Here is a 55,304-nt window from a genome sequence, read left to right as displayed (position 1 = left end):
AAGGCCTATCACGGCTCGACCTATCTGGCGGCCTCGTTGAGCGGCAAGGAGCGCGACAAGGGCTGGCTGGATCAGGCGGAGCATCTGGCTCACTTCCTGCCCAACGTGAACCCTTATGTCCGCGCCGAAGGCCAGAGCATCGAGGCCTTTCTGGATGAAAAGGTGGCGGATCTGGAGAACGCCATTCTGCAGATCGGCGCCGAAAAGGTGGCGGCATTAATTGCAGAGCCAATCCTTTGTTCGGGTGGGGTGATTGTCCCGCCGGCGGGCTACCACAAGCGCTGCCTCGAGGTGTGCCGTCGGCACGATGTGCTTTACATCTCTGACGAAGTTGTCACCGGTTTTGGCCGCATGGGCCACTGGTTCGCTTCGGAAGCGGTGTTCGATATCGTTCCTGACATCATCACCTGCGCCAAGGGCATGACCTCAGGCTATGTGCCGATGGGGGCCTGCATCATCTCGGACCGGCTGATTGCCGACGTTTCCGGTGACAAGTCCCGGGACGCGACCTTTTCGAACGGCTTCACTTACTCGGGCCATCCGGTCAGCGCAGCCGCTGCGCTCAAGAATATCGAGATCATCGAACGCGAGGGCATCCTTGAGCACGTGCGAAATGTCACTCCCCATTTCGAAGCACGGCTTGGAGCTCTCGCTGACCTCCCGCTTGTCGGAGATGCGCGCGGCAAGGGGCTGCTCGGCTGTGTCGAGTGTGTAGCAGATGCGTCGGCCGACGATGTGCTCGCGCTCGACAAAACCGTGGGTGCGATGATTGATGCACATTGCCAGGAAAACGGTCTCATCCTGCGCCCGATCATCAACATGTGCGTATTCTCGCCGCCGCTGGTGATCACGGATGGCCAGATCGACCAGATGTTCGACATCCTGGAGGACGGCATCCGCAAAACAACCGACGATCTCATCAAACAGGGGGTGAACCTCGCATGACACAGTACCGCATGCCTCCCGAGTGGGTCCCGCATGAGCGCACCTGGATGGCCTGGCCTTGTGCCGAAGGAACCTTTGGCGACAGCCTGCCGCAAGTGAGACGCGAATATGCTGATGTCGCCAAGGCCATAGCGCAGTTCGAACCTGTGGCCATGCTCTATGACCCGGAAAACGGCGATGGGCTCGAAGCGCTTGAAGGCCAAGCCAATATTGAGCTGGTCTCTTGCCCGCTGGATGACAGTTGGCTGCGCGACAACGGGCCGACCTTCGTGCTGGGCGACGATGGCTCGCTTGCTGGTGTGGACTGGACCTTTGACGGCTGGGGCGGTGATTGGCCCCACGAGAAAGATGCCAAGGTTGCCTCCCGCGTCATTGAGCTGGCGGGGGCAAAGCGGAACCCATCTGCCATGATCTATGAGGGCGGTGCGCTCAATATTGACGGCAAAGGGACGTGTGTGGTCACGCGGCAATGCTATGAACACCGCACCCGCAATGGCGGGCCAAGCCCGGAAGAATTCGAAGCAGAACTGTGCAAGCAGCTGGGCCTGTCCAAGATCATTTGGCTGAACCGCACGCTGGAGAATGACTCGACCAATGGCCACGTCGATGTCGTTGCGGCATTTGTGCCCGGCGGCGTCCTCTGCCAGGTCAGCGCCGATCCGGAGGATTCCGACTATCAGAACCTGCTGGACAACCGCGCCATTCTGGAAGCGGAGACTGATGCCGCAGGCCAGCCGCTGACGATTTTCCAGGTGACCTCGCCGCCTGTAGACCGCAAGCCGGACGGCAGCCGTCGCTTCCTGTCGTACGTCAATTTCTACCTGGTCAACGGCGGAGTGATCGTCCCGCAATACGGTTTCCCCGAGCACGACCAGGAAGCACTGGACGTCCTGTCGAGCCTGTTCCCGGACCGCATCGTAGTCGGCGTGCTGACCAACGCGATCGCTGATGGCGGGGGCAATATCCATTGCATCACCCAGCAGCAACCCAAAGCCGGAGCCCCCGCCCATGCGTAACGTAACCCTCGCTGCCACCCAGATGAGCTGTTCCTGGGACAAGGAAGACAATATTGCCACGGCTGAAGCGCTGGTGCGCGACGCAGCCGGCCGCGGTGCCAATGTGATCCTGATCCAGGAGCTGTTCGAGACACCCTATTTTTGCATCGAGCAGGCGCACAAGCATTTCGCGCTGGCCACCACGGTGGAGGAAAACACGGCAATCCGGCATTTCTCCTCCTTGGCGAGGGAGCTGGGGGTGGTCCTGCCAGTTTCCTTCTTTGAGCGTGCCGGGCAGAGCTATTTCAACTCTCTGGCCATGATTGACGCCGATGGAACGGTCATGGGGATCTACCGCAAGTCGCATATCCCCAATGACGTCGCTTATCAGGAGAAACAGTTCTTCAGCCCCGGCGATACCGGGTTCAAGGTTTGGGACACCGCCTTCGGGCGCGTGGGCGCGGCGATCTGCTGGGACCAGTGGTTCCCCGAAGCCGCCCGCTGCATGGTGCTGCAGGGCGCCGAAATGCTGCTTTACCCCACTGCGATTGGGTCCGAGCCGACCCGCCCGGATGCCGATTGCATTCCCCATTGGCAGACCGTGATGCGCGGCCACGCCGGGGCCAACCTGGTGCCGGTCTTGGCCAGCAACCGGGTGGGCGAGGAAGTCGCCACTGAGGACGGCAATCTGCGCATGGCTTTCTTCGGCGGATCGTTCATTGCCGACCACTTTGGCCAGAAAGTGGCCGAGGCCGGGCGCGAGGACGGTGTGGTTTTGACCGCAGAGTTCGACCTGGATGCGGTGGCTGAAATGCGCCGTTACTGGGGGATCTTCCGCGACCGCCGACCGGACCTCTATGGCGCGATCTGCACCTATGATGGGCGCACGGGCTGACAGCCGGAGGGAGGAAGCACGGTGACTTTGGACAAGAATGCCAGGCTGGGGCTGCTGCTGGCCACGCCGACCACGCTGTATGTGCTGCTGCTGATTGCAGCGCCGGTGGCGATGACGGTTGCCTACTCCTTCTGGACCCAGGAATTTGTGGACGTGTCGCGCGACTTCACCCTGTCCAACTATCAGGAAGTCTTTGCCGACCCGCTGTACCGCACGCTGATCTTCCGCTCGGTCCGGATCGCCGCGATGGTGACGCTGCTGACAGTTCTGCTGGCTTACCCGGTGGCCTACCACATCGCGTTCAACGTCAAGAAAAACAAGGCGATGTGGCTGTTCCTGGTAACCATCCCCTTCTGGACCAGCTACCTGCTGCGGGTGTTTTCCTGGAAGCTGATCCTGGCGCAGAACGGGGTGGTCAATTCCGCACTGCTCTGGCTCGGTGTCATCGACACCCCCATCGACACTCTGCTTTACAACTCCGAAGCCGTGGTGGTGACTTTGGCCCACGCTTGGGCGCCGTTTGCTATCCTGCCGATCTTCGTATCGCTGGAAAAGATCGACCGCAGCCTGCTGGAAGCGGCAAAGGATCTGGGCGAAGGCCCGGTACGGACTTTCCTTCGGGTGACCCTGCCGCTGTCGATCCCCGGCATCATCGGCGCCAGCATGATCATCTTTATTCCCACCGTTGGCGACTACGTCACCCCGGCGCTGGTCGGCGGCTCAGACGGTGCGATGGTCGCCAACATGATCCAGGTCCAGTTCGGCAAGGCCAACAACTGGCCGCTGGGGGCGGCGCTGGCGTTGTCGGCAGTGGTCTGCGTCACGTCGGCAGCCTGCCTGCTTGTGCTGGGTCTGAAACTGATCGAAAGGAGCCTTAAATGAACCGCGTTGTTGCTGTCCTTTCGCGGATTGGCAGGCTGCTGCCCACTTATGCTGTGCTCTATATCGGGTTCCTGTACCTGCCGATCCTGCTGCTGCCGCTGTTTTCCTTCAACGACTCCAAGGTACTCGGCTTTCCGCTGACGGGTTTCACAACAAAATGGTACGTGAGCCTGGCTGAACAGACGGCGTTGTTTGACGCACTCAAGAACAGCCTGATCGTGGCCGTTGTTTCTGCAGTGGTGGCCACCAGCCTGGGCACGCTGATCTCACGCGCGATCACCAAGCACCGCTACCCGCTGCGCCGGACCAGCCAGACCATCGTCATGGCACCGCTCGTGATGCCCGAAATCATCATCGCCATTTCGCTGCTGATCGTGTTCCTCGGCATCGGGATCGGCACCACGCTGTTCACCGTGATCCTGGCCCATTCGCTGCTGACCATTCCGTTCTGCGTGTCGATCATGACATCAGCCTTCGGCCAGTTCGATGATGCTCTGGAAGAGGCCGCAGTTGACCTCGGCGAAACCTCCTGGGGCGCACTGCGGCGGGTGACGCTGCCGGTTGTCTCGCCGGGGATCATTTCCAGCCTGCTGATCAGCTTTACGGTCTCCTTCGATGAGTTCATCTTGGCCTTCTTCCTGTCCGGCAACAGCCCGACGCTGCCGGTCTATATCTGGAGCCAGGTGCGCTTCCCGGCGAAGCTGCCGAACGTGATCGCGCTCGGCTCGCTCCTTATCCTTATTTCCATTCTGTTCCTGCTGGTGGCCGAACGCTTCCGCCGCCGCAGCGAACGTTTCACACAGCAACCTGAGTAGGACCTACCGGCATGGACCATAAGATCGCCGTCAATATCGCCAATGTCAGCAAGTCCTTCGGAAGCTTCCAGGCTGTCAGGAACGTGAACCTGCAGCTGAAGGAGGGGGAGTTCTTCTCTCTTCTCGGCCCCTCGGGCTGCGGCAAGTCCACGCTGCTCAGAATGATCGCAGGCTTCGAGGAACCGTCGGAAGGCACCATCTCCATCGGCGGTCTGCCTATGGCCGGGATTGATGCCAACCACCGGCCAACGAATATGGTCTTTCAGAGCTACGCCATCTTTCCGCATTTGAACGTCGAGGAGAACATCATCTTCGGCCTGGCGCGCTCCGGTCTGAGTCGATCAGAAAAGCGGGCCAGGGCGGAAGACATGCTGGCCAAGGTCGGCCTGGAGGGGCTGGGCCGGCGCGGCGCGCATGAGCTGTCCGGCGGCCAGCGCCAGCGGGTGGCCCTGGCCCGGGCCCTGGTACTGGAACCCAAGGTCCTGCTGCTGGACGAGCCGATGTCGGCGCTCGACAAGAAGCTGCGCGAACAGATGCAGATGGAGCTGCGGGCATTACAGCGCTCGGTTGGGATCACCTTCCTGATGGTAACCCATGACCAGCATGAGGCGATGACGATCTCGGACCGCTGCGGCGTGATGTTCGAGGGCAAGCTCGCACAGGTTGCCACGCCGCACGAGCTCTATCAGAAGCCCAACACCAAACAGGTCGCGGATTTCATCGGCGGAATGAACTTCTTCGATGGCAGTATCAAGGCCAATGGCGGCAATCGGCTTGAAGTTGAATTGCCTCGGTTCGGGCAGCTTTCGGTCGATGCGCATGGCGTTTCGGATGGCATTGGAGCCGCAGTCACGATCGGCCTGCGGCCCGAGCGCGTTCATATCGGCAGCGGCCGCCCTGAAGGGGCCGATGTGGCCGTTCCAGCGCGCGTGATCGACCGGGCCTTCTATGGCGAAACAATCCACTACTACCTGGAGCTTGAGGGCCGGACTGATCCGCTGATCGCCTCGGTGACAAATTTCGAACGGGCTGACCATTTTGAGATTGGTGATGCCGTGTGGTCAGGCTTTCGCGGCGGTGCGGCCGTCGCCCTTCCCCAGAAATGAACTGAATGTCCTGAGAGGAGGAATACTCATGAAGATCAAATCTCTTTCTGCCGGGCTGGCCCTGGGAGCGCTGGCCGCCTTTGGCGCCAGTGCAGGCCAGATCACCGTGTTTGACTGGTCCGGCTACGACGATCCAGGCTTCTTTAACGCCTATGTCGAAAAACATGGAAGCGCCCCCGACTTCTCGTTTTTTGCGGATGACCACGAGGGCTTCAACAAGCTGCGTTCCGGTTTCAAGGCCGATCTGGCCCATCCCTGCAGTGGGTTGATCGGTAAGATGCGCGCTGCCGACCTGATCAAGCCGATTGACACCGCGCGCTTGGATGCCTGGGGCGAACTGCTTCCCACATTGGCTCAACTGCCGGAAGTGTCGTCGGACGGCCAAGTCTGGATGGTGCCTTTTGATTGGGGAAATACCGGTCTCGTCTACCGGACAGATCTCGTCGCAGGCGATATCGACCTGAAGATGCTGGCGGACCCGGCGCTGGCCGGCAAGGTTTCACTGCCGGACGTGGTCGAAGATGCCTACGGGTTTGCAGCGCTGGCTGTTGGCGTCAACGACTGGAGCGAAATGACGGATGAGAAATTCCAGGAGGCGTCGGACTTCCTGCGGGCAGTCCATAAAAACGTGCGTTTCTACTGGAGCGATCAAGGGCAGTTGGATGCGGCCATCAAGTCAGGAGAGATCCACGCCGCCTGGGCCTGGAATGCGACCGAACTGGCGCTGATCTTCGATAATGTTCCGGTGAAAATGGTGCGTGACCCTGAAGTGGGCGTTGCCAGCTGGGCTTGCGGCTATGTGCATCTCAAGGACGGCGAAGGCAGCGATGAGGACGTGTATGACTTCCTGAACGCGCTGTCGGATGCCGAGAGCGGAAAGTACCTGATCGAGGCTTGGGGCTATGCACACGCCAACGCTGGTTCCTATGGGATCGCCGATCAGGAGGCTGTGAGAGCTTACGGCTATTCCGACCCCGAAGGCTTCATGGCTGAAAGCCTGTTCGGTTTCCGCGTCTCCAACGAGATGGCCGCGAAGATGCTGAAGGAATTCGAGCGGATCAAAGCCGGTTTCTGATCCGCCCGCAGATCACCCAATGGCGGCGCCAGCGCCGCCGCAACCCTGCCACCACATGAGAGATCCATGGTAAAAACACCCTACGCTGACGGTTTCCGTATGCCTGCCCGGTTTGCACCCCACGCCCGTACCTACATCGGCTGGCCGACCGAGCTGAACTACCGAAGTGACCTGGTGCGGACCCGGGTGGAATATGCCGGTGTCGTCCGCGCGGTGGCGGAATTTGAACCGGTGACAGTGATCGCCGACCCCAGTGACGCGGCCGGCGCGCGGGCCGAGCTTGCCGGCTGCAGCAATGCCGAGATCCTGGAAATCCCGATCAACGACGCCTGGCTGCGCGACAGCGGCTGGATCTTCGTCAAGAACGATGACGGCGAAGTCGCACTGGTCCAATTCCAGTTTAACGGCTGGGGCGGAAAATACGCCTGCGACAAAGACATGCGCGTTGCCGAACACCTTACCGACCATCTCGGCATCAGGCTCTATCATGCGCCGTTCATTTGCGAGGGCGGCGGCATCACTGTCGACGGCGAAGGCACGCTGATCACCACCGAACAGGTGATGCGCAATGCCGACCGGTATAACGGTGTGTCGCGGGACGATCTCGAAGGGATGCTGCGGGATTACCTCGGCATTGAGAAGGTTATCTGGCTGGGGCTGGGGCTGGTCGAGGACGCCGGCACCGACGGTCATGCCGACAACGTGGTGGAATACCTCGCGCCCGGTGTTGTGCTGGCCCAGACGGTGACAGATCCGTCGAACCCGAACTATGAACTGTGCCAGGAAAACCTGCGCCGCCTCAAAGACGCAACGGACGCAAAGGGGCGCAAGCTCGAAGTGATCGAGATGCCGCGCTTGCCCTACACCGATCCTGCCCATGGGGAGCCCATGCCGGTGCCCTATGTGAATGCCTACGCCGTCAATAGTGCGTTGATCACCCCGATGATTGGAGGAGCAGATGACGAACAGGCGTGCGCCGAATTGGAAGAGCTGTTCCCCGGCCGCAGAATCGTGGGCGTGGACAGCACCTTTATCGCGCTCGATGGCGGCGGTATCGGCTGCATCACACAGCAGCAGCCTGCCGGTGCTTTGGCTGCTCCATAAGGCGCTGTCGGGCAAAATTGGTGAAAGTTGGCCTCGTACGGGGGCAACTTGACTTGGTGTTTGCCTTACGCGCATCGGTAAGTTTGGGCACTGACCCGGGTCTCGCGGCAAGCAGCAGCAAAGTCCGTTTTGGAGACGCTGCACAGCGGCGTAAGGAACTTCAGCAATTGGCAGGTTCGGGCCGTTCTCCTTCGCTGACTTGTAGGGAGGCAGGCCTAATCGCCACGGTGCCAAACCGGGCTTTGGTTAGCTGTTAGACTTTCTCGTATTGAAGCTCTCCCCCCAGGAAGCCGCTGTTGCCGCATGCATCCAGGATATGGCGCCGTACCGCCGCAACCTGGGGAGCAGCCAAACGTTCAGGACGGCAAAGCAAAGTCAGTGCCACTGGATCGGCAGACCAGTCAGGGACCAGGCGCACGAGATTGCCAGCTTGAATATGCACCTCTGTCAGTAAGGACGGGAGCAGGGCTGCTCCTTGCCCCGCAAGGACAGCCGCAAATGCAAGCTCCATCGAATTAACGCGCAGGCCGATCGTCGGCTCGATGATCTCCTGATGCCCTTCCATATTTCGAAACGCCCATTTGCCGGATTCTTGTGTGCGCAATACACAGGGCAACCTGGCCAAATCAGCAGGCCGGGAGAGACGGGGCATCCTTTCTGCAAAGGCCGGGCTGGCAAGAGGCGCGCGCTGCGCGGACGGCAGGGCAGCCGAAATAAACCGCCCTTTGTCTGCAGGACCGGTTCTGAAGGACAGATCTATGTCCTCTACCGCAAAATCCGATTTTGAATCATCGGCATGCAATTCAAGTTCGATAGCCGGGTAGCGGGACCGAAGGCTTGCCAGAAGCGGGACAAGCGCGGTGCAAAGAAGACTGTTGGGTCCTGAGACTGACACCCGCCCTGCAATCTTCCCGCTTCGGGCGAAGCCAAGCTGCGCCTCGGCCTCAAGCGCTGCATCCACCGGGCCGACGCAAATCTCGAAAATCCTGCGCCCAGCCGCGGTCGGGGCCACCGCCCGCCCAGACCGGTCCAGCAGGACCAGCCCCAATTCGGCTTCAAACAGCGCAAGCTTTTGGCTGATCGCCGACTTCGTGGTGTTCAGCTCCGCCGCTGCCGCGCTCATCGACCCGGCGCGCACAGTGGCCACCAGGGCCTTGGCGCAGGAATAGAATCTATCGTTCATAAATCCGAACGATAGTTAACAAACGGGTCATTTTCCAGAACAAATGAGATCCCTAAATTCTATTTCAGCGAACAGGCCAGGAGATGAGAAATGCAGACAGAGATGGTCTATCACCCCGCCGCGACCCGTGAGTTCAAGGACTTCGGCTTCATGCAGGCGCATCTGTCGTTCAAGCCGCACCTTGCAGAAGGGCGCCGGCGGTTCGGCCCGCTGATCACAATTGACGACGGCACGCTTGCACCGGACGCCCAAGGCTTTGGCCTGCATCCGCACCGGGATGTCGAAGTCGTCACCTTCATGGTGAGCGGAGAGGTGTCGCATATCGATCCGGTGGTGCCCGTTCACAACGGTACTGTGAAGTCGAAAGGCCTTCAGCTGATCACCGCCGGTACAGGCATCCTGCACAACGAGGTGAACAACTCGCGGACGAAGCCGATGCGTGCGCTGCAAATCTGGTTCGAGCCGCGGGCCAGAGGCCTGGCGCCGGCTTATTCCAGCAAGGAGCTGGAAACCGCGGACCACAGCAACCGGTTCCAGCTGGTGCTGTCGCCAGACGGCGCCGGTGGCTCACTTGTCGTGCAGCAGGAGGTGCGCCTGAGTTACGGCAGCTTCGACCGCCGCAGCGTGCTGAACTTCAGCCCGTCCAGCCCTGACCGCAGCCTCTACATCTTTATGATCGAAGGCGAGGCAACTGCTGCCGGCCGCGCCCTCAGGAAAGGGGATGGGCTGGGACTGCTCCGTGCCGGGGACGTGGCGGTTGAGGCTGCAGCCGGCGCTGAGCTCCTGATCTTCGAACTGCCTGCATCCGAAATCTCTTAACCAGGAAAGGACATCAACATGACCTCCAAAAAAGTGCCCCCCGAAAACGCAGCCACTGTTCTGATCGACCATCAGGTTGGCACCATGAACTGGGCGAAGTCCGTTGACCGCGATCTGATCGAAGCCAATACCCGGGCCTTGGCGCGGACGGCGGCGGCGCTTGGCATGCCGCTGGTGCTGACTTCCAGCATGGAAGACAACATGCAGGGGCCGCTGATGCCCGCGCTGGAAGAGATTGCGCCGGATGCCTTCGCCGCGCGGATCAAGCGCCCTGGCGTGGTGAACTGCTGGGATGACAGCGCCTTTGCCGCTGCCTGCCGCAACACCGGGCGCAGGCATTTCATCATGGCAGGCATAACCACTGACGTGTGTCTTGCCCCGCCTGCGATCAGTGCCGCCGAAGAGGGCTTTGCCGTGACCGCAGTTGTCGATGCTTCCGGTTCTCCCACTGCGCTGACGGATGAGATGGCGTTCCGCAAAATGGAGCGAGGCGGTGTCGAGCTCACCACAACCAGCGCGCTGCTTGCAGAACTTGCGGTCAATTGGGCCAGCGAGGCCGGACAGAAAATCATGCAGATCCTCGGCGAGGAAATCCTGAGCCGCGGATAGGCTCTCTGACCCATTGAAAGTAATGCGGGAGCGGCCGCCTCATTCATGGGGCGGCCATTAAACTTCGCAGGTGGTGCTAACTTTGAGAAAAAGCTCCCGATCTGGCAATAAAAGGAGCTTGAAAACGGCCACTATGGCCCGGCTGCGCAGGGGGTGCCAGGCGGGTCGAAGGAGTGACACCGAATGGTCCATTCGAGCCCACTGAAGCTCATTAATGCCTGACTGCAGCAATAAAACTTCTGGCCAACTCAGGGAACGCCAGCAGCACAAAGACGATAAGCTTCAATGATCTCGGATGACAAAAGATCAGCATCCTCTTCCCTCATACCGTATCCGATAACAGAGGCTCGAATGATCTTCCGGCCCGCCCATTCGCCATGGGTGGGGTATACCTTTCCATTGTCCTGAATGCGCTGCAGGACCCGCATGGTCAGATCGTCGCCATCCGGCCCCTCGCCGCAGCAGATTGCGACCTGATTGCTGTGGATCTGGTTCAGAACTGTCAGGCCGGGCTCGTTCGAAACCGTTCGGGCAATTCGCTCCGCCAGGCGGCAATGGCGTGCTACCAGTTCGCAAACTCCCGTCCGGCCAAGGTGCCGAAGTAGCGCATAGCTCGGGACACCTCTTGCACGCCGGGATAGCTCCGGCGTTGAATCACTTGGTTCCCAATGCTCTGTTGTTTCCGGGAGATAGGCGCCGCGGGCAGACATCGATGCAACAAGCGGCGCCCGGTCGCGCACGATGACCATGCCTGCATCGAATGGCGCGTTGAGCCACTTGTGCAGGTCAATCGCCCAACTGTCTGCTTTACCGACCCCCTCCAACCGGTTAGCCAATTCAGGCACGGCGGCGAGCCAGAGCCCGAAAGCACCATCCACATGAACCCAGCCGTTCCGCTCGCGCACCATTGGTATGAGCTCGGCAAACGGATCAAAGGCGCCGGTGTTTATTTGACCTGCCTGGAGGATAACAAGCGGCGGACCGCTGCAGCTGTCCAGGGCAGTCCGGAAAGCATCCGGCTTTATCCTGCCTTCGCCGTCTGTCGCGACGATGTTTGTTCGGCTCGCGCCAAAGCCAGCATAACGCAGGGCTGCGAATGGGGCAGAATGCGCGTCTTGCCCGATCAAAACGGGAATCTCGGGTGCCGAAAACAGCCCGTCAGCTTCAACATCCCACCCTTGCGAAGCCAGCAGCGCATTGCGTGCTGCCATGACGCCAACCATGTTCGCCACTGTGCCGCCGGTCACAAGACCGGCTCCGCTTTCGGACGGCAGTGACAGCAACTCGATAACCCAGTTGCAAACAGCGCGTTCCATTCCGGTTATTGCTGGTGTTTCAAAAGATGAACCCGCGTTCTGGCCCCAGGCGGATACCAGAATGTCGGCAGCTACACCGACGGGATGCGATGCGCCGAGGACATAGCCGAAGAAGGTCGGCCCCGCCATTTTGTGCAGCCCGCCTTCAGACCGCCGCACGATGTCCCCGATTACCTCACTTTCCGGCACCCCCGTTTCAGGAAGAGGGCTCAGAAAACGGCTCGCAGCTTCGCCAAGTCCCAATGCAGGCCGCGCAGGCGCCCTTGGCAGTTCCTGGCGATAGGTTTTCGCCGCCTTGTAGGCTGCTTCCAAAGCTTGCGCCTGCGCTTCACTCAAACCTTGCCGCACTCGTCCCATCACAAATACCCGCTACCAGAATGCTACCCGTGGAAAGGTAGCATGGATTGCTCTGAAATGCCTTGGTTTACATGTGGCCAAAGAGTGTTTCGTCCCGGCCGAGGCATTGGTTGTTTAGAAATGCTGTACCTGGTTGCGAACGGCCGCATTGGGGAGGCCGCACTGCGGCGACGGGAACCCTGACAAATGGCAGGTGAGGACCGTCCTTGCATCGCATAACGACCGCGATCGCGCACGTGCCGCACCCCATCCGAGGTCAGTTTCGGGCCCGAACTTATTTTTCGGGCTTTCTCGCAATAACTGTTGTTACAGTACGCGTCTTCCGGCTCCTGGTAATCGCTATCGCACCCAAAACCAGGGTGCAGGCTACGGCCTGGTGCATTGTGATCACTTCATCAAATGCAATAACTCCAACCGCAAACATCGTCGGTAATTCGATGCTTCCGACGACGGCAGTTTGGGAAGCGCCGATCAGGGGCGAACAGATCGTGTATACGAGCTGCGGCACAAGTGCCGTGATCAAACCAATTCCGACAATTAATACCCAGTCGGACTGCCCCGCCGGGAGCAACTCTGCGATGTCCGCACCCGCCATCAGCGGCAAAAGCCCAAGAACCGATCCCAAGGAAACGGAGGCAATGCGTGCAAGCGGCGGGATGCGGGACAGCCTGTGGACCAAATCACAAATACCGAAGCCAAAGCCGAAGGGGGCTGCCAACGACAGCAAAAGCATAGGAATGTGCTGCAGGGGCACCGATGCAGGCGAGCCTGCTATAATGGCCGCTACCGCAATGAGGCCTGAGGCGAGCAAAGCGCGCTTCGTAGGTGCATCGGAGAAGAAAGCCCAGGCAATGACCAGCGTGAAAACCGGGTAGGTCATGTAAAGCACGCCCACTGTCGATGCGGGCAGTGGACCTGTCCCGGTTTGATGCCGCTCCTTTGATAGCATTTATTGCAGCAAAGGAGATGAACTATGGGACTGAAGCGGACGGATGAATTCCGCCAAGATGCTGTGCGGATCGCATTAACGAGCGGGCTTACGCGTAAGCAGGTGGCTTCTGATTTAGGTGTTGGGCTGTCGACGCTGAACAAATGGATCACGGCACATCGAGACACTGATGCGGTGTCGAAAGAGGATTTGAGCCTCGCTCAGGAGAATGAACGCCTTCGGCGCGAGGTGCGCATTCTCAAGGAGGAGAGGGACATCCTAAAAAAGGCCGCCCAATTCTTCGCGGGCCTAAAGCAATGAGATTTAAGTTCATCGAAGAGCACCAAGACAGGTTCCCGGCCAAACGCCTATGCGATGTCGTCGGTGTCAGCACACGCGGATTGCGGGCCTTCCGCAGTCGGCCAGCCAGTCGCAGGCAGCGCTCTGATATGGTCACACTGGCGCACATCAAAGAACAGTCACGTCTCAGCCTGGGCAGCTATGGTCGGCCAAGAATGACCGAAGAGCTTAAGGAGATCGGCCTGGATGTTGGCCATCGCCGTGTGGGCCGTTTGATGCGCCAGAATGGCATATCCGTGGTTCGAACCCGCAAATACAAGGCCACGACCGATAGCGACCACCAGTTCAACATCGCACCCAATCTGCTGGATCGAAACTTCACAGCAGACCTGCCAAACCAGAAATGGGCGGGTGACATCAGCTATGTCTGGACGCGTGAGGGATGGTTGTATCTTGCTGTGATCCTGGACCTGCATTCCCGGCGTGTCATTGGGTGGGCCGTCAGCAATCGCATGAAGCGGGACTTGGCGATCCGGGCGCTGAAGATGGCTATCGCCTTCAGATCACCGCCTAAGGGCTGCATTCATCACACAGATCGCGGGTCGCAATACTGTTCACACGACTATCAAAAAATCCTGCGTCAGCATGGCTTCCAGGTGTCTATGAGCGGCAAGGGTAATTGTTACGACAATGCCGCGGTCGAGACGTTCTTCAAGACCATCAAAGCTGAACTGATCTGGCGACAGTCATGGGACACACGGCGTCAGGCTGAGATGGCCATCTTCCAGTACACCAACGGCTTCTACAATCCGCGACGCCGGCACTCAGCATTGGGCTGGAGAAGCCCGGTCGCTTTCGAACGGAAAGTGGCCTAAACGAGCAACTGGGGCGGCACTAAAACGCGACACGTCCACTCGAAGCAGGTTCGATCCCTCTCCTGTCATGGGAACCTTCTGTCTGATGATCGAGAAGGCCTCAATCGTCAGGCAGAAATGCCGTTCCCCAAATGCACCACTGTCAGATCATCGCTGAACCCCAGCCACCCGCGCCATTGCCGCGGAGCGGCTTCGTCCTCGGGTCGGCTACCGGTCTGATCCATATGTCCTCTCCCTGATGTCGATGGCGGATATTTCGGCCTCGCAAGCGGACAGAAACGCTGTTTCTGCGTCCGATTGGCGGCGCGCCGGGTTGGTAATCAGGTAGATATTCACCATCGGCAGCTCGTCATAGGGCGGCAGCTGGCGGATGCGCCCGGCTGCGACGTCCTGGCTTGCCACGTGAAGGGGCAATGCGCCTATCCCGATATTCGCCATGATCATCCGGCGGATTTCATTCAAGCTTGAGGACACGCCGCGCCAGGTATTGGCCAAGCCCATGCGGGCACGCAGGCGTGAAATGGCTTCAAGCGGGCCGCCTTCAGCTTCGGTTTGAAAAGCTACAAACGGTTCGCCCTCCAAGTCCTCCGGGGTGATGGTCCGAGCGCCGAATAATGGGTGGCGTGCGCCGCAATAGAGGCCAAAGTATTCCCGGTACAGGACCATGGTGTCCAGGTTTTGAGGAAGCGCTGACAGCAGGCATATCCCGAAACTGGCACGGTTTTGGGATATCATGGTCTCGACATCGTCGCTTTCGTGCACAGAGAAGGAATAGGTGACGTGCGGATGGGCCGCGCTGAACCGGCTCAGAAAATCTTCGAAATGCTCAGAGATCACAGAACTGGTGATGGCTATCGAGAGGTGCCCGCGCAGCTCTGTATTGTCGGCGTCAAGCAGAGATGGAAGCTGAGAGACGGAGCCGAAAATTTTGGCGCATTCCGTGTAAAGCGCCTGTCCCGAGCGGGTTATGGTGAACTCATTCGGCTTGCGAATGACAAGCGTCTTGCCGGTTGTTTGTTCAAGGCGTTTCAGGGCCGCGGACACCGTTGGCTGTTTCAGCCCTAGAAAATCCGCGGCCTTAGAGATGCCGCGCTGCTCGGCGACCACCATGAAAGTGCGCAGCAGGTTCCAATCCAGGTTCCAGGGGAAACGCTGCTGATGCGGCAGGCTCATAGATTTCACCTATATTGAAGGTAGCATATATTTATTTGCGCAATACAGGACGGTTGTGCAAGCTTTTGTTCAAGCGGCTCGTCCGCCACTGCGCACGGGCGAAAAGCCCGGCCTGTTTCAATAGGGAGAAAAAAATGACTGTCCGCCGAACCGTCCTGAAATCCGCGATTGCCGCAGCTGCCCTTGCAGTGGCCGGATTGAACACTGTTTCTGCAGAAGAGCTTGGCACCTTGAAAGAAAAGGGTGTCATCCGCATCGCAATGTCGGGTGCATACCCTCCGTTCAACTTTGTGAACGACGAAAACCAGGTTGTCGGCTTTGATCCGGCCATCGGCACCGAGATTGCCAAGAGGATGGGGATGGAAGCGGAAATCGTGACCACCGCATGGGATGGCATTATCGGCGGGCTGCTTGCCAACAAATACGATGCAATCGTTGGATCGATGACCATTACCGAGGAGCGCGATGAAGTTGTCGACTTTGTTGGGCCATACTACTCGGACAAGCGCGCCATCTTTTCCAAGCCGGGATCGGGCATTGCCGGGCTGGAGGATCTCGAAGGAAAGAAAGTCGGCCTGACCCTGGGTGAAACCCATGAGGACTGGGCGCGTGACAAGGGCTACGACATCAACACCTACAAAGGCCTGCCTGAGCTTCTGCTGGAGCTGGAAAACGGACGTGTTGACGCCATCGTCAACGACTCCATCGCTGCCATTCTTGCGATGAAGGAGAAGGGGCAGGAGTTCGAAATGTTCGGCGATCCGACGACCGAGCCTTTCGGGGCAGGCATAGCGATCCGTGAGGGTAGCCCGGAACTGGCGGCGGAAATGCAAAAGGCGCTGGATTCCATGATGGAAGACGGCACCTACCTTGCCATCGCCGAGAAGTGGATTGGCGCGGACATCCGCTGACAAGCCTTCCCCCTGCTGCCCAGCGCCGCGGCAGGGGCTTCGTCAATCCCGCATGACGGATCGCGCGCTCCCGCCAGAACGGACCAGCTGTCCGCGGCTGGATTGCACACGCCGATCTCAGCCAAAATACAGGTGTGGACTTGCATGTTATCCAGCAAGGGAATTCTTCTGCCGCAAACGGGCGCAGTACCGGCGCGCCGTCTAACCAGAGGAGTGGAACATGGACTTTGAATTGATGCTCAAGGTCTATCCGTTTTTTCTGGAGGCGGCCTGGACAACCATTCTGCTGTCGGTGCTGACTGCCATTCTAGGCCTGGCCTGTGGAACGCTGGGCGCTGCTGCCCGTCTGTCGCGTTTTGCGGTTCTGCGGTTGCTTGGTGCCGCCTATGTCAGCCTGTTCCGCGGTACGCCCGCGCTGATCCAGTTATTCATCTTGTATTTCGGCGGCCCGCAAATCGGCATCCAATTGGACGCTTTCGAGGCGGGCGTTATCGGATTGGGCATCAACGCCGGGGCATATGTGACCGAAACGATCCGCGGGGCGATCATCGCAATCGACAGAGGCCAGCGTGAAGCTGCCCGTACCCTGGGGTTGAGCAGCTGGCAGGCGACTTACAAGGTCATCCTGCCGCAAGCTGCGCGGCTGATGGTGCGCCCGCTTGGGGTTAACCTGAATATGCTGGTCAAGGCGACGGCTCTGGTGGCGGCGATCTCGGTCATCGAGCTTACTTACACCGCACAGCGTTATATCGGCTCGACCTACAAACCGTTCGAAATGTTCCTTCTCGCCGGGGTTCTCTACATGATCATCATCTATGCGGTTGGCCGGGGCGTTGCCTGGCTTGACCGCAAAGTTCAAATCACCTGATCGGAAAAAGGAAAGTCAGATGGGCCTCGATTTTTCGATCATTCCCAAATACTTGGATGTGATACTTCTGGGCTGTGCCTGGACCATCGGCATCACCGCCGCTGCTGCGATCCTCAGCTTCTTCGGTGGCATCGTCTTTGCAGTGATTGCGCTCTTTGCACCCTGGATCATCCGCCTGCCTTTCCGCCTGATCGAATGGGTCTTCATGGGGACGCCGCTCCTGCTGCAGCTGTTCCTGATCTACTTTGGCCTGGTGCAGATCGGCATCGACCTGCCGGCGTTCGTGGCGGGGATCATCGGCCTGGGCCTGCACTTTGCGGTTTACAATTCCGAATTGATTCAGACCGCGATCCTTGCCGTGGATAAAGGGCAGATGGAGGCCGCGCGCACCTTGGGGTTGAGCCGTGGTGAAGCCCTGCGCAAGGTGGTGATCCCGCAAGCGGTGCGCGACGTGATCCCGCCGATCGGAAACAACATGATCGCCCTGTTGAAAGACAGCGCCCTGGTGTCGGTGATCGGCGTCAGCGAATTGACGCTTTCGGCGCAGCGGGTGATCGGCAAGACGTACCGCCCGTTCGAATTCTACATCCTGGCTGCCGCGTTCTACTACGTCATCAACCTTTGCATGGAATGGGTGCAGCGCAGGATCGAACGCCGCATCTCCATCTCCCGCTGATTTCAGGAGGCCGCTCATGCCTGAACAGACAGACTTTGTCGAAATACGACACGCACAGAAATCCTTTGGCCCGGTTGAGGTTCTCAAGGACATCAGCCTGACCGTCAAACGCGGGCAGATCGTTGGCATCATCGGATCGTCAGGGTCCGGAAAATCCACGCTATTGCGGGCGATCAACGACTTGGACCCATTGACCAGCGGCGAAATCTGGCTGGATGGGGTGCAGGTGAACAGGAAGCTGCCCCACCGCCAGTATGAAAAGCACATCAATGAGATGCGCCAGCAGGTTGGCATGGTGTTTCAGCACTTCAACCTGTTTCCGCACATGACCGCGCGCGAAAACGTCACCATGGCGCCGAAAATGCTCAAGGGGCTGTCCAAGCAGGAGGCCGACAAGCTGGCCGAAGAGCAACTGGACAAAGTGGGGATGCTGGAGCGGATCGACTACTACCCCTCGCAGCTGTCCGGCGGGCAAAAACAGCGGGTCGCGATCGCACGGGCGCTGGCCATGAAGCCGAAGCTGATGCTGTTCGACGAAGCAACTTCGGCGCTGGACCCCGAACTTGTGGAAGAGGTGAACCTCGTTATGAAGCGGCTCGCCGAAGAGCATATGACGATGATCATCGTGACCCACGAAATGGATTTTGCAGCCTCGGTCTGCGATCGCGTCCTGTTCATGGACAAAGGCGTCGTTGTTGAAGAAGGCCCGCCGGAGATCGTGCTGAAGACCCCGGCCAAGGAAAGAACACGCGAATTTCTTCGCAAGCATATCGAGGGTGCAAAGTGAGCGACGCAAACTCCTGCCTGTTCTACCAGTCCCGCACACCGCGCCCGTTTCTGGATTACGGCGAGGGCATCTACCTGTTCGATGAGACTGGTAAACGCTACATCGACGGCTCCTCCGGTGCGATGGTGTCGAACATCGGCCATTCCAATCCGCGCGTTTTGGCCAAGATGAAGGCACAGATGGACAAGGCCACCTTTGGCTACCGCCTGCATTTCCGCACCCATCCATCAGAGGATCTGGCGGCAAAAACCGTCGCCATGACGCCGGAAGGGCTGGACCGGGTGTTTTTCGTGTCCGGCGGTTCGGAAGCGGTTGAAAGCGCTGTGAAATTGGCCCGGCAATACGCGGTCACCCAGGGCCAAAGCAGCCGCCACAGGGTGATTTCACGCTTTCCCTCGTATCACGGCTGCACCTTCGGCGCGCTGGATCTGACAGGGTACGACCCGCTGCGCGAACCGTTTGCACCAATGCTGGAGGGCATGCCCAAGGTGGCGGCGCCCGCGACCTATCTCGACCGCGATGACCTGAGCGAAGAAGAGCGCGGGCTGAAATATGCGGAGCTGCTGCGGGACCGGATCCTGGAAGAAGGGCCGGAAAACGTGCTGGCCTTTCTGATGGAGCCGGTCGGCGGGGCCTCCACCGGGGCCCTGGTCGCGCCGGACAGCTACTATGGCCGTGTCCGCGAAATCTGCGACGAGTTCGGTGTTCTGCTGATCTACGACGAGGTCATGACAGGCGCCGGCCGGACCGGCAAATTCCTGGCTGCCGAGCATTGGGGCATCACCCCGGATATCGTCGCCCTGTCCAAGGGCTTCGGCGCAGGCTACGCGCCCTTGGGGGCGATCGTCGCCAGCGCGCGCCTGGTGGAGCCGGTTCTGGACGCCGGCGGCTTCCTGCATGGCTTCACCTATGCAGGGAATCCGCTTGCCTGTTCCGCCGGGCTTGCCGTTCTGGAAGAGTTGGAAGATCAGGGGCTGATCGGGAACGCTGCCAAGATGGGGGAGGTCCTTATGGCAGGCCTGCGTGCATTGATGAACCGCTATCCCTTTATCGGCGACGTGCGCGGCAAAGGGCTTCTGACGGCCTTCGAGCTTGTCTCGGACCGCGCAACCCTGGCCCCCTTGCCGCCAAGCCTTGATGCTCATGCGCGGCTTGTCGAACTTGCTTATGAGCGCGGCCTGATCATTTATTCCCGGCGCACCCGCGGCGGCACCGCTGGTGACCATTTCCTGATTGCCCCGCCGCTGATTGTCACCGAAGCGCAGATCGGTGAAATCATGGCGATCCTGCAGGACGCTCTGGATGCATTTGCCAACGAGGCGGGACTGCCTATCGCGGAGGCCGCATGAGGCTGCCTGACAAAAGCTGCACAATCGAAAGCGCTATTGCCGGCATCAAGGATGGCAGCACGGTGATGGTGGGCGGCTTTGGTGTGCCCGGCACACCAATGGCGCTGATCAGGGCTCTTGCTGCCCACGGCGCGCGCCGCCTGACGCTCATCAAGAACGACGCGAACGAGCCCGGCATGGGAATCGACCATCTGTTGCAGAGCGGGCAGGTGGCGCGGCTTATCACCACCCATCTGGGGCTGAACAGCCACGCGATTTCGCTGATGAACGAAGGCAAGATCGAGGTCGAATTCAACGCGCAAGGCATTCTTGCCGAACGCATCCGGGCGGGCGGCGCCGGGATCGGCGCGGTGCTGAGCGATATTGGCATCGGCACAGAGCTGGCGGCCGGAAAGCAGGTGGTCGAGATCGCAGGACGGCCCCATTTGGTCGAGACCGCCCTGCGCGCGGACGCGGCGCTGATCCATGCCGGCCGGGCGGATACCTTCGGCAATCTTGCCTATGCCGCGACAGCGCGGAATTTCAATCCGCTGATGGCGATGGCATCCGATTGCGTGATTGTTGAGGCCGAGACCCTTCTTCCGCCGGGGGGGCTGGCGGCGGATGCAATTCATACGTCCGGAGTTTTTGTCGATCACGTGGCTGAATTGGGTGAGCTGTCGGAGGAGTACGCCGTTGTCCAGCGCTAAGGAACGCATGATTGCCCGCGCCGCGCGTGAGATTGCACCGGGCATGGTGGTCAATCTCGGGATCGGCTTGCCGACCCGGGTCGTCAACCATCTGCCTGCTGATTTCCCGGTATGCCTGCATACCGAAAACGGCCTGGCGGGCATCGGCCCGGCGGTGCCGCCGGAACAGGCGGACCGCAATCTGATCGACGCAGGGGGCGGCTATGTCTCGACCGTGCCGGGATCGGCCTTTTTCGACAGCGCCACCAGCTTTGCGATGGTGCGCTCCGGGCGCCTGGATCTGACTATGCTGGGGGCGTTCGAGGTCGGCGCGAATGGTGATCTGGCCAACTGGAAAATCCCTGGTAAGTTCAGCCCCGGCGCAGGCGGCGGCATTGAGCTTGCGCAGAAAGCGCGGCGGGTGGTGGTGCTGACCACGCATACCGACCGGGCCGGCAATCCCAAACTGAAGTCCGAATGCGCCCTGCCGCTGACGGCCCGCGGCTGTGTGGCGCGGGTTTTTACCGATCTGGCAGTGATTGATGTGTCGCCGCAGGGATTTGTTCTGGCTGAAACTGCAAAAGGTGTCAGCGCGGCTGAAGTGGCCGAGGCCACCGGCGCACCGCTGATCCGTCCTGATACCGACCTGCCAGCATTTTGAGGCTCATGATGCAAGATGATCTGAAAAACCGGCTGTGTGACACCGTAGACGCTGGTTTCGACCGGCAAGTCCGATTCCTGTCCGAGCTGACGGCGCACCCGTCGACGCGGGGCAATGAGCAGTCGGCACAGGATTTCATGGCATCTGAACTGGCCGCGCGCGGTTATGAGGTCGACCGCTGGCAGATTGACGTTGCCGGGATCCGGCATTTGCCCGGGTTCTCACCGGTGCTCGGTCCTTATGAAGATGCCGTCAACGTAGTGGGCATTCACCGCGCTCAGGCGCCTGCAGGCCGCTCGCTCATCCTGAACGGGCACATTGACGTGGTGCCCGCCGGGCCGCTGGACATGTGGGACAGCCCCCCGTTCGAGCCGCGTGTGGAAGCAGGCTGGCTCTATGGCCGCGGCGGCGGGGATATGAAGGCGGGCCTGGCTTCGAACCTCTTTGCGCTGGACGCTCTCAGGGCCTGCGGGCTGGCCCCTGCCGCGGATGTGTTCTTCCAATCCGTGGTCGAGGAGGAGTGCACCGGCAACGGCGCGCTGGCCTGCCTGGCGCGGGGCTATACCGCTGACGCGGCTTTGATCCCCGAGCCGTTTTCCGAACGTCTGGTCACCGCGCAGCTGGGCGTGATCTGGTTTCAGGTGCATCTCAAAGGCCTGCCGGCTCATGTCGCCTATGCCGGCAGCGGAGCCAACGCGATCGAGGCGGCCTTTCCGCTGATCCGGGCGCTGCATGAAATGGAGCACCGCTGGAACGCAGCCGGGAACCGCCCGGCCGATTACGCCCATATGGATCACGCGCTTAACCTGAACGTCGGCAAAATCGAAGGCGGCGACTGGACCAGCTCGGTGCCCGCCTGGTGCGTTTTCGATGTGCGAATGGCAATATTCCCTGGCCAGTCCATCGACGCCGCAAAGGCCGAGATCGAACAGGTGATTATGGATACCGCGCGCGAAAATGACTTCCTGCGTAATGCCTTGCCCGAGATTGTCTATCATGGCTTTCATGCCGAAGGGTACGCGCTGTCGCAGGACAGTTCCGCCAAAGCCGCGTCCGCGATTGCCGCGCTTGATCAGGCGCACCAATCCGCCACCGGTGAGGCCCTGGCGCGCGAAGCGATCACCGCCACCACCGATGCGCGTTTTTTCGGCCTCTATGCGGACACTCCGGCGCTGGTTTATGGCCCGCGCGCCGAAGCGATCCACGGTTTCAATGAACGCGTCGACCTGGAAAGCGTACGCCGCGTCACCAGGGCCACAGCCATGTTCATCGCCGATTGGTGCGGAACCGAAGAGATCTGAGGACCTTTCACATGCGCGACGCCTTCATCGTTTCCACCGCCCGCACGCCGATAGGCAAAGCCTATCGCGGTGCGTTCAACAATCTCGAGGCGCCGGGCCTGGCCGCGCCCGCAGTCACAGCAGCCCTCGCCGCCGCCGGAGTGCAGGGCGGTGACGTCGAAGAGGCCGTTTTTGGTTCGGCATTGACGCAAGGCACATCCGGTGTGAACGTCGCCCGCCATATTGCCCAGGCTGCCGGGCTGCCCGACAGCGTCGCCGGGGCCACGGTGGACCGCCAGTGCGCCTCGGGCCTGAACGCCATCGCGATGGCCTCGCACATGGTGCGGTGCGAAGAGGTCAGTATTGCGCTGGCCGGTGGGCTCGAAAGCATCTCTTTGGTTCAGAATGCGCATTGGAACGGGCATCGCTATCGCGATCCGAATGTTCGGGACGGTTATTATATGGCCATGCTGGACACCGCCGAAGTGGTGGCCGGCCGCTATGGCGTGACACGAGAAGCACAGGACGCTTATGCGCTGCAAAGCCAGATCCGGACTGCAAAGGCGCAGCAGGCCGGGCTGTTTGCTGATGAAATCGTGCCCGTTGACGCGGTCAAGGTTGTCACAGACAAGGCGAGCGGGGAAACCCGTGAAGAACGGGTCCGGCTGGTGCAAGACGAATGCAACCGCCCCGGTACTACCTCTGCCGGGCTGGCGGGGCTGGCGCCGGTGCGCGGCGCGGGGAAAACCGTGACTGCAGGGAATGCGAGCCAGCTCTCCGACGGCGCGGCGGCCTTGGTGGTGATGGAGGCCGGCGAGGCCCGCCAGCGGGGACTGACCCCATTGGGAGCCCTGCGCGGCTTTGCTGCCGCGGGTGTTGCTCCCGAAGAAATGGGCGTCGGCCCGGTAGTGGCCATTCCGCGCCTGCTGGAGCGAGCCGGGCTCAGCATGGATCAGATCGGCCTATGGGAAATAAACGAAGCCTTTGCCGCGCAGCTGCTCTATTGCCGCGATGCTCTGGGCATTCCCGATGACCGGCTGAACGTGAATGGCGGCGCGATTTCCATCGGCCACCCCTATGGCATGTCCGGCGCCCGCATGGCGGGGCACATCCTGCTGGAAGGCCGCCGCCGCGGTGTGACGTGGGGCGTGGTATCCATGTGTGTCGGCGGCGGGCAGGGCGCCGCCGGGTTGTTCGAGATTTTCTAAGGAGGTTCTGATGGCCGCTCTTTCTGCTGAACAGATCAGCCAGCTGACGGCTTTGCGCCAGGAGTTGCACCGCCGCCCCGAGATTTCCGGTGAGGAGGCCGGAACCGCTGAGCGCATCGCGGCCGAACTGACCGCGCTGGGGGCGGACCGGATCTGGCGCGGCCTCGGCGGTCATGGTGTTGCGGCAGAGTTCACCGGGGCGCAGGACGGCCCCGCCGTGCTGTTCCGATGCGAGCTTGACGGGCTGCCGATCCGCGAAATCTCGGATCTGCCTTACAGGTCGGAGGTAGAGGGCAGGGGGCATTTGTGCGGCCATGACGGGCATATGGTATCGGTTCTGGGGGTTGCGATGCGGCTGGCCGGCTGCCGCCCTGCCGCCGGGCGCGTCATTGTGCTGTTTCAGCCGGCCGAAGAAACCGGTGCCGGTGCCGAGGCGGTGATCAAGGATCCGCGCTGGCCCGAAATCCGCCCGGACTTTGCCTTTGCTTACCATAATGTGCCCGGCCGGCCGCTCGGCGAGATTGGCCTGCGGCCGGGGGCGGGCAATTGCGCTTCGCGAGGGATGCAGATTCTGCTGGAAGGAAAGAGTTCGCATGCTGCAGCCCCCGAGGACGGGATTTCGCCCGCCAATGCAATGGCGGAGCTGATGGCCGGGCTGCCGGCACTCAGCCAGGGCGTAATCGGTGATGCCGGTTTTGCGCTCAGCACCCTGACGCATGTGAAACTGGGCGAACCTGCTTTCGGTATTTCGCCAGCCGACGGGGAGATGCGCGTCACGCTGCGCTCAATGACGAATGAGCGGATGGACACCCTGATCGCCGAGGCGCGAAGACAGGTCGAAAGCAGCGCCGTCGGCCTGAAAGCGGAGGTACGATGGCACGATGTTTTCCGCGCAGTCGAGAACGATGAACAGGCCACCGAAATCGCGCAAGAAGCGGCGCAAGCGCTGGGGCAGACCTGCCGCGACATGCCTGTCCCGATGCGCTGGTCCGAAGATTTCGGGCGCTTCGGAGAAGACGGAGCCAAGGCGGCCTTGCTCTATGTCGGATCCGGTGAGGAGCATCCCCAGCTTCACAACCCGGATTATGATTTCCCCGATGCGCTCCTTCCGATTGTGACAGATTTGTTTTGCGGGATTGCCGATAGACTTCTCGGGCGGTCGCAGGCCTGAAGATGCCGGACATCTGCCCTGCCTCGTGGTGCACAGTTCACCGCGACCGCATTTCGAGAAACCTTGAGCTTGCTCTGGGTCTCGTCCCGAAGGGCAGGCGCTTTTGTGCCGTGCTGAAAGCAGACGCCTATGGTCACGGCATTCAGCAAGTTGTTCCCCTGGTGCAAGAACAGGGTGTCAAATGTATTGGCATCACCAGCAATTCCGAGGCGCGGGCCGTGCGCCAGGCGGGCTTCAAAGGGGCTGTCATCCGCCTTAGGGCGGCAGCGCCCCAGGAAATTGAGGGGGCTTTGGAGGACCGGGTCGAAGAACAGGTTGCCTCGCGCCGAGCCGCACAGCAAATCCGTGCCAGCGCAAAGGCCGGACGGTACAAGGCCAGTGTGCATCTCTCTTTGAACGCAGCAGGAATGTCGCGCGATGGGTTGGAAGTCTCGACGGAGGCCGGCAAGGAGACTTGCCGCGAAATTCTGGACTGCCTGGGGGAGCGCATTGGCGGGATCTGCACTCACTTTCCGTCAAATGACCGGCCCGAACTGCAGCAAAGCAACCGGCTGTTCCAGCAGCAGGTTTCCTGGGTGTTTGAAAACAGCAATTTGGAACGGTCTGATGTTGTCGTTCACGCAGGCAGTTCGCTGACACTGATTTCAGAGACCGCAATTGAAACAGACATGTATCGCTGCGGTGCCATACTGTATGGGATATTGAAGCCGGAACTGGGCTTTTGCAGCACGATGGACCTGGAAGCGCGCGTGGTGAGCCTGCAAGACTACCCTGAAGGGTCAACCGTTGGTTATGACAGGGAGCACCGCCTTAACCGGGCCCGCCGCTTGGCCTGTATTGCGATCGGGTACGAAAACGGTTTCAGGCGGCTTTCTCGGAATGGCAGCGTTGTTGTGGGCGGGCGCTTTCTGGCGCCAGTGATCGGCAAGATCTCCATGAATGCGATTGTAGCTGATGTGACCGGAGCTGACGGCATTCAAGTCGGCGACACAGTCAGCGTGTTCGGCGGCCGGGGGGCTGCACCGATCCGGCCGCTTATGGCCGAAAGCCAGTTCCGCACGATCATGGCGGACCTTTACACCGACTGGGGCAGGCGGAATTACCGGTACTATATCAATCAATAGTCTGCGGATGGTATCGCGAAGACAGCTCCGGCTGTGCTGAGCAGCCGCCGCGGACAGCCCTCCAGGTGTGGTTCAGCTTGACCGTTGCTGCATGTCCAGCCGTACAGCAAATGCTGCAAATCCAGTTCACGAAGTGGTCAAGGATTCTCCTGTATCCAAAACCGGCGCCGCATCAATGTCCTCCGCGTCCAGCATGGCGGCGACACGCTCCAGCGCCGCAATCAGCCCCGCTTGCTCCCAATCTTCCATCGCTTCAAATTTACGGACGAACCGCTGCTGAAGGGGGTCCGGAGCTTCCGTAATTGCCCGGCGGCCTTTTGCGGTAACGGAAATATTGGTTTGACGCCGGTCTGCCAGCGATTTTTCACGCACAGCCATCTCCTTGCGCACCAGTTTGTCGACAAGTGAGGTCACGGTAGCTTGGGAGATCCGCATCTGCTGGGAAATCGCCTTGGCTGTGCAGCTCTCATTTCCGGCGATGATTTGCAGAACCCGGAACTGCGGAGCCGTCAGGTCGACTGATTGGGCAAGCTCGCGCCCGAACATGTCGGTCGCGCGCAAAATCCGCCGCAGGGCTATCAGACTGGCATCAATACGGTCCATCTTCAGTTTCTGACAGAGCCCGAAGCGATAATCAAGCCGAGCGGAACCGCGGTTTTGCTTTGACAAGCGAAACACAAGAGGTCGAATGTGCCGACGCTCGCGTGCCTTGTTTTGCAGAAAAACGACACATTGCCGCAATTTGCGACAACCGCTTGAGGGGGGTGCTTTGAGGTGGTACTTAGCTAATCAAATTAAATGGAGGCGCCGAGACAGATGCGGCATGCATTAGAGTTTTTCCGGAAATCAACACCAGCGCTGCGCGAACCTGCGGCCGAAGACGGAGCTGAAATCTGGGAGCTGGTGCGCGCCTGCAAACCGCTCGACGAAAACTCGATGTACTGCAATCTGATCCAGTGCGACCATTTCCGCGAAACTTGCGTGGTTGCTGAGATTGATGGCGAAATCGCTGGCTGGGTTTCTGCCTACGTTTTGCCTGACGATCCGGAAACGCTGTTTGTCTGGCAGGTTGCGGTGTCGGAAAAGGCCCGTGGTGCCGGGCTTGGTTCGCTGATGCTGAACGGCCTGCTGCGCCGCGATGCCTGCAAAAACATCAAGCGGCTGCAAACGACCATCACCCAAGAAAACAGAGCGTCCTGGGGGCTGTTCCACACATTCGCAGCTAACCGGAGCGCGCCGCTGAAGAGCCAGCCCTACTTTACTCAGGCCCGGCATTTCAGGGACCGCCAGAGCACCGAGCACATGGTCACGATCGATTTCTCCGAGGCGCCCGGCAGGGCAGCCTGAGGGCGTTTACATCCATGTGGCGCTTGCCCGTTCTGACCTGCTTAATTCCAAGAGGACACACTATGCCGACTGATACGTCAGCCGAGATTTCTATTTTCAAGCGCCGCGAGTCCGAAACGCGCAGCTATTGCCGTGGCTTCGATACGGTCTTCACCCGTGCCAGCGGATCCGAACTGACGGACGACAAGGGGCGCCGGTACATCGACTTTCTCGCTGGCTGCTCTTCGCTCAACTACGGGCATAACGATCCGGACATGAAGGCGGCCCTGATCGAACATATCTCGTCCGACGGCCTTGCCCATGGCCTGGATCTGCATACCGATGCAAAGGCTGCCTTTCTGGAGGCCTTCGACCAGCAGATCCTGCGGCCGCGCAGCATGGACCACAAGGTAATGTTTACCGGCCCGACCGGTGCCAATGCCATTGAAGCGGCGCTCAAGCTGGCCCGCAAGGTGACCGGCCGCACCAATGTCATTGCCTTTACCAACGGCTTTCACGGCGTCACGATGGGTGCTCTTGCGGCAACCGGCAACGGTTATCACCGCGGCGGTGCCGGGTTGGCGCTGAACGGCGTGACCAGGATGCCCTATGACGGCTATCTCCCCGGAGGCGCTGATACGGCGGATTATCTTGAAGCCATGCTGAACGACCGCTCCAGCGGTGTGGACGCCCCGGCTGCAATTTTGCTGGAAACCGTGCAGGGCGAAGGCGGTCTGAATGCAGCCAGCCCCGAATGGGTGCAGCGCATCGCCGCGCTGGCGAAGGACCACGGCGCGCTGCTGATCATTGACGATATTCAGGCCGGCTGCGGCCGGACCGGAGGCTTCTTCTCGTTCGAGGAGATGGGTATCACGCCGGACATCGTAACCCTGGCCAAATCGGTGTCGGGCTTTGGCCTGCCGATGGCGCTGATGCTGGTGCGCCCGCAGCACGACATCTTCGGCCCGGCAGAACACAACGGCACTTTTCGCGGCAACACCCATGCTTTTGTCACGGCCCGGGTTGCGATCCGCAAGTTCTGGACGGACGACCGTTTCCAAAGGGACGTTGCGGCCAAATCCCGGCTCCTGACAGCTGCCCTGGAGGAGATGAGCGAGCTGCTTCCTGGTTCCTGTCTGAAGGGGCGCGGCATGATGCAGGGCCTGGACGTGGGCTCAGGCGAGCTGGCCGCCAGCATTTGCGCGTGTGCTTTCGAGAACGGTTTGATCATCGAAACCTCAGGCAGCGAGGACCAGGTGGTGAAGGTTCTGGCGCCGCTGACGACAGACAACGAGACTTTCCTTAAGGGCCTGAAAATTCTGCGCGACGCGATCCGCGGCGTGACGGACTCAAGCAAATTCGCAGCGGAGTAAGACATGATTGTTCGCGACTATAACGATATCGTCAAAAGTGAGCGCAACCGCGTTGTTTCAGACGCAAAATGGTCTTCGGTCCGGATGCTGCTGGCGCAGGACGGAATGGGGTTTTCCTTCCATATCACCTTTCTTGAGGCCGGTTCCGAACACACGTTCGAATACAAGAACCACTTTGAAAGCGTCTATTGCATGCAGGGCTCCGGCTCGATCACCGATCTGGCAACCGGCGAAACCCATCTGATCCGGCCCGGCGTCATGTATGCGCTGGATAAGCATGACCGTCACACCCTGCGTGCCGAGGAAGAGCTGGTCATGGCCTGCGTGTTCAATCCGCCGGTCACCGGCAGCGAAGTCCACCGCGAAGACGGCTCCTACGCGCTCGAAACCACTTGAAGAGGCCCCGGTGCCAGCCGGGGGATAGGCAGTGAATTTTCCCGAACATACCGTCGAGAAGATCGGCGGCACGTCGATGTCCCGCATCCGGGAGCTGCGTGACACTTTGATCATTGCTGACCGTTGCGGCAGCGCGCTCTATCACCGGATCTTTGTTGTTTCCGCTTTTGGCGGGATCACCAACTTGCTGCTGGAGCACAAGAAATCCGGGGAACCAGGCGTCTATGCCCTGTTTGCCAACGACGACAACGATCATGGCTGGCTTGATGCGCTGAGCCGCGTGGGGGAAGCGATGGCCGGTGTCCACAACGGCGTTTTGGATAATCCGGCCGACCGGGCGCTGGCTGAAGACTTTGTGCGCGACCGCATTGAAGGGGCCCGCAGTTGCCTGTTCGACTTGCGGCGCCTCTGCTCTTACGGCCATTTTCGCCTGTCGAGCCAGATGATGCTGGTGCGCGAGCTGCTGTCCGGGCTGGGCGAGGCGCATTCTGCATTTGTCACGACCCTGATGCTGCAGCGCGCTGGTGTGAATGCCCGTTTCATTGACCTCAGCGGCTGGCGCGATGAAAGCGAATGCTCGCTCCAGGAGCGGATTGCCGGCGGCCTCAGCTCTCTCGACCTGGCTTCGGAACTGCCTGTTGTCACCGGCTATGCCCAGTGCCGCGAAGGCCTGATGCGGGAGTATGACCGAGGGTATTCCGAGGTTACCTTTTCCAGCATCGCGGCCTTCACCAGGGCAAAAGAGGCGATCATCCACAAGGAGTTCCATCTGTCCTCTGCAGATCCGGCGCTGGTGGGCGCGGATGCCGTGCGCAAACTGGGGCACACGAACTATGATGTTGCCGACCAGCTGTCGAATATGGGGATGGAAGCCATTCACCCCAATGCCGCTAAGATCCTGCGCCAGTCAAACGTTGCCCTGCGCGTTACCAATGCCTTCGAGCCTGCCGACCCCGGCACGCTCATCGACGGTCAGCCTGCCGAAGTCCCGGAAGTTGAAATCGTGACCAGCCTTGATGTTATTGCGCTGGAGCTGTTCGAGCAGGATATGGTCGGCGTCAAAGGCTATGATGCCACTGTGCTTGAGGCTTTGCGCCGCCACAGCGTCCGGATCGTTTCCAAAAGCTCGAACGCGAATACCATCACCCACTATGTCGAGGCATCGCTGAAGGCCGTGCGGCGGGTGGTGAATGATCTGGAGCGTGTCTACCCGTCGGCCCAGGTCGATGCGCGGGCTTTGTCCATCGTCTCAGCCATCGGGCGCGATCTGTCCGGGGTGCAGGCGCTCGGCCGCGGGCTTGCAGCTTTTCACAAGGCAGGTGTCGACGTGATCGCGGCGCACCAGACGCCGCGCAACGTCGATGTTCAATTTGCGGTGCCAAGGACATCAGCGGAAACAGCGGTCGCGGTTTTGCACGCGGCGCTCATTCCGGGCGCCGGTCAGGCTGCAAAAGCAAAAGCGGCGTGAAGCGGCTGCTGGACCCTTGCTGTGCAGCCGGTTCGGCGCGGCGGCCGGGAGCAGGGAACGGCAATGTGGTATCCTGATCCTGAAACGCTTCATTCACCTCTGCACGCCAGCCTGGCAGTAGCCATTGAACAGGCCATTCTGACCAAAGAACTCCCCGCCGGCGCCCGGCTGCCGCCGCACCGTAAGATGGCAGACCGGCTTGGGCTGAGCGTTCACACCGTCAGCAAAGCCTACGAGAGCTTGCGCAAGCAGAACCTGATAGACGGGCAGGTCGGACGGGGCAGCTATGTTTGCGGTCCCGCGCCGCACCCTGCTCCGCAAAGGTCAGAGCGCGAAGGCGGCTTTGATTTCTCCACCGTCAGCCCCGTCCGCAACAAAGAGCACAGCAAGCGGTTTCAGACGTCATTGCAGGAGCTTGCGGCAGAACTGGATCCCTCGGCACTGCAGGCCTGCGGCGCCGTCGCCGGGAGCGGGGCGCACCGGGCTGCCGGGGCCCGGTGGCTGGCAGCCTGCGGGCTTGCGGCTGCACCAGAGCGGGTTCTTTTGACAAACGGCGGCAGCCTCGGAATGTCCGCCGCCTTGTCCGCTCTGACCCGCCCGGGCGACACTGTTTTGGCAGACAGCATTACACACAACCTGCTCGTATCGGGCTGCTCCTACTTGGGCTTGAAGCTTGCGGGACTGAAGGCGGACTCTGATGGCATTTTGCCGGACGCACTGGAGGACGCCTGCCGGACGTCCGGCCCCAAGGTGCTGTGCCTGCGGCCTTCACTGGCCAATCCGGTTCCGGTCATGATGCCGGAGGACCGGCGCAGGGATCTGGCCCGGATTGCGGATGCCCATGATCTCTGTATCGTTGAAGATGATCCGCTTGGCCCCGTGGCAGAGGACCGCCCGCCGCCGGTGTCGGCGCTGCTGCCGGAGCGTTCAGTATATCTGACTACCCTCAGCACATGCGCGATGCCCGGGCTGCAGGCCGGGTACATGGCCGCCCCGGGCCATCTGCGTCCAGCTCTGACAAGCCGCTTGCTGAGCTTCGGAGGAGCGGGCGCGCCATTAATGTGGGAGCTGGCCAGCCGCTGGGTGACGGACGGCACAATGCTGGAATTCACCAGCTGGCAGCGCCACGCCTTCAACAGACGGCACCGCATCGCCAGCCGGGTCTTCCGGGGAGTTTCCTGGAGGGGGCATCCCTCTGCCTTGCATCTTTGGCTGCCGCTGCCTGAAGGGTGGAGTTCCGGCAGCTTTTCGCAATACGCGCGTCAGCTGCAAATAGCTGTTGCACCTGATACGCCATTCCTGGCCTCCGGCACGTGCCCACCTGGCGCTGTGCGGGTTTCTCTGGGTGCGGTGCAGGATGAAAGTCATTTCCGTAAAGGGTTGGAGTTGCTTGCAGCACTTCTAAGGATGGAACCGGGCTGCCTGCCGCATCTGGCGCTTTAGCACCGGCGCCCGGATGGTGGTGTCAAAGCTTGCAAGCGTTCCTTCCGGCAGGGTCGGCCTCGCCGCCTGGATTGCCCGCTGCGCTTGCTTCGATCCTTGGGAATTCCGTTTGATGCAGGAGTGTCTGAAATCCGAATGCCGGACTGCTGCGTTCGGAGCGTATTTGGCTGACATGCGGGTCAGCTCTACAACAAACAGCCAGACCTGTGTCCCGCGCCAGACCCTGCACCCCGCATTAGCGCACAACCGTTGCTGTTCAGAGACTGACAAAAGGTCCACTGCCGGATGGCCTAAGAAACGCCTCGCTGGTCAGGGTCCTTGCCGCAGAATGTTGGCCGTTCGCGCTGTAAATCCGCACCTTTGCTTCAGAGCCCAGACTCCCGCTGAACCTTTCAAAGGTCGAAGTGATCCGGAAAAAGACTGTTTGCGATGTAGAGGCAGACACGTTCGGCGCGGCACCGGTCGAATTCTTCTGAGTGGAGATGGAAATCTGTCCACATGCCTTCGAAGAGCGCAATAAAGGCGTCGGCCGCAAGATGGGCGTCGCCATTTGGGTACTTACCCTCGTCGATCAGGCTCTGGCAGATCTCCACGATCGTGTTGTGAAAGCTCGCATCTCTTGAATCGATGTATTTGTGGTACTCGGGATTCGAGCAAGCCTCGGACCTGAACGCGAACCAGATTGCCACATCACGTTCATTCAGAATATCCGGTGACAGATCAACTTTGATAATCCCCATCAGCTTGTCCCTCGCGGAGAGGTCAGGGTTGCGGGCAATCTTTTTCCAGCGTTCGGAATAACTGTTAGACAAGTCTTCAGCGACCGCCAGCAAGAGGTTTTCCTTTGTCTTGAAGTGCAGATTGATCATGCCCCGCGATAGGCCTGATATCTTCTGAATCGCTGCAATCGTCGCCCCGCGGAAGCCGTGTTTGAAAATGGCATCCGCTGCCGAATCCAGAAGGTGGCGCCGGTTCTTCGACTTGCTCAGTTCCCGGGCGTTCTGCCCTTCCTCATGCTGACCGGTGTTGCTCACGTCCTTTGCGAACCTTTCTGACTTGGGTGAATGCCCCTGAGTTTCCAACGGCTTCATACAGCTAAAACCTAATGGCAAAAGCATTTCTTGACAATGAATGAACGTACGTTCAGTTTGTGATTGATGTTACAATCCTGGTGATGCCATGACGCAGCAGACTGCCGACTTCGAAACCGTCCGCGATTGGGACAATGGGAATTTCGTTCATCCGTGGGAGGGAATGGCCTATATCGGCCAGAATGACAGGACTTTCACCGAAGGCGGTGAAGGCATCTATGTCACGACGGAAACGGGCGAGCGCCTGATCGATGGACCGGCCGGCATGTGGTGCGTGCAGATTGGCTACGGCAACACTGAGATCGCCGAAGCAATGGCGCAGCAGGCGCGGGAGCTGGCCTATTTCTCGCCGTTCAACAACGCAAACTCCACCTCTGCGCGCCTGGCCCACGAGATTGCCAAGCGGACGCCGGGCGATCTGAACCACGTGTTCTTTACCACCGGCGGTTCAACTGCCGTGGACAGCGCGCTGCGGTTTATCCAGTTCCGCAACAATGTTCTGGGCCGGCCGGAAAAGAAGATCGTGATCTCACGGCAGAAGGCCTATCACGGCTCGACCTATCTGGCGGCCTCGATGAGCGGCAAGGAACGCGACAAGGGCTGGCTGGACCAGGCATCTCATCTGACCCATTTCCTGCCCAACGTGAATCCTTATGTCCGCGCCGAAGGTCAGAGCATCGAGGCGTTTCTGGATGAGAAGGTGGCGGATCTGGAGAACGCCATTCTGCAGACCGGCGCTGACAAGGTGGCGGCATTCATTGCCGAACCGATCCTGTGTTCGGGCGGGGTGATTGTCCCGCCGGCGGGTTACCACAAACGCTGCCTCGAAGTGTGCCGCCGGCACGATGTGCTTTACATCTCTGACGAAGTCGTCACCGGATTCGGCCGCATGGGCCACTGGTTCGCCTCCCAGAAGGTGTTTGATATCGTTCCCGACATCATCACCTGCGCCAAGGGCATGACCTCAGGCTATGTGCCAATGGGGGCCTGCATCATCTCGGACCGGCTGATCGCCGAGGTATCCGGCGACAAGTCCCGGGATGCGACCTTTTCGAACGGGTTCACTTACTCAGGCCATCCGGTCAGTGCTGCCGCTGCGCTCAAAAACATCGAGATCATCGAACGCGAGGGCATCCTTGAGCATGTGCGGGATGTTACTCCCCATTTCGAGGCCCGGCTCGGAGCCCTCGCGGACCTCCCGCTTGTCGGCGATGCCCGCGGCAAGGGGCTGCTCGGCTGTGTCGAATGCGTGGCAGATGCGTCGGCCGACGATGTTCTCGCACTCGACAAGACCGTGGGCGCCATGATCGATGCGCATTGCCAGGAAAACGGCCTCATCCTGCGCCCGATCATCAACATGTGCGTGTTCTCGCCGCCGCTGATTATCTCCGAAAGCCAGATCGACCAGATGTTCGACATTCTCGAGAACGGCATCCGCAAGACAACCAGCGATCTCGTCAAGCAGGGGGTCAAGCTCGCATGACACAGTACCGTATCGGGTGACCTCGCCGCCCGTAGACGGCAAGCCGGACGGCAGCCGCCGCTTTCTGTCGACATCAATGTCCACTCGGTTAATGGCGGCGTGATCGGCCGGCAGTACGGGTTGCCCAAGCACGACCAGGAGGCGCTGGACGTCCTTGCCCGCCTGTTCCCCGCAGCGGCCCGCCGCATGGTGCCGCAGGGCGCCGGAAGGCTGCTGTATCCAACCGCGATCGGCTCTGAACCGGCGCGCTCGGGGTGCCCGATAGCGTTGGCGCCGCAGTCACGATCAGCCTTCGGCCCGAGCGGGTACACGTCGGCAGCTGCCGCCCGAAAGGGGCCGATGTGGCGGACCCCCGCGGCGGGCTGATCGGCAAGATGCGGGCCGCGGACCCGATCAAGCCGATCGACACCGCGCGGCTAAAAGCCTGGGATGAACTGCTCCCTGCGCTCGCGCAGCTGCCGGAAGTGTCGTCGGAAGGCCAAGTCTGGATGCTGCCGTTTGATCGGGGCCGCACCGGCCTCGTCTGCTGGATCGATCTCGTCGAAGGCAATATCGACCTGAAGACGCTGGCGGACCCCGCGCCCGCACCTGTAATGGCTGGCCGGCCGAGCTGAGCTGCCGCAGCAATCCGGGCTGCATACGGGCGGATTATGCCGGTGTGATGCGCGCAGTGGCAGAGTTCGAGCTGGTGACCGTGATTGCTGATCCCAGCGACGCTTCCGGAGCGCGCGCGGCACTCGAGGGCTGCGGCAACATTGAGATTCTGGAAATCCCGATCAACGATGCCTGGCTGCGCGACAGCGGCCGGATTGGATAGGCTGGTCCCTGGCCGCAAAATTGTGGGCGTGGACAGCACCTTTACCGCGCTCGATGGCGGCGGTATCGGGTGCATCACGCAGCAGCAGCCCGCAGATTCTCTGGCTGCTCCATAAGGCGCCGCCAAGTGTTATAAATAAGAGTTTGCCTCGTCCGGGGCCAGCTCGGAGCGGTGCCTGCCTCATGGGCACCGGCAAGCTCGGATTCGGACCTGAAGCTCGCTGCAGGCGGCCGCACCAGCGCGAAAGGCGGGCTGTGCGGAGCCCTCAGGGCAGGCTGAACCCGGCACCGTCCTCATGCCATTCAACGCACTGATTTTACGGGGATTTATTGGCGTCTTGCTGGCCTCTTTAGGGCTTCATTAAGCATATCGCCAGACTCTCTGAGGGCATTGTCATCGTTGCGAGGGCGCCATGAATGAGGTCATAACTTCGACAATCCAGACCCCGGCCAAAGGGCTGCAGGAACTTTGGGGCTGGTTCGACGTTAGCCAAGACGACAGGGCCCGGGTATCCGGCCTCATGCCTCTGGCAGAACAGAATATCGAGGCAGTCTTGCAGGAATTCTACAGCCGCGAGGGAGGCTACGACCATCCCGGCGGCGAAGCCCGCCCGCATGGCATGCAAGAGGTCAGGGACGAGCAGCGGCGGCATCTGCTGGAGCTTTTTGAGGCGGGCCTCGATCAGAAATACTACAAGGACCGCAAGCGCGCCGGGCTGTTCAACGAAAGCTATGGCATCTCACCCAGCTTCTATCTTGGACTGTACACCTTCGCCATTAACCGGATCTGCGACCTCGTTCGGGAGAGTGCCGATAACGAAGCAGAGGCCCTCGAAACCGAGAAAGCGCTGCGCAAGACGGCGGCGTGCCATCAGGCCATGACGATTGAGGCGTTCTCGGCAGCCAGGAGCGATGCGATTGAACAGCGCGAACGCCAGCTAAGCGAACTGCCGACGCCGGTGCTGCGCCTGCAGGCGGGGCTGCTGCTGGTGCCTGTGGTCGGCGTGCTGGACAGCCACCGGTCGCGGTTTTTGACGATGCAGATTCTGGATGCAATCCGGGATCAGAACGCCCGCGCAGTGGTGCTGGATATTACCGGGGTGGCTGCGGTGGACAGTATGGTCGCCAACCACTTGATACAGACAATGACGGCAACCCGCCTGATGGGCGCTCACTCAGTGCTGACCGGTATCAGCGCTGAGGTGGCGCAGTCTCTGGTGAAAATCGGTGTCACCGGTGAGGCATTGAACCCGGCAGGAGATCTTGAGCGGGGCGTTGAAACCGCGCGCAAGCTTCTGGAGCGCTAGAGTGGTCCGGCGTGTCCCCATTATAAGCCAGGGCGACCTGCTGATCGCAGCGGTGCAGGAGGAGCTGTCCGACAGCGACATCCAGGAAATGCAAAATCAGATCCTGCTTGAGGTTACCCGCCTGGCGGCTTCCAAGGTGATCCTGGATGTCAGCCTGCTGGATGTCATCGACAGCTACGGCACCAGGATGCTGAGCGATATCGCGGCTTCGGTCGCCCTGCGCGGCGCAAAGATCGCGATAGTGGGCATCCGGCCTGAAATCGCAATGGCAATGGTGCTTTTGGGCCTCAAGCTGGAAAATGTTCCCACAGCCCTGAACCTGGATCACGGTATCGCCATTCTGCGAGACGGTCCATGAACGCGCCCGCAGCGGACCCCGCTGTACTGCTGCAGCCGGTATCCTGCGACAGCGATGTCGTGGCGGCCCGCCAGCTGGCACGCCGCCTCGCTGCCGAGCTGGACTTCAGCAGGCCGGACCAGGCTTTGATTGCAACCGCTGTCTCGGAACTGGCCCGGAACATCGTGAACTATGCGCAAGAAGGAGAAGTGGAGCTTTGCACTGCCAGGGGCGGAACAAAGACCGGTATAAAGGTCACGGCCCGCGACCGGGGGCCGGGCCTGGCTGACGTCGAACTGGCTTTGCAGGACGGCTACTCTACCGGCAACAGCCTGGGCCTCGGGCTGCCGGGAACGCGGCGGATCGTCGATCAGTTCGATATCAGCTCAGATCCTGGCCGGGGTCTTGTCGTGACGGTGGTGAAATGGCGTTAAGTGCAGACAGCGGCAGCATCGACTTTGAAACTGGCGGCTCCCGGATAGATTGGGCCGCGGCACAGGCTTCAAAGATGGCAGGCTCTGTGTGCGGCGACGGCTACTTGCTGCGGCGTGCCGGCAACAGGCTGATGGTGGCTTTGGCGGATGGTGTCGGCAGCGGTCCGGGGGCTCAGGACGCAGCAAATGCCTGCCTGGAAGCACTTGCGACGGTCTCCGTCGGTGAAATTGCGGAGCTGTTCGAAGCTGCGCATGACCGCATACGGGGCACGCGCGGCGCGGCACTTGCTGTGGCGCTGATCGACCCTGACAGGGCGGCCGTTGAATGGGCTGCACTCGGGGATGTGGAGGGGGTCATCTGCGCCCTCCTGCCGGGGGGTGAAGACACCGTTCCGATCCTGCAAAAGGGCGGGACCCTGGGGGTGCATTTCCCCGGTGTATTGTCCCAAACCCAGCCGTTCCCGCCAGACCATGCCCTGATCCTTGCCTCTGACGGGGTTTCGCGGCGCTTCCGCGACGCCTTCCCGATGGCCGGCATGCCGCCGCAGGAGTGGGTGGCCTCCTGTCTCGCGACTTTCGGCAAAGACCATGATGACCGCACGGTCCTGGCTGTTTCCCATCAGCGGAGGCGCCCATGACCGGTGTGGACCGGCACCCGGCCAAAGAGACCTTGACGCTGGTGGCTGAACGTTACGAGACAGCCTTGGCCGCCTACATCGAAAGCGGAAATTCAGAGCACCTGGGGGAGGCGTATGAAACAGCGCGTCTTGCCCTGGAAGCAAACGTGCCGTTGCCGGATTTCGGACTGTTGCATTTCGCCGGGCTGCGCAACAGCCTGCTGCCGGCGGGCGCTTCCGGCACATTCCTTGAGCGGGCGGAGGACTTCTTTCTTGAGGGCGTGGCAGTTTATGACATGGCGCTGCGCGGTTACGTCAGCGGCATGGCCAGCCTGAGAAAGGAAATCGCAGAACGCCGCCGTGTTGAGCAGGAATTGCGTGACATCACCTTTGAGCTGGCCCGCCAGCGGGACGAACTGGACCGGGAGGTCCGGACGCGGACAACAGAGATCCGTCTTCGCGCGGAAGAGCTGGAAGGCAAGAACCGGCAGCTGGTGCAGGCCAATCAGGAACAATCCAATTTCACTTATGCGCTGTCCCATGACCTCAAGACACCGATCAACACGCTTTATTGTTTTCTGGAGGTCCTGCTTGAGGATTATCAGGCGGACTTAAAGCCCGGGGCACGGGAGCTCATCAGTGACCTGATCGGCACTGCAGCGCGGATGCGCCAGCTTGTGGACGACGTGCTGGATTACTCGAAAATTGTCGGCCATCAGTTCACCCCGGAACGGGTGGATCTGCAGATGCTGGTGCGGCAGGTTCTCAAGGACATGGATTCCCTGGCGGCCGGCTCGCAGGCCGAAATCCGTGTGGGGGCTTTGCCCGTGGTCATGGGCAGCCCGTTCCAGATACGGGTTCTACTGACCAACCTGCTGTCAAACGCGCTGACCTATGGCAGCAGCGGGCAAAAGGCGCAGGTCAGGGTGGAGTGTGCGCCAGCCGTCACGGCGGGCAAGGTGCGGCTCTCGGTGTCCGACAACGGGCCCGGCATACCTGAAGACATGCAGGAGAGGATTTTTGAGCTGTTCAAGCGTCTGCACCGCTATGACCAATGCCCCGGCTCGGGTATCGGACTGGCCCTGTGCAAACGGGTGGCCGAAACCCACGGAACAGAGCTTCGGGTGATTTCGCAATCCGGGAAAGGCGCGGCATTCAGCGTCGACCTGAATTTGGAGGAGAAGCAGGATGGATAGCCGCGACAAAGTCGTTTACGTCATAGATGATGACAGAATGGACCGGAAGTTCGCAGAACGCATCATCAGCCGGTCGGAGGTGTTCGATAAGTTCGAGCTGTTCGACGGGCCACTGGCTGCGATGCAATTCATCAGCGACGGCGGGCGGCCGCCGGAACTCATACTTCTGGACATCAATATGCCGCCCATCAGCGGCTTCGAATTTCTTGAAAGATACGCCAGCCAGATCCAGGCTCTGGACCCGGTGCCTGTGGTTGTGATTGTCAGCACCACGGTCAATCCGGCGGATCTGGACCGCGCGGCCAAGTTCCCTTTGATCAAGAAATTCCTTTGCAAGCCTCTGTCGCCAGAGCAATTGGCCGAAGCGGCGTCGCTTTTGCACTGAATTGGCCAGGGGTGCGAAACCTCCGCCGCAGGCGGCGGTTAGCCGTTTGACCACGGCGCCGGTGCTGCTATTCCTGTCGCCTGGTCCGATAGAGAAAGTGACAGCACATGAGCACCGGCAGTCAGCATCACAGCACGGGCACGCCGCCCGGCCGGCCGGAAGGAGCGCAAGCGCCGCTGCTGCGCAAGCGGTTTGACGATGGCCTCGCCGCTGGCAGCCCTTTTGCGAAATGGGCGGCGGTCTGGAAAAAGATGCTGCTGGTGCAGGACGGCTCAGCCACGCTGATTTGCGAAACTCTGGCTGACGGGCCGGTGCAGCTGGACGTGCTGCACCAGAAGGTCACCGCGGATGTTCTGGAGGGAGTCAGGGCGCATTTGCCTGGCACGTCCTTTATCGAACGCCAGGTGTGCATGTCGCACCGGGGCGAGGTGATGATGGATAACCTGACCTATGTCGCGCTGGAGCAGCTCGATCCGGAGGTGCAGCGGCATCTGGAACAGGGGCTGTCGCCAATTGGGTACATCTTCGATATCAAGCTGACCCGCAAAAGACCGGTGCCGTGCCCGGACGGGGTTCTGTCCCGGCTCTGGCAGCGCTGCGGCGTGCCCGACCCGGAGGCGGCAAGGAGTTATGTCCTGGAGATTGAAAACACCTCCTGCATGCTGATCACCGAGACCTACCGATCGGGCATGCTGCAAGGGCTGCCGCTGGCCGGGCCGGACGCGCAGAGCGCCTGATGGGACAGCGGGTTTGCCGCACCTGCAGCAGGCACGCCCATCAGCCCGGCTTGCCTTTACATGGACTGGGACACCTGCCGCGCAAGTTCCGCCAGCGCGCGGGAGAGAGCGTCAGCGGCAGCGGATGGCCCGGTGCCGCTGGCAGGCGCTTGAATGTCGAAAGGTCTGACAAATTCGCGCACGGTGCCTTCGGGCGAGGAGACCGCAAACTGGCCGGTCAGCTCGAACACCCCGTCGGCACGCGCATAGGCCTGATCGACCCGCACATCCAGCCGCACGTCCGGGCCGGTGTTCAGCGGCCAGGGCTCCATCGCGGCAGAGGCGCCAGTGCGCTCGTTCAGTCCGCGGGCCAGGGCCGCGGTCATGCCGCGGGCCGGATCATCGGCCCATTGCGCCCCGCCTAGGGCAAACAGCGCGCCGCCTTCGCCCTCTGCAACGATCTCGGAGGCGGCGGCGTAGGAGGGCAGGGAGACCAGCCGCACTTCGATGGTGCGGGAGCGCAGGTTTGCCACTTTTTCACCCGGTGCTGCGGAAATCAGGTAGCGGGCCTCATTGGAGGGGCCGCAGGCCGCAAGCAGGGCAAGGGGAGCCATCAAAGTCAGGGATTTAATCATCTTATTGTCCAAACAGCAGAGAATTCGGGTCGCGTTCAATCTTGCGGGCCAATTGCGAGACGGCGCGGGCGGCTGTCTTGACCTCGCGCAGGGCGTCCAGCGTCTCGGAGTTGAAGCTGGAGCGGGCGCCATAGGAGGCAATCAGCGCCTCTGATTGGGCGACCAGCCGTTCCAGCCGGGCGGAAAGGGCCGGCAGGCCTTCGGCTGCGGCGGCCACGGCATCGGCGGCGCCGCGGGCAGAGGCCATGGTGGCATTGGCATTGTCCACCAGCCCGCCCTGGCGCAGCGCCTCCAGCGTGCGGCGCATCTCATCCAGCGCGCCGGTCAGGGCAGGGGGCAGATCGCGGGCTTCCTCAGTGCCGATCAGCGCATCGGCGCTGTTCATCAGCCGGCTGGCGGAGCGGATCAGCTCTTCGGCTTCCAGGGAATTGGCCTTGGCCGCCAGGGCGCGAAAGTCGCTGACCAGGGCAGGAAGCTCATCCGATGCGGCGGCGAGGCTGGCGGCGGCCTGGCTGCCTTGCTCCAGCGCGGCGCTCAGATTGGCCACCGCATTGCCCTGCTGCACCTCCGTCAGCATGGCGCGCAGGTCCGCCACGGCGGCGGTCAGCTCAGCCGGCAGGGCGCGGGTACCGGGATCTGCGACCAGCGCGCGGGTGTCTTCCAGCAGCGCCACCGCAGCGGCGGGAACCTCGCGGGTGCTGTCGGCAGCGGCCAGGTCTTCGATGCTGGCCAGGGTGGCGATGGCCTGCGCCATCAGCTCCTCAACCGGCAATTCGCTGATGCGCTCCATCGCGCCTTCTGCGGTTGCGGTGAAACCGGGCAGATCGGAGGGGGCGCTGGGCAGTTCGGGGAAGGGCTCTGCGCTGCGGTCTAACTGCGCTGGGGCGGCCTCCTCCAGAGTGACGAGTTCAATAATCAGTTCCGAACTCAGCAGCCCGGCGGAGGCCAGCCGCGCCCGCAGCCCGCCTTCGACCGCTTGCTCCAGGAAATCCAGCACCTCTACCTCTCCGGCACCGGGCGGAAGCCCCATCAGCGCAGGCTGCAGAAGCAGTTTGGCAATCAGCCGCACCTCGGCTTCGTCGCTCTGGTTCTGGATGGCGGCGTTCAGGGTGCTGACCTCGCCGACTTTGACACCGCCCAGCTTGACCGCGGCACCGCTGGCAAGCCCAGCGACCGACTCGTCAAAGGCGACAGCCACCGCCACGCCATCCGAGCGCGACCGCGCAAAAGCGGTGCGGCGGGCGGCGGCCTCGTCCTCGTGAATGTCGAAAACCGTGCCCTTGCCCACCGGCTTGCCGCCATCGAAAACGGTGTCGAATTCGATGCCGCCAGCCACCAGCGAGGCGATGCTGTCAACGTCCAGCGACAGCCCGCTGGCGCCGAAGGAGACGGAAAAGCCGGAGGTGTCCCAGAACCGGGTGGCGGAGTTGATGCGGCGGTCATGCGGGGCGTCGATGAAGGCATCGACGACGATACTGTCGCCGCTGACCGTCAGGCGCGGCTGCTCCAGCCGGCCGACCTCAACGCCGCGGAACAGCACCGGCGCGCCTTCGGAGATCATGCTGCCGTCGGTAGTGCGCAGGGTGATCCGCCGGCCCTCCCGGCCCGGCTGCACCAGAGGCGGCCCGTCTTCGCCCTCAAAGCGGGTGGCGGCCACGCCGGGATCCTGGTCCCAGGTGCCTTCGATATAGACACCCGACAGCACGGTGCTGAGCCCGGAAATGCCGCGCGTGCTGACCTCGGGGCGGACCACCCAAAAGGCGGCGTCCTGATCCAAATAGGGGGCAACCTTCTTGTCGATGCGGGCCCAGACAGTGACCTTGCTCAGGTCTTCAGTAAAGCCGAGCTCCTCAACCTGTCCGATCGCCACATCGCGGTAGCGCACCGTGGTTTCATTGGCCACAATGCCGGAGGCGTTCTCGAAAGTGATGCGGATCAGAACGCCCCGGGCGGAATATGCTTGCCACGCTATACCCAGCGACACCGCCAGCGCCGCCAGCGGCACCAGCCAGACTAGGGACAAATTGCGCCACGGCGACGGGCGCTGCGCAGAAACTTTCATCGTGGCGGGTTCAGGCGTGCTCATTCATACTCTCGCTTTTCCGCGTTCCAGATCAGCCGCGGATCAAAACTTTGGGCTGCCAGCATGGTGAAGGCAACCGACAATGCAAAACTGACCGCTGCAATTCCCGGAGTGACGGCAGCGGCGAAATCCAGCTGAACCAGGGCGGTCAGGATCGCCACGACAAAGACATCAATCATCGACCAGCGGCCGATAAATTCGACAACCTCATAAAGCACCAGCCTGCCGTGCCTGCCAAGAGCCGCGGGCCTGCGGACCGAGACCGCCAGATAGCCGATGGCCAGGAATTTGGCGAGCGGGATCACGATGCTGGCAAAGAACACGATGAAGGCGACACCGTAGGAACCTAGGCTGAACAGCTCCACGATGCCGCCAAGCAGCGTGTTCTCGGAGGCGCGGCCAAACGAGGTGGTGCGCAGCATCGGGTAGATATTGGCGGGGACATAGGCGATCAGCCCCGCCGCCAGCCAGGCCCAGACCCGCTGCAGGCTGTAAGCGGACGGCGGGTTCAGCTCGCTGCGGCAGCTGTAACAGATCTGCGCACCGCCTGGATTGACGGCCCCGCAGGTGCGGCAGCCGGTCAGCCCGGCCTCGGCTGCGGTCAGGAACCGCGGCGGGTCTTCAGGGTTTTCCATACGGTCAGCCTGCAAATGGAACTGTCGGTCAGGATGGTCACCACCAGGAGTGCGGCGAAGGCCCAAAAGGCCGGCCCCAGCCCGACCCGGGCGAGGCCGGACACTTTGACCAGGGCCACCGCGACGCCGATAATGAAAATCTCTGCCATCGCCCAGGGTTTCAGCCGTTCCGCCCAGCGGTAGACAACGGCGGCATGCGGGGCAGGGTGCCAGCCCAGGGCCATCGGCGCCAGGGTATAGACCAGGGCGCCGTAGCGGGCGGCGGGCAGCAGCACGATCAGAAAGCCGGTGGCCAGCGACAGCGGGGCCATCGGTCCGCTGGAAAACGCCAGCACCGCATCCAGCACCGACGCCCGGTGCGACAGCCCCTGCGCCTGCAGCTCCAGAAACGGAAAGCCGGCCGCGGCCGCCAGCAGGATCAGCGCCGTCAGGGACAGCATCGCAATCCGGGTCATCGCCCCCGATTTGGGCGCCGCCAGCACCGTGCCGCAGCGGGCGCATCTGGCGACCGTGTGCTTGGCCACGTCCTGGTTGCGGTGCAGCACGTCACAGGCAGGGCAGGCAATCAGCTGTTCAAGATCCATCTTATCCCTGTAATGTCAGGCGGCCAGCCGCGGCACTGCGTTCAGCCTGCTGCGGTCCGGGGCGCCGGCATCTCCTTGCCCGCGCGCCGGTAGCTGACGAAGGCGCTGCCGCTCATAACCACGAAAAAGCGGCCCAAAGCAATCAGAACATACCCTTATTCCAGATGTACACGCGAGAGCGCCGTGACGTCGCCCCGATCCAGCCTGCGCCGCCTGGCGATTTCCTGAAGCAGCCTCCGCGTGATCCTGTACCGCCCGGAAGCCTCGCCGCCGTATCTGCGTCCATACAGCCCGGCCAAAGTGCGGGCCGTGCTGGCAAAGACGTTTAGTTGCACAATCCGGTGGAGTTTTAGCCTGCGGCTAAACAATCACGCTTGCACAAGGGCCGCAACTCAAGAGCGCGAGGCGGGCGCCACCGCCATCCGCGCCGCCAAAACCAAGGGGTTGAACGCCTGCGGCGTCGATATGCTGCGCGCCAGCTACGGCGCAGTGGTGATGGCGGTGAATTCTTCCCCCGGCCTGGAAGGGGTTGAAAAGGCGTCCAGTCTGGACATCACTGGCAGGATGATCGAATTCCTTGAAAAACACGCCAAGTCCGGCGTCACCAGAACCAAGGGCAAGGGGTAGCAGTATGAGGGGGCGGCAGCATTTCACCATCGGCCACGCCAAGGTGGCGCCGGGCGCGCGGCTGACGGTTGACCTGCCGGTCAGCGTTCTGTCCGATCACACGCCGGTCACCATGTCGGCGCATGTTGTGCACGGCCGCCAGGACGGGCCGGCGGTTTTCGTCAGCGGCGGCGTGCACGGGGACGAGGTGATCGGTGTGGAGATTGTCCGGCGGCTCCTGCGGGCGCCGAACCTGACGACACTTAAGGGCACGCTGATTGCGGTGCCGATCGTCAATGCCTTCGGCTTCATCAACCACTCCCGCTATCTGCCGGACAGGCGCGACCTGAACCGGGCGTTTCCCGGCAGCGAGCACGGCTCGCTGGCCTCGCGCCTGGCGCATCTTTTCATGACAGAGGTGGTCGCCCGCTCGGACCTGGGGATCGACCTGCACTCGGCGGCCGTCCACCGCACCAACTACCCGCAGATCCGCATCTCGCCCGATAATCCGCGCACCCGGGAACTCGCCGGGGTGTTCGGCGCGCCCATCGTGATGCAGTCGCAGCTGCGCGATGGCTCTTTGCGCGGCGCGGCCAAGGAGATGGGCAAGGATGTGCTGCTCTATGAGGCGGGCGAGGGCCTGCGCTTTGACGAGCTGTCGATCCGGGCCGGGCTGGCCGGCATCCTGCGGGTGCTGCGGCACATGGGTATGGTTCCGGCCAAGGGCATTTCCAAACCCAAATCGCAGCCGCAGTTCTGCGCCTCCAGCAAATGGCTGCGGGCGCCGATGGGCGGGCTTCTGCGGGTGTACAAGAACGACGGGGAGCTGGTCCGGCAAGGCGATCTGCTGGGATCGGTTTCCGACCCCTTCGGCGAGCAGGACGAGGAGATCCTGGCCCCTTTCGACGGGCTGATTGTCGGCCGTGCGGTGATGCCCGTCGTTAATGAAGGCGATGCGGTGTTCCACCTGGGCAGGGTGGGGTCGGTCGAGCGGGCAGAGGACTCGGTGGAGGATCTGAGCGCCCAGCTGGAGGACGATCCGATGTTCGACGAGGATGAGATCCTGTAAACCGCGGTGGCGTGCTCCGCGGCCGGGAGGTGTTCCTGCGGATGCCGAAGCAGCCCGCGCCTTTTCCACGGGAATCCAGCAGCGGCTGCAAGTTTTTCTTGCCGCAGCGGAAGTGATGCGCTACGCGCGCCCTACCGGTCCCGCAAGGGCTAAGAGGGAATCCGCGGTGCCCGCCGGGCACCAAACGGAACTGCCCCCGCAACTGTAGGCGGCGAGTGCTGAGCCATCGCGTCACTGGACCCCAGCGGTCCGGGAAGGCGGCCCAGACGATGACCCGCCAGTCAGGAGACCTGCCGGTGAAGAAACCGAAGCACACCGGGCGGGGTTGTCCGGGGAGGTTGCCGGCTGGATGCGCCGCCGCTATCAGGTGCCGCAGAGGAAGGGCCCAGGTCTTCCGCCCTGCCGGTCAATGCCCTTTCACCCGTTCTCCGGTCATTGACATATGGAGATCGACTAACATGTTTCTGCGTTCCGGCCTTATCGGCCTTACCTTCACCGTTGCGGCCCAGGCGGCGGCTGCCGGCGACAGCTTTCCGCTGACTATCCAAAACTGCGGCCAGTCCGTCACCTTCGACGCCCCTGCGGCGTCCTCCGTGACCGTCGGCCAGGCCGCCACCGAAGTGCTCTATGCGCTGGGGCTGGGGGACAAGGTGCTCGGCACCTCGGTCTGGTTCAACGATGTTCTGCCGGAATACGCCGACGTGAACGCCAAGGTTGAGCGGCTGGCCGACAACGACCCCAGCTTTGAAAGCGTGGTGGCCAAGCGCCCCGGTCTGGTGGCGGCCCAGTATGAGTGGCACGTGGGTCCTGAAGGTGTCGTCGCCAAGCGCGAGCAGTTCCATGACCTGGGTATCCCCACCTATGTGATGCCCGCCGATTGCGTCGGCAAGGACAACACTACCGGCGGCGACGGCACCCGAACGCAGATGTTCACCACCGAGAGCCTGTATCAGGGCATCGAGGAGCTGGCAGCGATCTTCGGAGAGGCCGAAAAAGGCGCAGAGCTGGTCGCTGACTACAAGGCCCGCGAGGCCGCGGCTGTTGCCAAGGCGAAAGAGGTTGCGCTGGCCGACGCCTCAGCCGTGTTCTGGTTCTCTTCGCCTGAGCTGGAAAGCGACCCGTTCGTGGCCGGCCAGAAGGGCGCGCCGGGCTACATGATGCAGCAGCTTGGCCTGCGTAATGTCATCGAGACCGACGAGGAATGGCCGACCGTCGGCTGGGAAACCATTGCCAAGGCCAACCCGACGGTGATCGTGATTGCCCGCATGGACCGCCGCCGCTTTGCCGCCGACGACTACGAGAAGAAGCTGGAATTCCTGCGCAATGATCCGGTCGCCAGCCAGATGGACGCCGTGAAGAACGGCCGTATCGTGGTGATGGATGCCCAGGCCATGGACGCCACCATCCGCGCGATCCCTGCGCTGGAGGATCTGGCCGCTGAACTCAGCGCAATCGGCAACGGCGCATGAGCGCAGCCGCCGCACTTGCATGGCACGGCTTCCGGGGCGCTTGCCTGGCTTTGCCGGTGCTGGCTGCGGCGGTTCTGGCAGGCGCAATGATCGGGGAAACCCCGCTTGCGCCTGACCTTGTCCTGTCTGTTCTGGTCAACAAGCTGGCCGGGGCGGGTCTGCCGGTGGACCCGGTGGACCAGGGCATCATCTGGAGCTACCGGCTGCCGCGGGCGCTGGTGGCGGGGGCGTGCGGCGCGGCGCTGGCGGTGACAGGCGTGGTGCTGCAGGCGCTGCTGCGCAATGCGCTGGCGGACCCTTATATTCTGGGCATTTCCGCCGGCGCCTCGACCGGGGCGGTGGCGGTCACAATTGCCGGCCTCGGCGGTGGCGCCCTGTCGCTGTCCTTCGGCGCCTTCAACGGGGCGCTTCTGGCGTTTGGCTTTGTCGCCATCCTGGCGCGGGCCGCCGGGGCGGGCAGCAGCCGGGCCGCAGCGGCGCAGATTGTGCTGGCGGGCATTGCCGGCTCGCAGCTGTTCAACGCCCTCACGGCCTTCATCATCGCCAAATCCGCCAATGCGGATCAGGCGCGCGGCATCATGTTCTGGCTGATGGGCAACCTCAGCGGCGTGCGCTGGCCGGATGTGTGGCTGGCGGTGCCGCTGGCGCTGGCGGGCTGGATGGTCTGCCGGTTTCACGCCCGGGCGCTGGATGCCTTCACCTTTGGCACCGATTCCGCCGCGGCGCTGGGCATCCCGGTGCGGCGGGTGCAGGTGGTGCTGATCTTTGCCACCGCGCTGATGACAGCGGTGATGGTATCGATCGTCGGCTCCATCGGTTTTGTCGGCCTGGTGATCCCTCATGCGGCGCGGTTCCTGGTGGGGCCGGGCCACCGCCGTCTGATGCCCGCCGCCGCTTTGACCGGCGCGGTGTTTCTGATCGGCGCCGATGTCGTTTCGCGCGTCATCATCCCCGGTCAGGTGCTGCCCATCGGCGTCGTCACCGCACTGATCGGGGCGCCGGCCTTTGCCATTATCCTGGTGCGCGGGCAGAGGACGGCGCGATGAGGATCGAAGCCCGCAGCCTGTCCTTTGCGGTGCGCGGCAAGGCGCTGCTGTCGGATGTGTCGCTGTCGGCGCAACCCGGTGAGACGCTGGCGCTGGTCGGACCCAACGGGTCCGGCAAATCGACGCTGATGCGGCTGCTGGCGGGGCTGGCCCGGCCCTCGCAAGGCAAGGTGCTGCTGGCGGAGCAGCCGCTGGCGCGGCTGTCGCGCCGCGAGATTGCCCAGCGGATCGCCATTGTCGAGCAGCAGGCTGATACCGCCGAGCGCATCACCGCACGCTCAGTGGTGGAGCTGGGCCGCACCCCCTGGCTGTCGGCGCTGCGGCCGTGGAGCGGAGAAGACACCCGGCAGGTGGACAAAGCCCTGCGGACGGTGGAAATGGAGGCCTTCGCCAAGCGCGAGTGGGCCACCCTGTCCGGCGGCGAGCGGCAGCGGCTGCATATCGCGCGGGCACTGGCGCAGCAGCCGGGGCTGCTGCTGCTGGACGAGCCGACCAACCATCTGGACATCCACCACCAGCTGTCGATCCTGCGGTGCGTCCGGAACCTGAAAGTGACTGCCGTTGTGGCGTTGCACGATCTGAACCAGGCGCTGACCTGCGACCGGGTGGCGGTGCTGTCGGGCGGGCGGCTGGTGGCATCAGGCACGCCGCAGCAGGCGCTGACGCCGGAAACAGTATCTGAGGTGTTCGGTATCGCGGCCCGGCAGGTCCGGGATGCAGACGGCGGCGCACCCCATCTGTCCTTTCACCTGGCCTGACGCGCGGCGGGCCTGCCCGGCGGCGGGACGCAGGCGCGCGGTTATCCGGCCAGGTCCGGTGACAGGTCGCACGACTGGATGAAGCTGCTGCATTCCTCAGTCAGGGCCGCAAACCGGGAGCGGTCGCGCTGGTAGAGGTAGACCTCCCGTTTGTCCGGCAAGTCAGCAATGGGGCGGAAGGCGGTGGTTTCCGGCATGAACCGGGCCACGGTCTGCGGCAGCACCGTCACCCATTTCCCGGTCCGGACCATGGTGATCAGCGAGTGGGTGTTGTGAATCGTCACATCGGCTGAGCTGCTGGCCTCGACAAAGCGCTCGTTGCGGATCAGGCCGCACAGGGCGTTGCGGACAAAACCGGCCCCGGTAACGTCAGCGATCGCCGGCGGCCGTTCCTGCAGCAGCAGCGGGTGATCGGCAGAGCAGACCAGGCCAAAGCGGTCCTCGAACAGCGGCACCGCCTTGACCCCGTTCAGCGGATGATAGCCGGAGGCGATGCCGATATCCGCCTTGCCTTCGGCCAATGCGTCCAGAACCTGCTGGGTGTCGGTGTCGCGCAGTTCGACCTTGAGACCCGGGAAGCGGGCGGTCAGATGCTCCAGCACCGCCGGGAACACCAGCGCAGCCACCGATGGCACCGACACGATGCGGATCAGCCCGTGGGTCGCCTCCGCCGCCATCTCGATGCTTTGCACCGTCTGGTCGAAGCGGCGCACCTGTTTCTGGGCCAGCTCAAAGACTTGCTCGCCTAGCGGCGACAGCTGGCTCTTGCGCTCGCCCTCGAACAGCTTCTTGCCCAGATGGTCCTCCATCTGCTTGAGCGTCATGGAAACAGCCGATTGGGTCCGGCCCAGCCGGTTCGCAGCCTCAGACAGGTTCCCGGTCTGCGCCACGGTGCAAAAGACGCGCAGCATTTCAATCTTCAAGGCCATGACTTCAGAATTGTTGAAGTTACGTTCAGTTTATTGAGTTTGACTGATGCGGGGGCGGAAGTCCATCCTGCTGCAAACCTGAATTTCAGCATCTGGGGCTTCTCCGTGACCAAACTGAACCTGATTGCCGGCGAATGGCTGGCTGGCGAAAGCGAAATCGAAAACCGCAACCCTTCGGATCTGAGCGATCTGGTCGGCATGTTTGCCCAGGCCAGCGCCGATCAGCTGGAGGCAACGCTGGACCAGGCGCAGAAAGCGCAGGCCGAATGGGCCGCTTACGGGCTGGAGCGCAAGCAGGCGGTGCTGATGAACATCGGCAATGAGCTGATGTCCCGCGCCGAGGAGCTGGGCACGCTGCTGAGCCGCGAAGAAGGCAAGCCGCTGGCCGAGGGCAAGGGCGAAGTCTACCGCGCCGGCCAGTTCTTCACCTATTACGCCGCCGAATGCCTGCGCCAGATCGGCGAAAACGCCGACTCCGTGCGCCCCGACATTGAGGTGGACGTGCGCCGCGAGGCCGTGGGCGTGGTGGCGATCATCTCGCCCTGGAACTTCCCGACCGCAACCGCATCTTGGAAAATCGCGCCGGCGCTCTGCTACGGCAACGCGGTGGTCTGGAAACCGGCTAACATCACCCCGGCCTCTGCCGTGGCCCTGACTGAGATCATCGCCAAGCAGGACATCCCCAAGGGCCTGTTCTCGCTGGTCATGGGCTCCGGCCGTTCCATCGGCCAGCGCCTGGTCGAAAGCCCCAAGGTGAACGCGATCTCCTTCACCGGCTCGGTGCCGGTCGGCAAAGGCATTGCCGCCGCCGCCATCCAGAACCTGACCAAGGTGCAGATGGAGATGGGCTCCAAGAACGCGCTGGCCGTCATGGACGACGCTGACCTGGATCTGGCCGTCACCCTGGCGCTGGGCGGCGCCTTCGGCGGCACTGGCCAGAAATGCACCGCTTCCTCCCGGCTCGTGGTCCACGCGGCTGTTCATGACGCCTTTGTCGACAAGCTTGTCGCCGGGGCACAGGCCATGAAAGTGGGCCACGCGCTGGAAGAGGGCGTGCAGATGGGGCCGGTGGTCAGCGAGCAGCAGCTGAACGAGAACCTGGCCTATGCTGACCTTGGCAAATCCGAAGGCGCCGAACTGGCCTGCGGCGGCCAGCGTTTGGAAATGCCGCACGAGGGCTTTTACATGTCCCCCGGCGTGTTCCTGAATACCACCAACGACATGCGCATCAACCGCGAGGAAATGTTTGCGCCGCTGACGAGCGTGATCAAGGTCGGCAGCTATGACGAGGCGCTGGCGGTGGTCAACGACACCAACTTCGGCCTGACCTCGGGCATCGTGACCCAGTCGCTGGCCCGCGCCACCCATTTCCGCCGCAACGCGCGCACCGGTGTTGTCACCGTCAACCTGCCGACCGCAGGCACCGACTACCACGTGCCCTTCGGCGGCCGCGGCGACAGCTCTTATGGCCCGCGCGAGCAGGGCAAGGCGGCGGCGGAGTTCTACACCACCGTCAAGACCGCCTATATCAGCGCCGGCAAACCGGTCTGATGCCCGCCAGCCGCTCGGCCTGAACTTTTCCGGCGAAACGCCGGATCCAGCGCCCGTCCTGCCCCCGCAAACACTTGGGACGGGCGCTGACCTTTAAAAATCGAGGTGCTTGAATGACCGGATACCGTATCGACTGCCTGCAATATGCCAACTGGTCGGAAAAGATCTTCCGCCAGCTGCGCGAGGGCGGCGTGGACGCGATTCATGTCACGATTGCCTATCATGAGAACTTCCGCGAGACGGTTCTGAACTTCGAGAAGTGGAACCGCTGGTTCGAGCAGTATCCGGACCTGATCATGAAGGGGCAGTGGGCCAGCGACATCAGCAAGGCCCGCGAAACCGGCCGCACCGCGGTGTTCTTCGGCTTCCAGAACCCTTCGCCGATGGAAGACGACATCGGCCTGATCGAGATCCTGCACACCCTGGGCGCCCGTTTCATGCAGCTCACCTACAACAACCAGTCGCTGCTGGCGACCGGCTGTTACGAGGATGAGGACACCGGCATCACCCGCATGGGGCGTCAGGTGATCAAGGAGATGAACCGGGTGGGCCTGGTCGTGGACATGAGCCATTCCGCCGACCGCTCCACCATCGAGGCGGCGGAGATTTCCACCCGCCCCATCGCTATCACCCATGCCAACCCGCATGAATGGTCGCCCGCGCTGCGCAACAAGAAGGACGATGTGATCCGCGCGGTGACTGGCCACGGCGGCATGATGGGCTTCTCGGTCTATCCCCACCACCTCAAGGATAAATCGGACTGCACCCTGCAAAGCTTCTGCGAGATGATTGCCCGCACCGCTGACAAATACGGGGTGGAACACCTCGGCATCGGCACCGACCTCTGCCAGGACCAGCCCGACAGCGTCGTGGAATGGATGCGCGTTGGCCGCTGGACCAAGGAAATCGACTACGGCGAAGGATCAGCCGCCGCGCCGGGCTTCCCGGCAATGCCCAGCTGGTTCAACGACAACCGCGACTTTGGAAACATCGAAGACGGCCTTCGCGCGACGGGCATGAACGATGACGAGGTCAGCGGCATCATGGGCGGGAACTGGTACCGGTTCTTTGCCGAAAACTTTGGCCCAAAGGGATAGGTCATGGAAACAACCGCGCAGACAACGATATCACGACGGGATCCGGCACAGGTGATGCGCCTCAGCCGGCTCGGCTCCTTGCATCAGTGCCGCCTCAGCTTCATGCGGGTGCTGACGCGCCGCATGGCGCGGGAAAACTGGAGCTTTGCGCGCCCCAAGTTCGATATCAATGCCAAGGGCGTCGGGGTGGCGGTCTATACTGCCACCGGCCCTGCGCGGACTTACTCCCTGATTGCCTTCGCCCACGACCTGCCGCCGGAAATGCGCTCGGACCGGGTGATCGCCACCGCCTGGGATGCGACCTTCACCCTGTTCGACGGGGTGCCAAGGGATGACGACATTGAGCGGCTCTCGAAGAACGTGCCGTACCAGGAGGCGGGCCGGGTCAACGATAAGTCCCTGTCTGTCTCCCGCGCCAACCGCTCTGTGCGGCTGTGGGCGCATTTCATCGATGCGCTGTCGCAAGGCCGGCAGCCTGACCCGGACCAGGTGGAGGCTGTCGGCTATCTGATGCGCACCACCGCCGTCTACGGCTCCGGCAAGCTGGGCGCTGCGGACCGCGAAGCCATCGCAGACCGCCCCGAACTTAACGCGCCGTTCCAGGCAGAGATGCTGTCGGTCTACCTGACCCGTGTCTTTGTCCGTGATCTGGTGGAGCATATGGCCCGCGCCAAGGGCGGCGAAAACGCCGTGCCGCTGGCGCCGGAAACCGCGCGGCGGCTGGGCATCGGCAATTCCACCGGCCTTGGCATGGCGCCCTACATCGTCAACCACCCGGTGCTGTTCAACAACTGGATCATGGCGCGGGAAGAGGCGATTGCCCGGGTGCGCTCGGTTCAGACGGCTTCCAGCGACGAGGCCGCCTGCTTCCGCCGGATACTGCGGCGGAGCGAACTGTCCGCGGCCCGCTGGCACTCCGAACATCCGGTGCAGATCGAAAAGCTGGCAAGCCTGCGCAAGGATCTCGACCAACTGGCAGCCTGGGCCGCGGCAGATGATCTGCTCAACGATCACCCCTGGGACCGACTGATCCGCTGGAGCGAGGCGGAGCTGAGCCTGGAAGGGCAGGAACTGGCGGCTTCGCTGATCCTGGAACCCTATGCAGAGCTGGTGGACGGGCTGTCGGACTGCATGGCAGACAGCAACAAACAGGCCTTTGTGATCAACGGCGCGATGCCGGTTGCACAGGTCCGCAGCCTGATCGAGGACAGTTTTGGCTGGGCGCTGGAGCTGGATTGGACGGCCAAGGAGAACTGCGCCCGCGCCTGGTATGTCTCGGAGGAGAAGCTGGAGCCGCGCATGGGCGAGCGGTTCGACGAGCCGATTGCCAACTACGAGCAGCCGCTGGCCCCGGCCCGCGACGCGGCGGCGGCCCATGCCGCGCTGGCAGAGTGGGACGGTGAACAGCCGGTTGCGGCCTTCCTGCTGCGCCATCCGGAGCACCGCCATACCGTGCGCCGCGCGCAGATGAGCCAGGTCGCGCCTTATGGCGAGATCCGCAGCAACACCATCAGCAACCGCGTGCTGCCGGTCGACATGCTGCGGGCCAAGCTGTCGTTTTTCGGGGCCACCCATTTCGACCCGCGCTCCGACCGCTGGGTGCGGATTTGCATGTATGCGGGCGCGCCTTACCCCGAAGACCTGACCACCGCCAACGCGGACTTGTGGGTGTACCCGGAGGCAGACCAATGAGCTATGCACTGAACGAAGTGGAAGCCACCGCCAAACGCGCCGCCCGCGGGGCCGGCTATGACTGGGGCTTGGCCGAGGAGGCTGCCAAGGCTACCCGCTGGCTGTGCGCGCAGGGGCTGGACGGCGCGGCTGTGCTGGCCGGGCTGCTGCGGGCCGGCTTTGCGGCTGAGCTATCGCGCCACCTGCCGCGGTCTCTGGACGGTGACTGGCAATCCCAAGCGCCGCTGTGCCCGCTGGGAACCGGCGCGGTTCTGTCGGACTGCGCGGTGCAGTTGCGGAACACGCCACGGACAATTGGACCTGTTGCCCAGCCCGCAATGATCCTGCCGTTTGCCGCGATGGCCGCCCGCCAGCTTGATACCTGCGTCACCGTCGAGGGCGAGGGCTTTCAAGCCGTCACCGATGGGGCCGGGTTGCAATGCGAAGGCGTTTTGCCTGAGGCCGCCGCTCTGCTGACCATCCGTGCCGCGGGCATCGTTTCAAACCCGAAGCCGGGCCGCACCCGCGCTGAGCCGGAAGAGGCGGCCTGGGCCGCGCTCAACCAGTTTGCCCATAAAACCTACGCTCCGGCCACCGAGGAGTCGCGCCTTCTGGGCGCCGGCGCCGGGCTGTCGGACAACGACTGAAGAGGCCCCATACATGACCGAAACCCAAATCCTGACCCTTGACGAGATCGAGGACC

Annotated in this window: 58 protein-coding genes, 1 pseudogene and 1 riboswitch (2 of these 60 cut by a window edge); of the genes and pseudogenes, 48 read left to right on the top strand and 11 right to left on the bottom strand. The window is 62.0% G+C overall.

Features of this window, described 5'->3' with window-relative positions; all coding sequences use genetic code 11:
• From ACTRWG_RS03030 to ACTRWG_RS02995, 8 genes are all read left to right on the top strand, one after another.
• Positions 1-945, top strand: partial view of an aminotransferase gene (locus ACTRWG_RS03030; protein WP_027234972.1) — the 3' portion only. Its footprint begins 450 nt before the window's first position; only the last 945 of its 1,395 coding nucleotides appear in the window; its start codon lies off the left edge, out of view; it ends in the stop codon at positions 943-945.
• On the top strand, positions 942-1,961 hold the full coding sequence (locus tag ACTRWG_RS03025; RefSeq protein ID WP_027234971.1) for an agmatine deiminase family protein: 1,020 nt from the start codon (positions 942-944) through the stop codon (positions 1,959-1,961). Before ACTRWG_RS03030 ends, ACTRWG_RS03025 begins: the two co-directional genes overlap by 4 nt.
• Positions 1,954-2,835: an N-carbamoylputrescine amidase gene (gene aguB, locus ACTRWG_RS03020; protein ID WP_027234970.1), complete on the top strand. Its 882-nt coding sequence runs from the start codon at positions 1,954-1,956 to the stop codon at positions 2,833-2,835. The genes ACTRWG_RS03025 and aguB overlap by 8 nt, the downstream gene beginning before the upstream one ends.
• 27 nt (positions 2,836-2,862) lie before the next feature.
• The gene (locus tag ACTRWG_RS03015; RefSeq protein WP_027234969.1) at positions 2,863-3,717 is read left to right on the top strand and encodes an ABC transporter permease; all 855 of its coding nucleotides are present in this window, start codon (positions 2,863-2,865) and stop codon (positions 3,715-3,717) included.
• Positions 3,714-4,532 carry an ABC transporter permease gene (locus tag ACTRWG_RS03010; protein WP_027234968.1) on the top strand — a complete coding sequence of 273 codons (819 nt, stop codon included), beginning with the start codon at positions 3,714-3,716 and terminating at the stop codon, positions 4,530-4,532. The genes ACTRWG_RS03015 and ACTRWG_RS03010 overlap by 4 nt, the downstream gene beginning before the upstream one ends.
• A gap of 11 nt (positions 4,533-4,543) precedes the next feature.
• Positions 4,544-5,638, top strand: a complete 1,095-nt coding sequence (locus tag ACTRWG_RS03005; RefSeq protein WP_027234967.1) for an ABC transporter ATP-binding protein — start codon at positions 4,544-4,546, stop codon at positions 5,636-5,638.
• A gap of 28 nt (positions 5,639-5,666) precedes the next feature.
• The gene (locus tag ACTRWG_RS03000) at positions 5,667-6,713 is read left to right on the top strand and encodes an extracellular solute-binding protein (protein ID WP_027234966.1); all 1,047 of its coding nucleotides are present in this window, start codon (positions 5,667-5,669) and stop codon (positions 6,711-6,713) included.
• Between the two features lie 66 nt (positions 6,714-6,779).
• Complete coding sequence (locus ACTRWG_RS02995) at positions 6,780-7,817, top strand: agmatine deiminase family protein (RefSeq protein WP_027234965.1); 1,038 nt, start codon at positions 6,780-6,782, stop codon at positions 7,815-7,817.
• Positions 7,818-8,070: 253 nt separating this feature from the next.
• On the opposite strand, the gene ACTRWG_RS02990 is transcribed toward ACTRWG_RS02995, so the two are convergent.
• Positions 8,071-9,000 carry a LysR family transcriptional regulator gene (locus ACTRWG_RS02990; protein ID WP_027234964.1) on the bottom strand — a complete coding sequence of 310 codons (930 nt, stop codon included), beginning with the start codon at positions 8,998-9,000 and terminating at the stop codon, positions 8,071-8,073.
• A gap of 90 nt (positions 9,001-9,090) precedes the next feature.
• Between ACTRWG_RS02990 and ACTRWG_RS02985 the strand changes: the two genes are divergently transcribed.
• Together ACTRWG_RS02985 and ACTRWG_RS02980 are read left to right on the top strand one after the other, a co-directional pair.
• Positions 9,091-9,819 carry a pirin family protein gene (locus tag ACTRWG_RS02985; RefSeq protein WP_027234963.1) on the top strand — a complete coding sequence of 243 codons (729 nt, stop codon included), beginning with the start codon at positions 9,091-9,093 and terminating at the stop codon, positions 9,817-9,819.
• Between the two features lie 18 nt (positions 9,820-9,837).
• Positions 9,838-10,428, top strand: a complete 591-nt coding sequence (locus ACTRWG_RS02980) for an isochorismatase family protein (RefSeq protein ID WP_027234962.1) — start codon at positions 9,838-9,840, stop codon at positions 10,426-10,428.
• A 248-nt stretch (positions 10,429-10,676) separates the two neighbouring features.
• Here the strand turns inward: ACTRWG_RS02980 and ACTRWG_RS02975 are convergent, their stop codons facing one another.
• Positions 10,677-12,101, bottom strand: coding sequence for a pyridoxal phosphate-dependent decarboxylase family protein (locus ACTRWG_RS02975; RefSeq protein ID WP_084299504.1), 1,425 nt, complete (start codon positions 12,099-12,101; stop codon positions 10,677-10,679).
• A 274-nt stretch (positions 12,102-12,375) separates the two neighbouring features.
• On the bottom strand, positions 12,376-12,981 hold the full coding sequence (locus ACTRWG_RS02970) for a DMT family transporter (RefSeq protein WP_245597340.1): 606 nt from the start codon (positions 12,979-12,981) through the stop codon (positions 12,376-12,378).
• Between the two features lie 93 nt (positions 12,982-13,074).
• Between ACTRWG_RS02970 and ACTRWG_RS02965 the strand changes: the two genes are divergently transcribed.
• Positions 13,075-14,204 (top strand): IS3 family transposase gene (locus ACTRWG_RS02965; RefSeq protein ID WP_462828933.1). Its coding sequence is split into 2 segments (ribosomal slippage): positions 13,075-13,321 and positions 13,321-14,204, totalling 1,131 coding nucleotides; the frame shifts between segments, so codons are not numbered across the junction.
• A gap of 207 nt (positions 14,205-14,411) precedes the next feature.
• Here the strand turns inward: ACTRWG_RS02965 and ACTRWG_RS02960 are convergent.
• Positions 14,412-15,377 (bottom strand): LysR family transcriptional regulator, encoded by a 966-nt coding sequence (locus tag ACTRWG_RS02960; RefSeq protein WP_027234958.1) that lies wholly within the window; start codon positions 15,375-15,377, stop codon positions 14,412-14,414.
• A 134-nt stretch (positions 15,378-15,511) separates the two neighbouring features.
• Here ACTRWG_RS02960 and ACTRWG_RS02955 point away from each other — a divergent pair, with 134 nt between their 5' ends.
• The 11 genes from ACTRWG_RS02955 to ACTRWG_RS02905 all read left to right on the top strand — a co-directional run bounded on the left by ACTRWG_RS02955 (position 15,512) and on the right by ACTRWG_RS02905 (position 26,080).
• Positions 15,512-16,288: a transporter substrate-binding domain-containing protein gene (locus ACTRWG_RS02955; RefSeq protein WP_027234957.1), complete on the top strand. Its 777-nt coding sequence runs from the start codon at positions 15,512-15,514 to the stop codon at positions 16,286-16,288.
• Between the two features lie 220 nt (positions 16,289-16,508).
• Positions 16,509-17,156, top strand: coding sequence for an amino acid ABC transporter permease (locus ACTRWG_RS02950; protein ID WP_027234956.1), 648 nt, complete (start codon positions 16,509-16,511; stop codon positions 17,154-17,156).
• A 19-nt stretch (positions 17,157-17,175) separates the two neighbouring features.
• Complete coding sequence (locus ACTRWG_RS02945) at positions 17,176-17,832, top strand: amino acid ABC transporter permease (RefSeq protein ID WP_027234955.1); 657 nt, start codon at positions 17,176-17,178, stop codon at positions 17,830-17,832.
• Positions 17,833-17,848: 16 nt separating this feature from the next.
• Complete coding sequence (locus ACTRWG_RS02940; protein ID WP_027234954.1) at positions 17,849-18,619, top strand: amino acid ABC transporter ATP-binding protein; 771 nt, start codon at positions 17,849-17,851, stop codon at positions 18,617-18,619.
• Positions 18,616-19,968, top strand: coding sequence for an aminotransferase family protein (locus tag ACTRWG_RS02935; protein WP_027234953.1), 1,353 nt, complete (start codon positions 18,616-18,618; stop codon positions 19,966-19,968). Before ACTRWG_RS02940 ends, ACTRWG_RS02935 begins: the two co-directional genes overlap by 4 nt.
• The gene (locus tag ACTRWG_RS02930; RefSeq protein WP_027234952.1) at positions 19,965-20,657 is read left to right on the top strand and encodes a CoA transferase subunit A; all 693 of its coding nucleotides are present in this window, start codon (positions 19,965-19,967) and stop codon (positions 20,655-20,657) included. Before ACTRWG_RS02935 ends, ACTRWG_RS02930 begins: the two co-directional genes overlap by 4 nt.
• Positions 20,644-21,297, top strand: coding sequence for a 3-oxoacid CoA-transferase subunit B (locus ACTRWG_RS02925; protein WP_027234951.1), 654 nt, complete (start codon positions 20,644-20,646; stop codon positions 21,295-21,297). The genes ACTRWG_RS02930 and ACTRWG_RS02925 overlap by 14 nt, the downstream gene beginning before the upstream one ends.
• Before the next feature lie 5 nt (positions 21,298-21,302).
• Positions 21,303-22,598 (top strand): ArgE/DapE family deacylase, encoded by a 1,296-nt coding sequence (locus ACTRWG_RS02920; RefSeq protein WP_322786335.1) that lies wholly within the window; start codon positions 21,303-21,305, stop codon positions 22,596-22,598.
• Between the two features lie 11 nt (positions 22,599-22,609).
• Entirely contained in the window at positions 22,610-23,785 is a 1,176-nt protein-coding gene (locus ACTRWG_RS02915) for a thiolase family protein (protein ID WP_027234949.1), read from the top strand.
• A gap of 10 nt (positions 23,786-23,795) precedes the next feature.
• Entirely contained in the window at positions 23,796-24,956 is a 1,161-nt protein-coding gene (locus ACTRWG_RS02910) for an amidohydrolase (protein ID WP_036797181.1), read from the top strand.
• Between the two features lie 2 nt (positions 24,957-24,958).
• The gene (locus tag ACTRWG_RS02905) at positions 24,959-26,080 is read left to right on the top strand and encodes an alanine racemase (protein WP_036797179.1); all 1,122 of its coding nucleotides are present in this window, start codon (positions 24,959-24,961) and stop codon (positions 26,078-26,080) included.
• Positions 26,081-26,206: 126 nt separating this feature from the next.
• Here ACTRWG_RS02905 and ACTRWG_RS02900 read toward each other — a convergent pair whose 3' ends face one another.
• Positions 26,207-26,683 (bottom strand): MarR family winged helix-turn-helix transcriptional regulator, encoded by a 477-nt coding sequence (locus tag ACTRWG_RS02900; RefSeq protein ID WP_027234946.1) that lies wholly within the window; start codon positions 26,681-26,683, stop codon positions 26,207-26,209.
• Positions 26,684-26,878: 195 nt separating this feature from the next.
• Between ACTRWG_RS02900 and ectA the strand changes: the two genes are divergently transcribed.
• The 5 genes from ectA (at position 26,879) to ehuR (ending at position 32,086) form a co-directional block, all read left to right on the top strand.
• A complete protein-coding gene (ectA, locus tag ACTRWG_RS02895; RefSeq protein ID WP_245597339.1) occupies positions 26,879-27,427 on the top strand; it encodes a diaminobutyrate acetyltransferase in 549 nt (182 codons plus the stop codon).
• Between the two features lie 62 nt (positions 27,428-27,489).
• Complete coding sequence (gene ectB / locus ACTRWG_RS02890) at positions 27,490-28,779, top strand: diaminobutyrate--2-oxoglutarate transaminase (RefSeq protein WP_027234944.1); 1,290 nt, start codon at positions 27,490-27,492, stop codon at positions 28,777-28,779.
• A gap of 3 nt (positions 28,780-28,782) precedes the next feature.
• A complete protein-coding gene (locus tag ACTRWG_RS02885) occupies positions 28,783-29,175 on the top strand; it encodes an ectoine synthase (RefSeq protein ID WP_027234943.1) in 393 nt (130 codons plus the stop codon).
• 31 nt (positions 29,176-29,206) lie between these two features.
• Entirely contained in the window at positions 29,207-30,643 is a 1,437-nt protein-coding gene (locus tag ACTRWG_RS02880) for an aspartate kinase (protein WP_027234942.1), read from the top strand.
• A 63-nt stretch (positions 30,644-30,706) separates the two neighbouring features.
• Positions 30,707-32,086, top strand: coding sequence for a MocR-like ectoine utilization transcription factor EhuR (gene ehuR / locus ACTRWG_RS02875; protein WP_462828931.1), 1,380 nt, complete (start codon positions 30,707-30,709; stop codon positions 32,084-32,086).
• A 392-nt stretch (positions 32,087-32,478) separates the two neighbouring features.
• On the opposite strand, the gene ACTRWG_RS02870 is transcribed toward ehuR, so the two are convergent.
• Positions 32,479-33,177 (bottom strand): TetR/AcrR family transcriptional regulator, encoded by a 699-nt coding sequence (locus ACTRWG_RS02870; RefSeq protein ID WP_245597338.1) that lies wholly within the window; start codon positions 33,175-33,177, stop codon positions 32,479-32,481.
• An 88-nt stretch (positions 33,178-33,265) separates the two neighbouring features.
• On the opposite strand from ACTRWG_RS02870, the gene ACTRWG_RS02865 reads away from it, so the two are divergent.
• From ACTRWG_RS02865 to ACTRWG_RS02815, 11 genes are all read left to right on the top strand, one after another.
• Entirely contained in the window at positions 33,266-34,660 is a 1,395-nt protein-coding gene (locus ACTRWG_RS02865; protein ID WP_027234939.1) for an aminotransferase, read from the top strand.
• A 341-nt stretch (positions 34,661-35,001) separates the two neighbouring features.
• A complete protein-coding gene (locus ACTRWG_RS02860) occupies positions 35,002-35,274 on the top strand; it encodes a hypothetical protein (RefSeq protein WP_462828930.1) in 273 nt (90 codons plus the stop codon).
• Positions 35,184-35,477, top strand: a complete 294-nt coding sequence (locus ACTRWG_RS02855; RefSeq protein ID WP_462828951.1) for an agmatine deiminase family protein — start codon at positions 35,184-35,186, stop codon at positions 35,475-35,477. The genes ACTRWG_RS02860 and ACTRWG_RS02855 overlap by 91 nt, the downstream gene beginning before the upstream one ends.
• On the top strand, positions 35,443-35,592 hold the full coding sequence (locus ACTRWG_RS02850) for an agmatine deiminase family protein (RefSeq protein ID WP_154667757.1): 150 nt from the start codon (positions 35,443-35,445) through the stop codon (positions 35,590-35,592). The genes ACTRWG_RS02855 and ACTRWG_RS02850 overlap by 35 nt, the downstream gene beginning before the upstream one ends.
• Before the next feature lie 297 nt (positions 35,593-35,889).
• Positions 35,890-36,783, top strand: coding sequence for a protoglobin domain-containing protein (locus ACTRWG_RS02845; protein ID WP_027234936.1), 894 nt, complete (start codon positions 35,890-35,892; stop codon positions 36,781-36,783).
• A gap of 1 nt (position 36,784) precedes the next feature.
• Entirely contained in the window at positions 36,785-37,141 is a 357-nt protein-coding gene (locus tag ACTRWG_RS02840) for an STAS domain-containing protein (RefSeq protein ID WP_027234935.1), read from the top strand.
• Positions 37,138-37,554 carry an anti-sigma regulatory factor gene (locus ACTRWG_RS02835; protein WP_036797176.1) on the top strand — a complete coding sequence of 139 codons (417 nt, stop codon included), beginning with the start codon at positions 37,138-37,140 and terminating at the stop codon, positions 37,552-37,554. The genes ACTRWG_RS02840 and ACTRWG_RS02835 overlap by 4 nt, the downstream gene beginning before the upstream one ends.
• A gap of 74 nt (positions 37,555-37,628) precedes the next feature.
• The gene (locus ACTRWG_RS02830) at positions 37,629-38,192 is read left to right on the top strand and encodes a SpoIIE family protein phosphatase (protein WP_462828929.1); all 564 of its coding nucleotides are present in this window, start codon (positions 37,629-37,631) and stop codon (positions 38,190-38,192) included.
• A complete protein-coding gene (locus ACTRWG_RS02825) occupies positions 38,189-39,367 on the top strand; it encodes a sensor histidine kinase (protein WP_462828927.1) in 1,179 nt (392 codons plus the stop codon). Before ACTRWG_RS02830 ends, ACTRWG_RS02825 begins: the two co-directional genes overlap by 4 nt.
• The gene (locus tag ACTRWG_RS02820) at positions 39,360-39,752 is read left to right on the top strand and encodes a response regulator (RefSeq protein WP_259971973.1); all 393 of its coding nucleotides are present in this window, start codon (positions 39,360-39,362) and stop codon (positions 39,750-39,752) included. The genes ACTRWG_RS02825 and ACTRWG_RS02820 overlap by 8 nt, the downstream gene beginning before the upstream one ends.
• A gap of 107 nt (positions 39,753-39,859) precedes the next feature.
• Entirely contained in the window at positions 39,860-40,489 is a 630-nt protein-coding gene (locus ACTRWG_RS02815; protein WP_027234930.1) for a chorismate--pyruvate lyase family protein, read from the top strand.
• Between the two features lie 56 nt (positions 40,490-40,545).
• Here the strand turns inward: ACTRWG_RS02815 and ACTRWG_RS02810 are convergent, their stop codons facing one another.
• Genes ACTRWG_RS02810 through ACTRWG_RS02795 form a run of 4 tightly spaced genes read right to left on the bottom strand, consistent with a single transcriptional unit; the run spans position 40,546 to position 44,405 of the window.
• Complete coding sequence (locus tag ACTRWG_RS02810) at positions 40,546-41,082, bottom strand: PqiC family protein (protein WP_245597337.1); 537 nt, start codon at positions 41,080-41,082, stop codon at positions 40,546-40,548.
• 22 nt (positions 41,083-41,104) lie between these two features.
• On the bottom strand, positions 41,105-43,189 hold the full coding sequence (locus ACTRWG_RS02805; protein WP_462828926.1) for an MlaD family protein: 2,085 nt from the start codon (positions 43,187-43,189) through the stop codon (positions 41,105-41,107).
• Positions 43,186-43,821 carry a paraquat-inducible protein A gene (locus tag ACTRWG_RS02800; RefSeq protein WP_462828925.1) on the bottom strand — a complete coding sequence of 212 codons (636 nt, stop codon included), beginning with the start codon at positions 43,819-43,821 and terminating at the stop codon, positions 43,186-43,188. Before ACTRWG_RS02800 ends, ACTRWG_RS02805 begins: the two co-directional genes overlap by 4 nt.
• Positions 43,788-44,405, bottom strand: coding sequence for a paraquat-inducible protein A (locus tag ACTRWG_RS02795; RefSeq protein WP_259971978.1), 618 nt, complete (start codon positions 44,403-44,405; stop codon positions 43,788-43,790). Before ACTRWG_RS02795 ends, ACTRWG_RS02800 begins: the two co-directional genes overlap by 34 nt.
• A gap of 240 nt (positions 44,406-44,645) precedes the next feature.
• On the opposite strand from ACTRWG_RS02795, the gene ACTRWG_RS02790 reads away from it, so the two are divergent.
• The 5 genes and pseudogenes from ACTRWG_RS02790 to ACTRWG_RS02770 form a co-directional block, all read left to right on the top strand.
• Positions 44,646-45,032, top strand: a complete 387-nt coding sequence (locus ACTRWG_RS02790; RefSeq protein ID WP_462828924.1) for a hypothetical protein — start codon at positions 44,646-44,648, stop codon at positions 45,030-45,032.
• A gap of 4 nt (positions 45,033-45,036) precedes the next feature.
• On the top strand, positions 45,037-46,080 hold the full coding sequence (locus ACTRWG_RS02785; protein WP_462828923.1) for a succinylglutamate desuccinylase/aspartoacylase family protein: 1,044 nt from the start codon (positions 45,037-45,039) through the stop codon (positions 46,078-46,080).
• Between the two features lie 118 nt (positions 46,081-46,198).
• Positions 46,199-46,392: riboswitch (cobalamin riboswitch) on the top strand.
• A 146-nt stretch (positions 46,393-46,538) separates the two neighbouring features.
• The gene (locus ACTRWG_RS02780) at positions 46,539-47,549 is read left to right on the top strand and encodes an ABC transporter substrate-binding protein (RefSeq protein ID WP_027234923.1); all 1,011 of its coding nucleotides are present in this window, start codon (positions 46,539-46,541) and stop codon (positions 47,547-47,549) included.
• Complete coding sequence (locus ACTRWG_RS02775; RefSeq protein WP_027234922.1) at positions 47,546-48,595, top strand: FecCD family ABC transporter permease; 1,050 nt, start codon at positions 47,546-47,548, stop codon at positions 48,593-48,595. Before ACTRWG_RS02780 ends, ACTRWG_RS02775 begins: the two co-directional genes overlap by 4 nt.
• A pseudogene (locus ACTRWG_RS02770) lies at positions 48,592-49,101 on the top strand (ABC transporter ATP-binding protein); the annotation flags it as partial. The gene ACTRWG_RS02775 and the pseudogene ACTRWG_RS02770, both read left to right, overlap by 4 nt.
• Before the next feature lie 293 nt (positions 49,102-49,394).
• Here the strand turns inward: ACTRWG_RS02770 and ACTRWG_RS02765 are convergent.
• The gene (locus ACTRWG_RS02765) at positions 49,395-50,282 is read right to left on the bottom strand and encodes a LysR family transcriptional regulator (protein ID WP_027234920.1); all 888 of its coding nucleotides are present in this window, start codon (positions 50,280-50,282) and stop codon (positions 49,395-49,397) included.
• A gap of 105 nt (positions 50,283-50,387) precedes the next feature.
• Here ACTRWG_RS02765 and ACTRWG_RS02760 point away from each other — a divergent pair, with 105 nt between their 5' ends.
• From ACTRWG_RS02760 to ACTRWG_RS02740, 5 genes are all read left to right on the top strand, one after another.
• The gene (locus ACTRWG_RS02760; RefSeq protein ID WP_027234919.1) at positions 50,388-51,833 is read left to right on the top strand and encodes an aldehyde dehydrogenase family protein; all 1,446 of its coding nucleotides are present in this window, start codon (positions 50,388-50,390) and stop codon (positions 51,831-51,833) included.
• 113 nt (positions 51,834-51,946) lie between these two features.
• Complete coding sequence (locus tag ACTRWG_RS02755) at positions 51,947-52,930, top strand: membrane dipeptidase (RefSeq protein WP_027234918.1); 984 nt, start codon at positions 51,947-51,949, stop codon at positions 52,928-52,930.
• Positions 52,931-52,933: 3 nt separating this feature from the next.
• Complete coding sequence (locus ACTRWG_RS02750) at positions 52,934-54,622, top strand: hypothetical protein (RefSeq protein ID WP_027234917.1); 1,689 nt, start codon at positions 52,934-52,936, stop codon at positions 54,620-54,622.
• Complete coding sequence (locus tag ACTRWG_RS02745) at positions 54,619-55,248, top strand: DUF3726 domain-containing protein (protein WP_462828921.1); 630 nt, start codon at positions 54,619-54,621, stop codon at positions 55,246-55,248. Before ACTRWG_RS02750 ends, ACTRWG_RS02745 begins: the two co-directional genes overlap by 4 nt.
• Before the next feature lie 13 nt (positions 55,249-55,261).
• Positions 55,262-55,304, top strand: the 5' end (the start) of a protein-coding gene (locus tag ACTRWG_RS02740) for an Ldh family oxidoreductase (RefSeq protein WP_027234915.1). Its footprint extends 968 nt past the window's final position; only the first 43 of its 1,011 coding nucleotides appear in the window; it begins with the start codon at positions 55,262-55,264; its stop codon lies beyond the right edge, outside the window.

Source organism: Leisingera sp. G5_S3_59_S7, from assembly GCF_054968485.1.
This window is presented reverse-complemented; position numbering and strand designations above follow the sequence as displayed.

Bases quoted from the DNA above. Each gene is read 5' to 3' on its own strand.
- ACTRWG_RS03025 (WP_027234971.1), top strand. From the start codon at position 942: ATGACACAGTACCGCATGCCTCCCGAGTGGGTCCCGCATGAGCGCACC.
- aguB (WP_027234970.1), top strand. From the start codon at position 1,954: ATGCGTAACGTAACCCTCGCTGCCACCCAGATGAGCTGTTCCTGGGAC.
- ACTRWG_RS03010 (WP_027234968.1), top strand. From the start codon at position 3,714: ATGAACCGCGTTGTTGCTGTCCTTTCGCGGATTGGCAGGCTGCTGCCC.
- ACTRWG_RS03005 (WP_027234967.1), top strand. From the start codon at position 4,544: ATGGACCATAAGATCGCCGTCAATATCGCCAATGTCAGCAAGTCCTTC.
- ACTRWG_RS03000 (WP_027234966.1), top strand. From the start codon at position 5,667: ATGAAGATCAAATCTCTTTCTGCCGGGCTGGCCCTGGGAGCGCTGGCC.
- ACTRWG_RS02995 (WP_027234965.1), top strand. From the start codon at position 6,780: ATGGTAAAAACACCCTACGCTGACGGTTTCCGTATGCCTGCCCGGTTT.
- ACTRWG_RS02990 (WP_027234964.1), bottom strand. From the start codon at position 9,000: ATGAACGATAGATTCTATTCCTGCGCCAAGGCCCTGGTGGCCACTGTG.
- ACTRWG_RS02985 (WP_027234963.1), top strand. From the start codon at position 9,091: ATGCAGACAGAGATGGTCTATCACCCCGCCGCGACCCGTGAGTTCAAG.
- ACTRWG_RS02980 (WP_027234962.1), top strand. From the start codon at position 9,838: ATGACCTCCAAAAAAGTGCCCCCCGAAAACGCAGCCACTGTTCTGATC.
- ACTRWG_RS02975 (WP_084299504.1), bottom strand. From the start codon at position 12,101: ATGGGACGAGTGCGGCAAGGTTTGAGTGAAGCGCAGGCGCAAGCTTTG.
- ACTRWG_RS02970 (WP_245597340.1), bottom strand. From the start codon at position 12,981: ATGACCTACCCGGTTTTCACGCTGGTCATTGCCTGGGCTTTCTTCTCC.
- ACTRWG_RS02960 (WP_027234958.1), bottom strand. From the start codon at position 15,377: ATGAGCCTGCCGCATCAGCAGCGTTTCCCCTGGAACCTGGATTGGAAC.
- ACTRWG_RS02955 (WP_027234957.1), top strand. From the start codon at position 15,512: ATGACTGTCCGCCGAACCGTCCTGAAATCCGCGATTGCCGCAGCTGCC.
- ACTRWG_RS02950 (WP_027234956.1), top strand. From the start codon at position 16,509: ATGGACTTTGAATTGATGCTCAAGGTCTATCCGTTTTTTCTGGAGGCG.
- ACTRWG_RS02945 (WP_027234955.1), top strand. From the start codon at position 17,176: ATGGGCCTCGATTTTTCGATCATTCCCAAATACTTGGATGTGATACTT.
- ACTRWG_RS02940 (WP_027234954.1), top strand. From the start codon at position 17,849: ATGCCTGAACAGACAGACTTTGTCGAAATACGACACGCACAGAAATCC.
- ACTRWG_RS02930 (WP_027234952.1), top strand. From the start codon at position 19,965: ATGAGGCTGCCTGACAAAAGCTGCACAATCGAAAGCGCTATTGCCGGC.
- ACTRWG_RS02920 (WP_322786335.1), top strand. From the start codon at position 21,303: ATGATGCAAGATGATCTGAAAAACCGGCTGTGTGACACCGTAGACGCT.
- ACTRWG_RS02915 (WP_027234949.1), top strand. From the start codon at position 22,610: ATGCGCGACGCCTTCATCGTTTCCACCGCCCGCACGCCGATAGGCAAA.
- ACTRWG_RS02910 (WP_036797181.1), top strand. From the start codon at position 23,796: ATGGCCGCTCTTTCTGCTGAACAGATCAGCCAGCTGACGGCTTTGCGC.
- ACTRWG_RS02905 (WP_036797179.1), top strand. From the start codon at position 24,959: ATGCCGGACATCTGCCCTGCCTCGTGGTGCACAGTTCACCGCGACCGC.
- ACTRWG_RS02900 (WP_027234946.1), bottom strand. From the start codon at position 26,683: ATGGACCGTATTGATGCCAGTCTGATAGCCCTGCGGCGGATTTTGCGC.
- ectA (WP_245597339.1), top strand. From the start codon at position 26,879: ATGGAGGCGCCGAGACAGATGCGGCATGCATTAGAGTTTTTCCGGAAA.
- ectB (WP_027234944.1), top strand. From the start codon at position 27,490: ATGCCGACTGATACGTCAGCCGAGATTTCTATTTTCAAGCGCCGCGAG.
- ACTRWG_RS02885 (WP_027234943.1), top strand. From the start codon at position 28,783: ATGATTGTTCGCGACTATAACGATATCGTCAAAAGTGAGCGCAACCGC.
- ehuR (WP_462828931.1), top strand. From the start codon at position 30,707: ATGTGGTATCCTGATCCTGAAACGCTTCATTCACCTCTGCACGCCAGC.
- ACTRWG_RS02870 (WP_245597338.1), bottom strand. From the start codon at position 33,177: ATGAAGCCGTTGGAAACTCAGGGGCATTCACCCAAGTCAGAAAGGTTC.
- ACTRWG_RS02865 (WP_027234939.1), top strand. From the start codon at position 33,266: ATGACGCAGCAGACTGCCGACTTCGAAACCGTCCGCGATTGGGACAAT.
- ACTRWG_RS02850 (WP_154667757.1), top strand. From the start codon at position 35,443: ATGCCTGGCTGCGCGACAGCGGCCGGATTGGATAGGCTGGTCCCTGGC.
- ACTRWG_RS02845 (WP_027234936.1), top strand. From the start codon at position 35,890: ATGAATGAGGTCATAACTTCGACAATCCAGACCCCGGCCAAAGGGCTG.
- ACTRWG_RS02835 (WP_036797176.1), top strand. From the start codon at position 37,138: ATGAACGCGCCCGCAGCGGACCCCGCTGTACTGCTGCAGCCGGTATCC.
- ACTRWG_RS02830 (WP_462828929.1), top strand. From the start codon at position 37,629: ATGGCAGGCTCTGTGTGCGGCGACGGCTACTTGCTGCGGCGTGCCGGC.
- ACTRWG_RS02825 (WP_462828927.1), top strand. From the start codon at position 38,189: ATGACCGGTGTGGACCGGCACCCGGCCAAAGAGACCTTGACGCTGGTG.
- ACTRWG_RS02820 (WP_259971973.1), top strand. From the start codon at position 39,360: ATGGATAGCCGCGACAAAGTCGTTTACGTCATAGATGATGACAGAATG.
- ACTRWG_RS02815 (WP_027234930.1), top strand. From the start codon at position 39,860: ATGAGCACCGGCAGTCAGCATCACAGCACGGGCACGCCGCCCGGCCGG.
- ACTRWG_RS02810 (WP_245597337.1), bottom strand. From the start codon at position 41,082: ATGGCTCCCCTTGCCCTGCTTGCGGCCTGCGGCCCCTCCAATGAGGCC.
- ACTRWG_RS02805 (WP_462828926.1), bottom strand. From the start codon at position 43,189: ATGAGCACGCCTGAACCCGCCACGATGAAAGTTTCTGCGCAGCGCCCG.
- ACTRWG_RS02800 (WP_462828925.1), bottom strand. From the start codon at position 43,821: ATGGAAAACCCTGAAGACCCGCCGCGGTTCCTGACCGCAGCCGAGGCC.
- ACTRWG_RS02795 (WP_259971978.1), bottom strand. From the start codon at position 44,405: ATGGATCTTGAACAGCTGATTGCCTGCCCTGCCTGTGACGTGCTGCAC.
- ACTRWG_RS02785 (WP_462828923.1), top strand. From the start codon at position 45,037: ATGAGGGGGCGGCAGCATTTCACCATCGGCCACGCCAAGGTGGCGCCG.
- ACTRWG_RS02780 (WP_027234923.1), top strand. From the start codon at position 46,539: ATGTTTCTGCGTTCCGGCCTTATCGGCCTTACCTTCACCGTTGCGGCC.
- ACTRWG_RS02775 (WP_027234922.1), top strand. From the start codon at position 47,546: ATGAGCGCAGCCGCCGCACTTGCATGGCACGGCTTCCGGGGCGCTTGC.
- ACTRWG_RS02765 (WP_027234920.1), bottom strand. From the start codon at position 50,282: ATGGCCTTGAAGATTGAAATGCTGCGCGTCTTTTGCACCGTGGCGCAG.
- ACTRWG_RS02755 (WP_027234918.1), top strand. From the start codon at position 51,947: ATGACCGGATACCGTATCGACTGCCTGCAATATGCCAACTGGTCGGAA.
- ACTRWG_RS02750 (WP_027234917.1), top strand. From the start codon at position 52,934: ATGGAAACAACCGCGCAGACAACGATATCACGACGGGATCCGGCACAG.
- ACTRWG_RS02745 (WP_462828921.1), top strand. From the start codon at position 54,619: ATGAGCTATGCACTGAACGAAGTGGAAGCCACCGCCAAACGCGCCGCC.